This window comes from Streptomyces sp. NPDC031379 (assembly GCF_055569615.1).
Genome location: NZ_JBVIIT010000012.1, coordinates 165,250 through 212,131 on the forward strand (window position 1 = coordinate 165,250; position 46,882 = coordinate 212,131).

General features: G+C 70.6%; 38 protein-coding genes. 21 read left to right on the plus strand and 17 right to left on the minus strand.

The genetic code is table 11. The features are described from left to right. Positions 1-132: 132 nt before the first annotated feature. Positions 133-1,848, minus strand: coding sequence for an Ig-like domain repeat protein (locus ACZ5CW_RS19410; protein ID WP_468602828.1), 1,716 nt, complete (start codon positions 1,846-1,848; stop codon positions 133-135). Between the two features lie 129 nt (positions 1,849-1,977). Between ACZ5CW_RS19410 and ACZ5CW_RS19415 the strand changes: the two genes are divergently transcribed. Both ACZ5CW_RS19415 and ACZ5CW_RS19420 read left to right on the plus strand, forming a co-directional pair. After that, positions 1,978-2,373 (plus strand): CU044_2847 family protein, encoded by a 396-nt coding sequence (locus ACZ5CW_RS19415; protein ID WP_468602830.1) that lies wholly within the window; start codon positions 1,978-1,980, stop codon positions 2,371-2,373. Between the two features lie 156 nt (positions 2,374-2,529). Continuing rightward, on the plus strand, positions 2,530-3,021 hold the full coding sequence (locus ACZ5CW_RS19420) for a hypothetical protein (protein ID WP_468602832.1): 492 nt from the start codon (positions 2,530-2,532) through the stop codon (positions 3,019-3,021). Positions 3,022-3,043: 22 nt separating this feature from the next. Here the strand turns inward: ACZ5CW_RS19420 and ACZ5CW_RS19425 are convergent, their stop codons facing one another. From ACZ5CW_RS19425 to ACZ5CW_RS19435, 3 genes are all read right to left on the minus strand, one after another. Then, positions 3,044-3,523: a cupin domain-containing protein gene (locus ACZ5CW_RS19425; RefSeq protein ID WP_468602834.1), complete on the minus strand. Its 480-nt coding sequence runs from the start codon at positions 3,521-3,523 to the stop codon at positions 3,044-3,046. Between the two features lie 214 nt (positions 3,524-3,737). Continuing rightward, positions 3,738-4,286: a lamin tail domain-containing protein gene (locus ACZ5CW_RS19430; protein WP_468602836.1), complete on the minus strand. Its 549-nt coding sequence runs from the start codon at positions 4,284-4,286 to the stop codon at positions 3,738-3,740. Between the two features lie 333 nt (positions 4,287-4,619). Further along, positions 4,620-5,864, minus strand: a complete 1,245-nt coding sequence (locus ACZ5CW_RS19435) for a PucR family transcriptional regulator (protein ID WP_468602838.1) — start codon at positions 5,862-5,864, stop codon at positions 4,620-4,622. 180 nt (positions 5,865-6,044) lie between these two features. On the opposite strand from ACZ5CW_RS19435, the gene ACZ5CW_RS19440 reads away from it, so the two are divergent. From ACZ5CW_RS19440 to ACZ5CW_RS19450, 3 genes are all read left to right on the plus strand, one after another. Further along, a complete protein-coding gene (locus ACZ5CW_RS19440) occupies positions 6,045-7,037 on the plus strand; it encodes an SGNH/GDSL hydrolase family protein (RefSeq protein WP_468602840.1) in 993 nt (330 codons plus the stop codon). 235 nt (positions 7,038-7,272) lie between these two features. Then, a complete protein-coding gene (locus ACZ5CW_RS19445; protein WP_468602842.1) occupies positions 7,273-7,488 on the plus strand; it encodes a hypothetical protein in 216 nt (71 codons plus the stop codon). Between the two features lie 237 nt (positions 7,489-7,725). After that, on the plus strand, positions 7,726-8,232 hold the full coding sequence (locus ACZ5CW_RS19450; protein ID WP_468602844.1) for a carboxymuconolactone decarboxylase family protein: 507 nt from the start codon (positions 7,726-7,728) through the stop codon (positions 8,230-8,232). Positions 8,233-8,278: 46 nt separating this feature from the next. Here ACZ5CW_RS19450 and ACZ5CW_RS19455 read toward each other — a convergent pair whose 3' ends face one another. Next, complete coding sequence (locus ACZ5CW_RS19455) at positions 8,279-8,665, minus strand: VOC family protein (protein ID WP_468602846.1); 387 nt, start codon at positions 8,663-8,665, stop codon at positions 8,279-8,281. Continuing rightward, a complete protein-coding gene (locus ACZ5CW_RS19460) occupies positions 8,655-9,476 on the minus strand; it encodes a helix-turn-helix domain-containing protein (RefSeq protein ID WP_468602848.1) in 822 nt (273 codons plus the stop codon). The genes ACZ5CW_RS19455 and ACZ5CW_RS19460 overlap by 11 nt, the downstream gene beginning before the upstream one ends. Positions 9,477-10,145: 669 nt before the next feature. Here ACZ5CW_RS19460 and ACZ5CW_RS19465 point away from each other — a divergent pair. From ACZ5CW_RS19465 to ACZ5CW_RS19495, 7 genes are all read left to right on the plus strand, one after another. Continuing rightward, the gene (locus ACZ5CW_RS19465) at positions 10,146-10,859 is read left to right on the plus strand and encodes a hypothetical protein (RefSeq protein WP_468602850.1); all 714 of its coding nucleotides are present in this window, start codon (positions 10,146-10,148) and stop codon (positions 10,857-10,859) included. Further along, on the plus strand, positions 10,849-14,292 hold the full coding sequence (locus ACZ5CW_RS19470; RefSeq protein ID WP_468602852.1) for a CHAT domain-containing protein: 3,444 nt from the start codon (positions 10,849-10,851) through the stop codon (positions 14,290-14,292). Before ACZ5CW_RS19465 ends, ACZ5CW_RS19470 begins: the two co-directional genes overlap by 11 nt. 2 nt (positions 14,293-14,294) lie before the next feature. Further along, entirely contained in the window at positions 14,295-14,786 is a 492-nt protein-coding gene (locus ACZ5CW_RS19475) for a glutathione S-transferase family protein (RefSeq protein WP_468602854.1), read from the plus strand. A gap of 92 nt (positions 14,787-14,878) precedes the next feature. Beyond that, on the plus strand, positions 14,879-16,381 hold the full coding sequence (locus ACZ5CW_RS19480) for an esterase/lipase family protein (RefSeq protein WP_468602856.1): 1,503 nt from the start codon (positions 14,879-14,881) through the stop codon (positions 16,379-16,381). Next, positions 16,378-18,495, plus strand: a complete 2,118-nt coding sequence (locus ACZ5CW_RS19485; RefSeq protein ID WP_468602858.1) for a vWA-MoxR associated conflict system protein — start codon at positions 16,378-16,380, stop codon at positions 18,493-18,495. The genes ACZ5CW_RS19480 and ACZ5CW_RS19485 overlap by 4 nt, the downstream gene beginning before the upstream one ends. Beyond that, on the plus strand, positions 18,492-19,406 hold the full coding sequence (locus ACZ5CW_RS19490) for an AAA family ATPase (protein WP_468602860.1): 915 nt from the start codon (positions 18,492-18,494) through the stop codon (positions 19,404-19,406). The genes ACZ5CW_RS19485 and ACZ5CW_RS19490 overlap by 4 nt, the downstream gene beginning before the upstream one ends. Next, the gene (locus tag ACZ5CW_RS19495; protein ID WP_468602862.1) at positions 19,406-22,951 is read left to right on the plus strand and encodes an SAV_2336 N-terminal domain-related protein; all 3,546 of its coding nucleotides are present in this window, start codon (positions 19,406-19,408) and stop codon (positions 22,949-22,951) included. Before ACZ5CW_RS19490 ends, ACZ5CW_RS19495 begins: the two co-directional genes overlap by 1 nt. Positions 22,952-22,991: 40 nt before the next feature. Here ACZ5CW_RS19495 and ACZ5CW_RS19500 read toward each other — a convergent pair whose 3' ends face one another. The 3 genes from ACZ5CW_RS19500 to ACZ5CW_RS19510 all read right to left on the minus strand — a co-directional run bounded on the left by ACZ5CW_RS19500 (position 22,992) and on the right by ACZ5CW_RS19510 (position 25,661). Then, positions 22,992-23,837, minus strand: coding sequence for a hypothetical protein (locus ACZ5CW_RS19500; protein WP_468602864.1), 846 nt, complete (start codon positions 23,835-23,837; stop codon positions 22,992-22,994). A 53-nt stretch (positions 23,838-23,890) separates the two neighbouring features. Further along, positions 23,891-25,372: an AAA family ATPase gene (locus tag ACZ5CW_RS19505; protein ID WP_468602866.1), complete on the minus strand. Its 1,482-nt coding sequence runs from the start codon at positions 25,370-25,372 to the stop codon at positions 23,891-23,893. A 64-nt stretch (positions 25,373-25,436) separates the two neighbouring features. Further along, positions 25,437-25,661 carry a dTMP kinase gene (locus ACZ5CW_RS19510; RefSeq protein WP_468602868.1) on the minus strand — a complete coding sequence of 75 codons (225 nt, stop codon included), beginning with the start codon at positions 25,659-25,661 and terminating at the stop codon, positions 25,437-25,439. 197 nt (positions 25,662-25,858) lie between these two features. On the opposite strand from ACZ5CW_RS19510, the gene ACZ5CW_RS19515 reads away from it, so the two are divergent. Beyond that, positions 25,859-27,742 (plus strand): tetratricopeptide repeat protein, encoded by a 1,884-nt coding sequence (locus ACZ5CW_RS19515; RefSeq protein WP_468602870.1) that lies wholly within the window; start codon positions 25,859-25,861, stop codon positions 27,740-27,742. Between the two features lie 181 nt (positions 27,743-27,923). On the opposite strand, the gene ACZ5CW_RS19520 is transcribed toward ACZ5CW_RS19515, so the two are convergent. From ACZ5CW_RS19520 to ACZ5CW_RS19545, 6 genes are read right to left on the minus strand one after another with little or no spacing between them, the layout of a single operon-like run. Then, positions 27,924-28,793: a carbohydrate ABC transporter permease gene (locus ACZ5CW_RS19520; protein ID WP_468602872.1), complete on the minus strand. Its 870-nt coding sequence runs from the start codon at positions 28,791-28,793 to the stop codon at positions 27,924-27,926. Then, positions 28,790-29,758 carry a carbohydrate ABC transporter permease gene (locus ACZ5CW_RS19525; RefSeq protein WP_468602874.1) on the minus strand — a complete coding sequence of 323 codons (969 nt, stop codon included), beginning with the start codon at positions 29,756-29,758 and terminating at the stop codon, positions 28,790-28,792. The genes ACZ5CW_RS19520 and ACZ5CW_RS19525 overlap by 4 nt, the downstream gene beginning before the upstream one ends. Then, on the minus strand, positions 29,752-31,200 hold the full coding sequence (locus ACZ5CW_RS19530) for an ABC transporter substrate-binding protein (RefSeq protein ID WP_468602876.1): 1,449 nt from the start codon (positions 31,198-31,200) through the stop codon (positions 29,752-29,754). Before ACZ5CW_RS19530 ends, ACZ5CW_RS19525 begins: the two co-directional genes overlap by 7 nt. After that, entirely contained in the window at positions 31,197-32,129 is a 933-nt protein-coding gene (locus tag ACZ5CW_RS19535) for a GNAT family N-acetyltransferase (RefSeq protein WP_468602878.1), read from the minus strand. The genes ACZ5CW_RS19530 and ACZ5CW_RS19535 overlap by 4 nt, the downstream gene beginning before the upstream one ends. Positions 32,130-32,173: 44 nt before the next feature. Continuing rightward, positions 32,174-32,323: a hypothetical protein gene (locus ACZ5CW_RS19540; RefSeq protein WP_468602880.1), complete on the minus strand. Its 150-nt coding sequence runs from the start codon at positions 32,321-32,323 to the stop codon at positions 32,174-32,176. Between the two features lie 58 nt (positions 32,324-32,381). After that, positions 32,382-33,578 carry an exo-beta-N-acetylmuramidase NamZ family protein gene (locus ACZ5CW_RS19545; RefSeq protein ID WP_468602882.1) on the minus strand — a complete coding sequence of 399 codons (1,197 nt, stop codon included), beginning with the start codon at positions 33,576-33,578 and terminating at the stop codon, positions 32,382-32,384. Positions 33,579-33,912: 334 nt separating this feature from the next. On the opposite strand from ACZ5CW_RS19545, the gene ACZ5CW_RS19550 reads away from it, so the two are divergent. Both ACZ5CW_RS19550 and ACZ5CW_RS19555 read left to right on the plus strand, forming a co-directional pair. Then, positions 33,913-35,136 carry a cytochrome P450 gene (locus tag ACZ5CW_RS19550; protein ID WP_468602884.1) on the plus strand — a complete coding sequence of 408 codons (1,224 nt, stop codon included), beginning with the start codon at positions 33,913-33,915 and terminating at the stop codon, positions 35,134-35,136. Between the two features lie 19 nt (positions 35,137-35,155). Next, positions 35,156-35,398, plus strand: coding sequence for a ferredoxin (locus ACZ5CW_RS19555; RefSeq protein WP_468602972.1), 243 nt, complete (start codon positions 35,156-35,158; stop codon positions 35,396-35,398). Positions 35,399-35,438: 40 nt separating this feature from the next. Here ACZ5CW_RS19555 and ACZ5CW_RS19560 read toward each other — a convergent pair whose 3' ends face one another. After that, entirely contained in the window at positions 35,439-36,116 is a 678-nt protein-coding gene (locus ACZ5CW_RS19560; RefSeq protein ID WP_468602886.1) for a macro domain-containing protein, read from the minus strand. 175 nt (positions 36,117-36,291) lie between these two features. On the opposite strand from ACZ5CW_RS19560, the gene ACZ5CW_RS19565 reads away from it, so the two are divergent. Continuing rightward, positions 36,292-37,908, plus strand: a complete 1,617-nt coding sequence (locus ACZ5CW_RS19565; protein ID WP_468602888.1) for an ADP-ribosyltransferase domain-containing protein — start codon at positions 36,292-36,294, stop codon at positions 37,906-37,908. 21 nt (positions 37,909-37,929) lie between these two features. Here the strand turns inward: ACZ5CW_RS19565 and ACZ5CW_RS19570 are convergent, their stop codons facing one another. Beyond that, positions 37,930-38,976, minus strand: a complete 1,047-nt coding sequence (locus ACZ5CW_RS19570) for a LacI family DNA-binding transcriptional regulator (protein ID WP_468602890.1) — start codon at positions 38,974-38,976, stop codon at positions 37,930-37,932. A 238-nt stretch (positions 38,977-39,214) separates the two neighbouring features. On the opposite strand from ACZ5CW_RS19570, the gene ACZ5CW_RS19575 reads away from it, so the two are divergent. From ACZ5CW_RS19575 to ACZ5CW_RS19595, 5 genes are all read left to right on the plus strand, one after another. Then, on the plus strand, positions 39,215-40,510 hold the full coding sequence (locus ACZ5CW_RS19575; protein ID WP_468602892.1) for an ABC transporter substrate-binding protein: 1,296 nt from the start codon (positions 39,215-39,217) through the stop codon (positions 40,508-40,510). 6 nt (positions 40,511-40,516) lie between these two features. Next, complete coding sequence (locus ACZ5CW_RS19580) at positions 40,517-41,425, plus strand: carbohydrate ABC transporter permease (protein WP_468602894.1); 909 nt, start codon at positions 40,517-40,519, stop codon at positions 41,423-41,425. Then, complete coding sequence (locus tag ACZ5CW_RS19585; RefSeq protein ID WP_468602896.1) at positions 41,422-42,318, plus strand: carbohydrate ABC transporter permease; 897 nt, start codon at positions 41,422-41,424, stop codon at positions 42,316-42,318. The genes ACZ5CW_RS19580 and ACZ5CW_RS19585 overlap by 4 nt, the downstream gene beginning before the upstream one ends. Positions 42,319-42,365: 47 nt before the next feature. After that, positions 42,366-43,637, plus strand: a complete 1,272-nt coding sequence (locus ACZ5CW_RS19590; protein ID WP_468602898.1) for a glycoside hydrolase 5 family protein — start codon at positions 42,366-42,368, stop codon at positions 43,635-43,637. A 61-nt stretch (positions 43,638-43,698) separates the two neighbouring features. Further along, positions 43,699-46,719 carry an alpha-mannosidase gene (locus ACZ5CW_RS19595; protein WP_468602900.1) on the plus strand — a complete coding sequence of 1,007 codons (3,021 nt, stop codon included), beginning with the start codon at positions 43,699-43,701 and terminating at the stop codon, positions 46,717-46,719. Positions 46,720-46,882 lie beyond the last annotated feature (163 nt).

Consider the following 46,882-nt stretch of genomic DNA (forward strand, 5'->3'; position numbering starts at 1 on the left):
CTCCCCCCCCCCCCCCCCCCCCCCCCCCGGCCCCCCCCCACCCCCCCCCCCCCCCCCCCCCCCCCCCCCCCCCCCCCCCCCCCCGGGAGCGCGCCTCCCGGTACCGGGAGTGCCGGGGCGGGGCCGGAGGGATCAGCGCCTGACGTACACCGTCGCCGACGCGGCCGACGCCAGGTGCAGGTCGTCGCCGGGCCAGCTGACCTTGTAGGTCACCTCCCGGCGGGTGCGCGGGATGTCGTTGATCGTGAAGGTGCCGTCGGCGGCCACGGTCACCGAGCTGAGCACCCCGGTGCCGAGGCGGTCCGTGCGCTCCACCTTCAGCGTGGCCCGCTCGGGCAGCGCCCTGCCCTGCGCCGTGAACGTACCGGTGATCGTCACCCCGTCGAGGGTGGCCTCCGCCGGGGCGGTGAGCGCGATCGACGTGGGCGCCTTGGCCACGGACACCGTGGTGGTGAGGTTCTCGGCGGGGCGGTGGGTCAGGTCTCCGAGGAACGAGACCGTGTAGGTGGCGTCGCCGACCAGAGCCGGCTCGTCGAGGACGGTGAAGGTGCCGTCCTCCTTGACGGTCGTGGTGCCCAGCTGGTGAGTGCCGCTCGCGTCGGTACGGGTCGCCGTCACCTTCAGCGGCTCACCGGGCGCCGGGCCGTCGGTCTCCAGCCTCCCGCGCACCGCCAGCGGCTCGCCGACGACCGCCTGGGCGGGGCTGTGCGTGAGGCCACCGGTGAAGCGGGTGTCGTACTGGACGGCGGGCGGCTGGATGATGTGCAGCCAGTACTGACCGCCCGTGGCGTTGGTGGTCACCGCGAACAGCCGGGCACCGTCCGCCGACCACTGCAGGCCGCGCGGCGCAACCCGGTCGCCGTCCAGACTGCCTTCGAAGGCGAACTCCAGCGGCGCGGTGGAGTCGGCCGGGTCGGCGGGCGACAGCAACAGGTCCGGTGTCGCGCCGGAGGCCGCCGCTCCGCGGGCCAGGTACTTGCCGTCGCCGCTGAACGCCACGGCCGAGGCGACGGCGTCGGCCGGCAGCGCCGGGTAGCCCTCCGCCGTGTCCGACAGGTCGGTGGTGTTCAGCAGCCGCGTACCGTAGGAGGCGTCCGCGACGGCGATCTTGCTGCCGTCCGCGGAGAACGCCATGTCCTTCAGGTTCAGTGCGCCCTTACCCTCGCTGTCGGCGAAGCGACGGGCCGCGTTGCGCACGAGGGTCCCGTCACTGGTGTCGAACACCGTCAGGAACGGGTTGGGCGCCTGCGCGTTGAGCGGCTGCCCCATGAGCATCCGGTCGCCCGGGCCGGCCTCCAGCTGGAGGCCGCCGTAGTCGTTCCAGCCGGTGCGCCCGGTCAGGGTGTCCACGTACGTCAGCGTGGACGCGCACTGGGCGACGGAGGACGCGTACGGCGTGGTGAAGTACAGCGCACCGCCGGAGAAGGCCAGGCTGCGGCCGCAGGTGTCGAGGGACGCACCGGTGGAACCGGTCAACTGATGGGTGGTGGTGTCGTACGCGCGGATCCACTCCCGCTCCCCGGCGTACAGGGTGGAGCCGTCGGCGCTGAGCGCCAGGCCGGAGACGTGCTGTTGGGTGGTGATCGTGGTGACGCGCTCGCCCTGGAAGGAGTACACCGCGATGGTGCCGCTGTTGTAGTAGCTGCCCATGTTGGAGTCCGCGACGTACACGCGCTCGTGCACGTCGTCGACCGCCAGCGCCGAGAACGTGCTGATCGGCAGCTTGGCCACGGCCTCGGAGGCGGCGGCGTGCGCCGCGGGCGCGGCAGCGACGGTCAGGCCGGCTCCGGCGAGCACGGCGGTGAGGACGGTCGCCGCCAGGCGTCTGGGATGGTGTGCAGTGTTCAACTGTGCCCCCCACAGGCTGAATCGAGCGCCTCCTGAACTCTCGAAGGCGCCTGTACCGACCATGAAACAGCCGTGAAGATCGTGTGAGCAAGGGGGCGCGACGGAGTCCGGGGCATCGACCGCGGATCCATGGTGGAGAGGCAGGGGCCTCGGGACACGGGGTTCGGCGACCAGGTCGCGCAGAAGATCGAGGGCTTCCAGCAGTCGCTGCACGCCGTGGCGGAGAGTGTGCGTACCGCGGTGGCGACCGCCCGGCCCGACGAGGTCAGCGTCGAGTTCGGGCGTGGACCGCACCGAAGCCCGGCACGGCCGCATCTCCTCAGGACGACGCGGTCGAACCGGGTCAGGGCGACGCGGCCGAGTCTCCTCAGGACGACGCGGTCGCCCCGCCTGCCACGTCGCCCTCCCCTGCCGGGGAGACTACGAGGCCGTGGTCCGAGCGGCCTCCGAGGACACCGCGGGCCGGAACGGCACGCTGTACGCGTTCCCCGACCCGGCCGTCGTGGAGCTTCTCGATCCGCCTGACGGTCATCCCTGCGTGTGGATCGACATGGCCAGGCCCCTCCAGGGAACGCAACTGACAGACAGGGCGTCGCCGCGGAGTCGGTGTCGCACGCGAAAGCCGGTGTCGCGCTGATAAGGGGATGCGAACCGGATCGCAGGAGTGCCACAGTCACTGGCGTGACCTTGATGGACGTACTCGTCGACTTCGCCCGGTCCGGTCGGATCGGGCCCCTGCACTGCGGGATGCCGCTGGCGGAAGCCGAAGAACTCCTGGGACCGGGGCGCCCGCACCCGGCCATCATCATGAAGGGGCCCGGCATCGACGGCTACCCCTACTCCTGGTCCGGGCTGCAACTGACCGTCACCCAGCGGTTCGTCAGCGGCATCTCGATCAGCCTCTGGCCCGGATCGACAGCGCAGCTTCCGTCTCTCATCCTGCCCGCGTCCACGTCGTTCGAGGCCACCGTGCTCCGCGAGGAACTGGTCACGGCCCTGGACTCCGCAGACTGTGAGCATCACGTCAACGACGTCCTCACCTTCGGTGGGCAGTCCAGCATCGTGACCCGGCCCGCCGACGTGTGCGCGGTCTTCAGCCTTCCGGGACGGGACAACGACGTGCCTCACCGCGACCGTCACTACCTCGACGTGATGCACAAGCACACGGCTTGACATCGCCCTCGCCGTTCCGCCCTCAGGGCACCCGGTAGGAACTGGTCCGGTAGCGGCTGCGGAATTCGGCCAGCAGCTCGTCGGTCGCTTCGGCTCCGGCGCTCACGGCGGCGTGGACGTCGCGGAAGTAGTTCTCGTAGCCGGCGGGGGTGTACAGGCACAGGGCGCGCGCGACGACGGGGCCTGCGTTGCGGAAGCCGTGCGGGGTGCCGCGGGTCGCGGCGAGCAGATGCCCGGGGCCCGCCGCGATCTCACCGTCCCCGGTGTGGAGCGTCAGCTCGCCCTCGAGGACGTAGAAGTATTCGTCGTGTCCTTCGTGCACGTGCGGCCTGGCACCGATGGCGCCCGGGGCGAGGCTGAACTCCTCGAAGGCGAAGCGCCCGCCCGTGTGTTCGCCGGTGAGCCGGAAGAAGTGCGCGACCCCGGCGACGTCCACCAGCTCACCGTCCGGCGGGCGACGCAGCAGGGGACGGGCGGGATCCCGGGACAGTTCATCGGTCATGGGGGCATTGTGGCCCAGGCGGTTTCGGGCGGGCGCGACAGTCGCCGAAGGGTGATCAACGGCATTCTCCGTCGTCGGCGAACCAGCTGAGGGGCCTGGACCGTGGATGGTCGGGGCCCCTCAGCGTCGGCTACGGTCAGCGGCGCGTGCCGGGCTGCGCCGTCCGCGGAACGCGGATCCGCTCTGCGCAGTTCAGCTGCCGCCGACCCCGGTGTCAGTGCCGGTGTCCGCCACGGTCGTAGTGGTCGCCGCCACGGTACTCGTGGTTGCCCCGGTGGTCGCCGTCGTTGCCCCGGTGGTGGTCGCGGCCCCAGGAGACGTCGTCGACGAAACGGCCCCGCTCGTTGCGCAGCGTCGCGGTGTCGGAGTCGTCGTCCCACACATACGCCCGCCGGTCCTGGAAGACGTCGTTCCTGGTGTCGCGGCCGAAGCCGCTGTGGACGCGGACGGTCGAGCGGCCGCCCAGCCACACGTGGTGGAAGGTGTAGGTGTGGCCGTCCTCGTTGGACAGGGTCCAGCCGTCCAGGTTCACCGCCCGGCGGGTGTTGTTGGTGATGTCCACCCACTCCTGGTTCAGCGAGCGGTTGGCACGGTGGTCCCGGCCCGGGGAGTCGTACTGCACACCACTGATGAACACGCGCTCACGGTAGGAGCGGCCGTGGTCGTGGTCTGCGGCCGCGGCCGGCAGCGTCACCGCGCCCACGACGGCGGCGGCCACGCCGGCAGCGGCGGTCAGACGGCGGACGGGAGAAAAAGCGGACACGAGGTCCCCCTTCGAAGGTGCGCACACCACGGCGGATCACGGCATCGAAACCGTGGAACACCAGGGTGTGTTGTGCTGGTGTGAGGCCGGTCGGCCGCACACCCACACCTTGCGGCCCGCGCCGCTCACGGTGAGGGAACGGCGAAGGGGATTACAGAAACAGCACATTTCTGTGACTCTCGCCTGTAACAACCATCTATGCCCTGAATGAGCGACATTTACGGCATATCGCACCCGCGTGGCCTGGAATACGGGTCTCGGGCAGCGGTCCGACAGCGCCCGACACCCCCACCGGCACGAACGCGTTCACCCGAAAGTGAGTAACGGGCCACGTCAGACGGTTCGCGGTCTCGGGAGCAGCCGCAGCGCGTGCAGGGCCACGGAGAGGTCGGCGACGGCGCGGGGGTCCTGCAAGGAGCGGCCGGTCAGTTCTTCCAGCCGGCGCAGGCGGTAACGGACGGTGTTGCGGTGGCAGTACAGCTGTCGTGCCGCGTCGGCCGCCGAGCCTCCGGCCGCGTACCAGTGCTCCAGAGTCAGCAGGAGCCGGTTCTGTTCGTCCGCGGGCAGTTGCAGTACGCGAGCGAAGACGTTCTGTGCGATCCGGGTGGCTTCGTCCGGTGAGGTGGCCACCAGCATGGCGACCGGGCTGTCGTCGAAGCGGACGAGGCCTGTGCCCTCGGCCGGCAGTCTGGCCAGTGCGAGGCGGGCCAGGCGCAGGGCTCGGGGGGTGTCGCGCAAGGTGCGGTAGCTGGGGCTGACGCCTGTCCGGGCCGCGGTGAAGGAGGCGAGGAGACGCAGGGCGGCGTCCTCGGCGCCGGGACCGCGGGCTGCTATGACGCCGACCTGGAGGTCGGGGAGCAGCCGCCAGGCGGAGCGGATCTCTTCGGCCAGCAGCCGGGGTTCGATGCCGGGCAGGGCATCCCGGCCCGGTGCGGGGACCCCGGCCGCCACGACGACGAAGGGCCCCTCGGTGGGCAGGCCGAGCACATCGGCGGCTTCCCAGAGAGTGGTGCGGTCGGTGAGCATGCCCGTGAAGAGCGCCTCGACCAGGACGGACCGTTCGCGCTCGCGTTGCAGCAGCAGATGTGCGGCGGTTTCGCGGTAGGCGTCGCTGGCCGCCGCCGCCAGGCCTTCGTTCACCCACCACGCGGCGAGCGCGACGAGGATGTCGGCACTGACGGCGTGTGCGGTGCGGGCCTCGGCGGCGAGTTCGGTCCACAGGAACTCGGAGCCGATCCGGTAGGCGTGCAGCAGTTCCCCCAGCGGGGTGCCCTCGCGTGCGGCCGTCCGGCCCGTCGCCTGGGCCGGTTCCATGCCGGACGCGCCGCTGACGGTCGCGCCGCTGACGGTCGCGGCGCAGACGGTCGCGGCGCTGACGGCCAGCTGCCCGAAGACCAGTTCGGTGTTGCGTCGGCAGGAGGCGGTCAGCTCCTCGAGGGTGACGGGGCCTTGGCTGCCGTAGTGGGGGACCTCGGCACGGATACGGCGGGCCATGCGGGCGCCCAGCTCCGGTGCTCGGTCCAGCAGTGCGGCTGCCACCGGGGCGATCGCGGCCGGAGGCGGCGGTGTGCGGCTCATGACCGGCAGGTTACAAAGCGGCATGCGGCGCTGAAGCCGGTGGTGCGCGGGGACAATCGGGCCGCCGCACTGCTGTGCGCGGGCACATGGCCTGCGGGGCGGAGGGACCACGACGATGTCGGCAACGTTACCGGCCGGTATCGGGATGTGTTCTGCCGTCGTGACTCCCCTGGAGGAACCATGCCCACAGCCATATCGACAAGCAGGCCGAGCATCCGCGGTGCGCAGCGCCGAACGGAGGGTGGGGGCGCGCCGCGCGCGGGGACCGTGCGGGGCACGCACAGGCTCACGAAGTGGACGTCCCTCCTTGCCGGCGGCGTGCTCCTGGCGACCGCCCTGACCACCACCGCCGCCCACGCGGCGGTTCCCTCCCCCGGCGGGAGCGGCACCACGGCAGGCGGCACCTATGTGGCCCTCGGCGACTCCTACGCCTCCGGTGCCGGGGTTCCCGGCCAGTCGGCGGGACTGTGCCTGCGCTCCGACCACAACTACGGCCACCTCGTGGCCCAGTCCCTGTCCCCGAGCACGTACCGGGACGTCACGTGCGCCGGCGCGAAGGTCGGTGCGCTCACCACGGCCCAGACGGATGCCGGGGCCGTCGTCAACGCCCCCCAGCTCGACGCCGTCACGCCGGACAGCACCCTGGTGACCCTCACCGTCGCCGGCGACGACCTCGGTACCTCGGACTTCGGATTCGGCGACGTCGCCGCCACCTGCTCCGCGCTCTCCGTGACCGACCCCTTCGGCACGCCGTGCCGCGACTTCTACCGGGACACCCTCAGCACGCGACTGGACGCGGCCGGGACGCAGCTCGCCGGCGCCCTGAAGCAGATCCACACCAGGGCCCCGCACGCGCGGGTGCTGGTCGTCGGCTATCCCGCGGTCCTCCCCGACGATCCCCGGCAGTGCCTGGGCAAGATGCCCGTCACGACCGGGGACGTGGCGTTCCTGCGGTCCGTCCTCGGTGAACTCAACGACACGGTCGCGGCCGAGGCCCGGGCCGGCGAAGCCACGTATGTGGACACGCTCACCCCGACGCTGGGCCATGACAGTTGTTCCTCCTCCCCCTGGATCGAGGGGCTGTTCCCCGCCTCGCCCGCTCTGCCGCTGCATCCGAACGCCACGGGTGAACGCGCCATGTCCAGCGCCGTACTGAGCGTGCTCGGCCGCTGATCCCCCCTCCCCCGTCCGGTCCGGTCCCTGAGGCGGCAGCCCACTGGAGGTGTCCACCGGCAGCGCCTGCCGGACCGGGCGGGCCCGGCGATCGAGGGGGCGCGCTCGGGCGGGGGTGAGCGGGGCGGGGCCATCCGGGTGCCCCGGGGCCGTGTCGGGCGGTCGTCGCGGGACCGGTTGGCCATGCTGGGCCGGGATGGGCACCCCTCTCTTTCCGGCGACAAGGAGCACCCGTATGCCGACGGACCCGGTCGGACGATTCCTGGCGGCCCTGGACCCCGAGCACCGCGAGGCCGTCGGCGCCAAGCCGCGCGAGGAACAGGAACAGCTCGCGGCGGCCTGGGAACGCGAACTGGAAGCCGATGACGAACTCGACACCCTCGACGAGCTGTCGCCGCCGGCCGCGGAGGCCGAAGCGGCACGGCGCGTCCTGGAGCGTGGAACCGGCTGACGGGGCTGTGGCGGCAGGCCAGGGCCCACCGGGGTCAAGGGCGTCCGGTGCGGGGCCCGGGCCGTAGTGGTCCGGCGAGGGCTCGAGACCTCCGGCCCCAAGGCGTGTCTTGCCGGTGGGGCTGTCCGTCGCATCGTCCGGCGGAATTTCTTCCGGCGGGCTCCGTCCACCGGTCACACTCATGCGCTGCGATCCGTCAGGGCAGTGACCGCAACGTGGAACGGAAGGAAGACGACCATGGCAGCACGTTCGATCACCGCGCAGGTGCCGACGGGTCCGCGTATGCCCCAGGACCCCCAACAGCTCGTCCCCGAACTGGCGGAGGTCTCGGCGGCCCTGTTCAAAGCCACCGGCAACCGCTCGATACCGCGGACCACGATCGGCCTGGTCCAGCTGCGCGCCGGCCAGATCGTCGGCAACACGTATCTGACCGTCCTGCACACGGGCCTCCTGCTCAAGGCCGGGGAATCGCAGGAACGGATCACCGCGGTGGCGTCCTGGCAGGACGCGCCGTACTTCACCGGTGCCGAGCGTGCCGCGCTGGCCCTGGTGGAAGCCGTGCTCCGGCCGTCCACCGAAGGCGAGCGGGTGTCCGACGAGCTGTATGCCCAGGTGTGCGAGCACTACGACGACACGGCGCTCACGACGCTGACCATCGCCATCGGGCAGGTCGGCTTCTTCATCCCTCTCGCCCTGATCACCAAGCCGGTCCCCGGACGGGCCTTCACCGACCCATGGGCATGACACCGGCCCCCCCAACGGTGTCCTGTGCTCTCGTGCGGTGGACGACCTACGGGAGGTCACCGCTGATCACCCACAGGTGCCCGAACGGGTCCTTCACCCTGCCCTGCCGCTTTCCGTACGCGCGGTCCTCGATCGGGATCACGACCTCGCCCCCCAGCTGCACCATGCGTTCCGCTGTCGCAACCGGGTCGGACATGTCGGCCATGATCAGGACGGGCGAGCCGCCCACGGACACGGGATCCCGCCACCCCCACTCCTCGACGCTCTGCGCCAGCGCGAAGACCGCCGACCCCAGAGTGAGTTCGGCGTGGATCACCATTCCGCTGTCATCGGCCACTCGCGACGTCAGGGTGGCTCCCAGAGCCTTGACGTAGAAGTCGATCGCCGCGTCGGCGTCGGACACGAGCAGCTTGGGCTGCAGTTCACTGGTCATGGCTCGATGATCGATGAGGAGGACGTCGCCAGCCTTGTAGATTTCGGCCCTCCTCCGCGAGCCACGCGGTCGGCGTCGTCCGCATCAGGTCATGGAAGTCACGCACGAGGTGGCTCTGGTCGTGGTAGGCACTCTCTGCGGCCACCTGGGCCCAGGAGTCGGCCCCGTCTCCGGCCCGGCGGACGGCAGCCGCCAGCCGCGCCACGCGAGAGGCGAACTTCGGGCTGATCCCGAGGGCGTTCTGCATCACATGCCGCAAGCGACGCGGGCTCAGGTGTACCTGTCGGGCCAGATCCTCGACAGGCACCTGTCCGCGACCGACTTTGATGATCCTCAGTGCCTCGAGGGCATACCGGGACACGTCGGCCTCGCCGGCTCGTTCCAGGCGCTCGAGGAGCCGAACGCGCATGAGCGCCTCCCGCCGGCCGGCCGGACAGTCCGCCAGCTCCTCGCTCAACCGGCTCACCCACGGCAGGAGAGCACCGGCGCTGACACCACCCGCGTCCACTTCGCTCAGCGGCACGCCGGTGAGACGTTGCGCGGCCACGGGTGACAGGTCGACGTAGACCATCGGCTGGTGCGCCCGCAGGACGAGGGAGGGCGTAGCCACGCCGGGCCGCATCAGCCCGGCGACCACCGCCTGCATGTGCTGGGCGTGCCCGCCGTAGCGAAGGTCGATGGGCGTCCCGAGACTGACCACCAGGCGCGCCGACAGGGCCGGGAGGGCCCTGTGCAACCGAGGTCCGCCGAAATGCTCGCTGACAGCGACTACGCCGATGCCTGCCGCACGACATGCCTGACGCAACTCCACCTGGGCATTGTCCCACCACTTACCGTCCCGCGACACGCAACGCCGGCACATCAGGGAGTGGCCCACAAAAGTCGAAGTTTCGTTCATTTGTTCATATGGAGGGGAGCTGGGCTTGTGCCTCTTGTGTGCTGGTATGCGCTGCGTCCATCCTGTGTCCAGCAACGCGACGAGGGGGGAGCGGTGCCCGGTGGAAATCCTTCCCGACCTGCATTGGCGGGTCCCCTTCTCCTCGGACGCCCTCCCGGAGTTTCCGGGCGCCGGGCTGATGACCCCCGACCCGTACCATCTTGACCGGCTGAGGGGTCTGGCACAGCTCCTCGACGGGGCGGACGAGAGTCCGCAGCACAAACATCTGCTCGCCGTCTACTGCCTCCAGTGCGACTTGCCCTTCATCGCCGTCTACTTCCTTCGACGCGCCCTCGACGGGGAGGTGGAGCAGCACTCGGCGTGGGTCGACCTGGCGGCCGCATACCTGCGAGCAGGCCGCCCGGCGCTCGCCGGCTGGTCGCTGAACAGGGTGCTTCGGGACGGCGGTCCCCTCCCGGGGTTCGGCCGACGCAACCGTATGCGGCAGGCAGCCCCGAGGAGGCCGAGGTTCGTCAGCGTTTCCTCACGGTCGGCGGCCTGCTCCAGCGCCGCAGGACAGAGGTCGAGTTTCTGCGGTCACGCGTGGCGGCCTGCGAGGAGAACAGCCATACGCTCCGGCCCGGTGCGCCCTCGGGAGCGCTGTCGCCCTCCGCCCCGGCGGTCGCCCTTCATGCCACCGCTCTGATGGAGCTGGGCCGGTTGCTCGACGTGTCCGAGCCGTACGACAAGGCCGTACAGCTGCTGACGAGGGCCGTGGAGACAGTGGCGACGGGACAGCTCCTCGAACTGCTGGCCAGGGCTCGTATCGCGTCAGGGCCGGTGCACGAGCGCGACCGGGCCTTGGAGACGCTGCGCCGAGCGTTGCCGGAGTCCCCTGTCCTGCGGATGGTCCGGGCCGGTTCTGTCCAGGACCGCCGGTTGCTGGAGATGAACGCGGACTGCGAGGCCATGGTGCTGGCCGGCGAACTGGCGGAAGGGAACGACGGCACGGCACCGCTGGACAGGCTGCGATGGCGTGCCCGGGCCTCCGACTTCCCCGCGCCGTATCTGATCGCGTCGGTGAGAGCCACGCTGGAAACCGGACGGACACAGCTGGCCGACAGCGTCTCCCGAGAAGTGGAGGACCACCCCGAGTTGACCGCCGAGCACCACATGAGGCTCGCCACGCTGTGCGCCGATCACGGTCTTTGGGACCGGGCGCGTGCTCATGCGCGGCGCGTTATGGGACCGGGGAGCGACGCCGCTCTCCGGGCGAAGGCCACCGATCTGCTGGGGGAGGCCGACGATGACGCATGACGATCCGTCCGGGGACGCGGCGACGCATCTCCTGGCCGGGGGCGCCGCGATGCAACTCCTCTCAGCGTCCACGTTCGACGAGGTGCTCTCCCTCATCGGCTCGGTGCCCGCGGCAGGCCGCTCCCGTATGGCTGAGGGCCTGACCGCGTTGGAGGCCTCCTTCCAGAGGTCGGGGAGGCCGGCCAACGCTCAGCTGTGTTCCGCGCTCGCCCGGCTGTGTCTGTCGCCCGGCCCGTTCTCCGGCCCGACGGCGCCCGGAGGGCCTGCCGGCCCACCGGCCGCCGGCGGCGAGCCGGTCACCTTCGCGGACCTGCTGGACAAGGCACGATCCGCGCCCGACCTGCCCGCCGCCTACGCCCTCCTGCGCGCGCACCTTTCGCTGGTGCCCGAGGAATCACCCGTCCGCGCGGCGATCGCGCTGATCCGGCAGCGGGGCGAAGACCGCTTCGACCACGCACGGGTGATCGCGGCGCTCGGTCTGCTGGCCGACGACGGTCCGAGCCAGGTCACCGGCCGCGCGGACTGGGCCACGTTCCTCCACTCCCAGGGACACCACCGCAGGGCCCTCTTTCACGCGGCGCGGGCCCTCGCCGTGCAGCACGCCGTCGGTGATGCCGCGTCCCTGAGCCACGCCTACATGACCTTGGCGACCACGCTCTCCAAGACGGGTGACGACGAGGGCCACTTGCGGGTGCTGCAAGAGGGGCTCACGGCGTGCGAAGCGCAGGAAGGCGTGCCCCCGGCGGACATGGCCATCCTTCATATCGAGCTGGCCGGCGCTCTGGCGGGACGTCACCGCTATCGCGAGGCGCTGTCCCATCTCTCCGCCGCTTCCCGGAGTGACGCCTCCTACGAGCCCGGAATGCACAAGCAGGTCGACGTGCTGGTGCTGTACGCCACCGTGTGGCACGCGGTGGGCGCCCTCGTCGCCGCCTGTGGCATGTACCGGCGCGTACTCGAGGCGGAGACCTCCTGGAGAGGGCGGGCTCGCCGCCTGGCCGTCGTCGGCCGGCTGGCCCAGTGCCTGACCGACCGTGGCCGGGAGCGCGAAGCCACCCGGCTGCTGGAGGAAGAGGTGGCGGTGGGAGAGCGGGAGGTGTGGAACAACGTCGCCCCGCTCCGTGCCCAGCTCGGCCGGGCCTACGTGCGTCAAGGACGTCTTCGGGAAGCCGAGCTGCAACTGACGCGGAGCCTGCTGGACGCGACGGTCCCCGCCCCTTTCTGGCCGGACGTCGGCGAGGTCTTCATCACCCTCGGGGACTTGGCGCTGAGGGAGGGACGGCAGGAGGAGGCGAAACACTACTACCAGGATGCCGGCTACTTCGAGCCCGGCCCGCGCACCGCCCCCGGCCCGCCCGCCGTCCGAATCACCGAGCGGCTCATCGACCAGTCGCCGCTCCCCGAACTCCGCGATTGGTTTCGCCAGTTACTCGCCGAGGCCGTGGTCCGGCTTCGTGAACGGCTGGACCTTGTGCCCGCAGATGCGGGTCATCCGCCGAAGATCCGGCTTGCCTCGCTCGAACGGCGGTATCACCTCGCCGACACGGAGGAGGAACGCAGGGCACTCGCGGAGGAACTGCGCGCCGGTTTCCGCCAGGCGATGGAGCACGACATGTGGTCCACCGTCAGGGAACTCACCGTCCCGGTCGCCGCTGTCGTAGCCGAGGTGTACGGAGCGGAAGGCGCCGAGCGGCTGGTGCGTGAGGTGCTGGCATCCGAGGAGGCGCACGGGCGCGGAGACGACACACTGTGGTTGCGGCTGCCATTGGCCCGGATGCTCGCCGACCGTCCGGACGGGGCCCAGGCGGCCTTCGACGAACTGTGGTCCTTGCGGCGGCTGCTGCTCCGGCGACACCATTACGGGCCGGCGGCTCAGTCGGCCGACGAAGGCTCGGGACAGGCCCTCGCGGTGTACGAGGAGTTGCTGTCACTGCTGATTCCGGAGGACGGGCAGGGCTGCCCGCTGCGGCTCCCGGACGGTCGGCCCGCTGAAGCCCTCGCATTCGACCTGCACGAGGAAGTCAAGTCACGGGGCATCGTGGAGGCCCTGGCCCGGCTTCCGTTGCCGGCACCGTCAGGTGTGCCGAGTGCCGTGCTGAAAGTCGAGGAAGTGATGCAATGGGCGCTGGGCCGGGAGTTGGTGAGCCGGGAGCGCAGCGGTATTCACGACGGTCCGCGGGAGGATCTGCTGGCCGATCTCCGGCGTCGGCTGGACGAGGCTCTGGCCCTCATCGCGCCGGTGGCGCCGGAGTATGCGCGGCTGCGCCGGGCCGACGGCATCGACACCGACGGCGCGCTGGACCTCGTCCGCCGGCACGCGCCCGCCGAGGGACTGCTGCTGGCCTCGTACTTCGTCGGAGAACGGAACACCTTCTGTTTCGCCATGGCCTCCGGTGAACTACGGCTGCACACCTACCGGATCCCCCTGGGGCGGGCCGCGCTGCACACTTCGGCGAACGCCGTACGGAGGGTCGTGGACGGCGACCGGACCGTCTTTCCGTCGGTGCCGGCCATCCGTGCCCGTCGCCCGGCACCGTTTCCCTTGGAAGGGCTTTCCGCGTTGCTGCCCTTCCACGCACATCTGACCGGAAGGAAGTTGCTCTGTGTCGCCCCGCACGGCCCGCTCGCCGTACTTCCGCTGAATGCGCTGCGGCTGCCCGACGGCGCCTATCTGGGTGAACGGGCGGCACTTGCCTGTACGCCCAGCATCTCTGCCCTGGAATATCTGCTGATCGACGAGCCGTCGCCACCGGACAGCGCCCTGTACGTCGGTGTCACCGCCGTCGAGGACGGGGAGCCGGGCGTGGACGCGACGGACGACGGGGCCCAGGATCCGGGGAGCGTGGGATTCGAGGGTTACGTGTGGCCGGAGCGGGAGGGGCTGCGGGTGACGTCCCTGCGAGGGACCGCGGCGCGACCGGACACAGTGCTCGAAGGTCTCGGGGAGTGCGATCTCGCTTACGTGGCCTGCCACGGTCACTCGGGCATGGGTGACCCGGAGGACGCCGCGCTGATCCTGTCGGACGGTCGACGGCGCACCAGCAAGAACACCACTGCCCAGGCACCGGGGGCGCTGCGGTTCCTGCTCCGGGCGCGTGATCTGAACGCTCCGCGTGGCCTGCCGCGCACGGTGATCCTGCGGGCGTGCTCCGCCGGGTGGCATGACCCGGCGCACCGTGGCGAGGATTTCACGGGCCTGACCCTTGCCCTGCTCCGCGGCGGCGCGCGCACCGTTGTGGCACCGGTGTGGCGGGTACACAACCCCAGCTCCGCCGAGCTGCTGGACGGCATCAACAGGGAGCTGATGACCGGAGTTCCTGTCTGGAAGGCCATGTGGCGTGCCCAGCGTCGGTTCCTCTCCGACCCCGGCCGTCCCCATCTGGCCCACCCCTACCACTGGGCCGCGTTCGTCCCGCTCGGAGACTGGAGATGAGTATGACCACCGGAGCGACCGACCGCATCGAACATCTGCCTGACCGGCAGGTGATCCTTGCCTTGGAGGAGATCACCCACGAGCTTGCCGTGCGCAATCCGCACGACGCGAGCAACGAGTTCGAGGCGCTGGCGGTGCTGGAGACACTGTGCGAGGCAGGCGGGTTCCCCGCGCCGTCCTGGAGCGAACCGGGGGCCGACCGGGTGGCGCGCCGTCTGCTCGCTGCGTTCGCCGAGGACGAGGCGAGCAGGGATCTCACTCTGGCGGTACTCGCCGATCCACCCGACGGCGATCAGATGACACTGAGTGAACTCACGGACGACCTGGTGGTTCTGGCGGCCGTCCTCGGCTTTCTGCGGCTGCGCCTGGACTTCAGGTTCCAGCGCAAGGACGGCCGTAACCTGGTGAGGTTCGAGGTCGAGCAGAAGCCCGCCTCGGATTCGCTGCTCCGTTCGCTGGCCCGCGCGGTGACCGAGTACTTCCAGCAGCGGTAGAGGGGCCTCGGCCCGTCCTGACGCCGAGGAGCCTGTTCTTCGTCCGCGGGTGAATCTTCTCAAAGCGGCCGCACCCGAGGGACATCAGCGACATGATGGACGCCGGCGAGCTGCCCGGGGGGGCCATGCACGAGCGTCTGAGATTCGATGACCTTGTCATTGTCCTGCCAGGCATCGGGGGCAGCACCCTGCACCGGGACGGCGTCGCCGTGTGGAAACCCCCGCTGGCCCTCGGAGGGGCGCTGAAGCCTGGCGGGCGGGCCCTCGAGAGCCTGGCCGGGGATCACGGCCTGCTCGATGATCCCGACTTCGACGACGGCATGGTCGCCTCGGGTCTCATCGGTACCCCGGTGGCTCTGCCAGGTCTGTCCAAGGTGAATCAGTACCGTCGTCTTCGCGAGCGCTTGCTGAGCCGGTTCGACCTGGTCCGTGGTGACAGTGCCGTCGACGGGGCTCCCGCCAACTACTTCGAGTTCCCCTACGACTGGCGGCGGGACAACCGTGTCTCGGCGCGGCGGCTGAAGGAACTCGTCGATCGCGAGCTGCCCAAATGGGCGACGACACTCCCCTACGGCCGGCCCAGGACCGTCTTCGTGTGCCACAGCATGGGCGGGCTCGTGGCCAAGTACTACCTCGACGCGCTGGGCGGCTGGGAGCACTGCCGCTCGTTGATCAGCTTCGGTACTCCCTTCCGTGGATCGCTGGACGCTCTGGGGCTCATCGCCAACGGCGCCGGCAAGGCCGGCCTCCGGTTCGAGGCCGCCTCGGCGGTGATCCGCGAGTTCACTTCCGTGTACCAACTTCTCCCGCGCTACCCCGTCGTCGTGGATCGCCGTCGCGGCGCGGCGGAGACCTCGAGCCCGCTGCGCGCGCACCAGATCGGCTCCGCGGGCGGGGCTCTGGACGCCCGTCGCGCCGCCGACGCGTACCACGACTTCCACCGTCGCATGGACGAGGACCGATCCACGCACGCGGGAAGCAGCCTCGACTCGCTCGTGTCCATGACCCCTGTCGTGGGCTACGGCCACACCACGCAGCAGTCGGCCGTCCTCGACGACCGGGGACTGCGCCTCACCCATGAGGCGGTCGCTCTGGCTGCCCACCGGCAATGGCTCGCCACCGGCGACAGGACTGTGCCCGCCCTGTCCGCCGTGCCGGTGGAGAAGTCCGAGTCGGGCACCTGGGCGTGGGAGAACGCCACCCACTCGTCCATGCACTCCACGGACGACGTGCTCGACCGGCTGGTCCGTACTCTGGCGCTCCTGGGCACCGGGCTGCGGGATCTGCAGGGGCCACCGCAGCAGGACTCTCCTTCTCCCTTCGCCGCCACGCCTGACGCGGGCGCACTCGACCTGTGGATCGATGACGCCTGTGCCGAGGGCGAGCCCGTCGTCGTCAGGTGTGCGGGCGCGGACATCGCCGCGGGTGTGGACCGGCCGCGCATCTCGTTCGCCGGCGCGGTTCCGGCACACGTCGCGCTGGACGACGACGCCGGCGCCGCCCGCTGGACCATCAGCGGTCTGCCACCCGGGGTGCACGAGGTCACCGTCGGTGTGGGTGAGCGTTCCGTGACCGACCTCCTCGAAGCCTGGTGACAACCGGGCAGCACGCCGCCGGCCAGTGGGAGAAGTGGAAGAGGACGGAGCCCGCGCGGCTGGCGTGCTACGTCCATCCCGAGGCCATCGCGCGGCAGTACGGCGGCCTCGGGGCGACGTACGCCCAGCGTTCGGCCGATCGCAGGACGGTGGCCCGAAGGCTGTACGAACTCGTGGCGGCACAAGGCCTCCCCTACGAGACAGCCGAGATCGACTCCGCGGCGTTCCATGAGGCGGAGCAGGTCGTCAGGCCTCCCGCCGTGCTCGCCACCGAGGGCGGCAACTGCCTCGAACTGTCGCTGGTCTTCGCGGGGATGTGTATCCGGCACAAGCTGCGGCCCCTGGTCGTGCTGCTGGAGGGCCACGCACTGGTCGCGATCTGGATCGAGGGAGATCTCGACGAGAGATGGGCAGTGGGCAGGCCCGCGGCCGGCGACCACCTCATCATGAGCCAGGGGCTGAGAAACTCCCAGCTCAGCACCTCCGCTGTCCGCAGGAACCTCACCGACCTGGTCGCGCGGGGCACCTACCTCCTGGTCGAATGCACCGGCTTCGCCCGTCCCGCCGCCGGCACCAGGCAGCCCCGCCTCACCTTCGACCAGGCGGTGGCCGAGGGCCTGGCCCGAACCTCGCGGGAAGACCTCACCGACATCGTCGACATCGCCTTCCACCACCGCAGTGGGCTCTACCGGCCCTACGAGGTCGCGGCCCCGCGGGCCTCGAGCCCTGAAGCGCACGGCCGCGGGCCGAGCACGGCGCCGGACAGCCCGGGTCTCAGCGCGTTCGGCAGCCGGGCCCTGACCGCGGCGTTGCAGGACGTCGCCGAGTTCACCGACACGACCTCGGCCTTCTGCGAGCGGCCGCAGTGGACACACTCCGACCTCGGGGAACTCCGGGAAGCCCTTCACCGGGCGCCGTTGTGCCCGCCGACCGAGCGCTTGCGGAAGCTCGTCGAAGGATTCCGCCTCGCGCTGCGGGCACACCGGTTCGTCACCGACTGGATGCCACAGGCGGTGACACCGCGAGCGCTGCGGCGCGCACTGCTGACCTGCGTCGCCACGTCCGCGCGGGTGTCCCCGTCAGGGCTTGCCGAGCACCTCGACGCGGTGGCTCTGCACCATCCGGTCACTGACGGGGACTGCCGCACGGCACTGCTGAAGTTCGTCATCCACCTCGCGGCGACGGCCGGCATCGACATGGACAGTGCCTCCTTCGCCGCATGGTGCCGTCAGGACGGCTACGACATCGCGGAGGCCAACCGGCTGCTCCGCCAGATCAGGGCCCAGGCCGAAGCAAGACGGCACCGGCTGATCGTCCATCTGAGCGGCGGAAGCGCCCGCCCCTGGCCCGACCAGGCCGAGGCCTGGCTCATGGACGAGGCCGGACAGACCCTCGCGGAGTATCCGCTCCTGACCTTCCACCCCAGCGCCGAGGGGGTCACAGGGGCGATCGACGCGATCCTCGACTGGGCGCACGACCTGCCCGAGGTCACCCTCCTGACCCGGGTCGACATCGCCGTACCGGCCCACACCCTGCTGCACTGGCGGGCCGAGGAAACCGATGTCGGCACGTGGCTGGGAGCCAACCACGAGGTGGTCGTGCACTGGGCGGACCGCATCCATCCGCCGCAGCACCTGCGACGCCTGACGCGGCTGGCTCTGTACCGGCTCGCGGAGATCGAGCGGCGCGACGAGACACAAGGGAGCGTCGACTGGGTCGACGCGGAACGGGACCGGTTCCCGGCGGACTTCGAGGACCGCCTGCGCAAGAACGTCTACCGCGCCGCCCTGGGGCTGCGCTTCACCCCCGTCGGCGACGAGGACCTCTTCGAAGCGCTCCTGGCGCAGTTCCCCGTCCTGCTGTGGCCGGACGGAGAGGTCCCCGAATGGGCGCAGGTCGAGGACGACATACGGCAGCAGTGGGTGACCCTGCCCGGCGGACTGACCACCGCCTACAGCAGAGCCTGGGTATGTGAGCCGGACATGATCCCGCCGCTCGCCCGACTGCGTGCCGTCTGGGACGACCGGCGCTGGCTCGCCTTCTGCCACACCGTGAGCACCCACAGAGCGGGAATCGCACCAGGGCGCGGCCCCGGACAGGAAGGACGCTCATGACCTGGAACTCGTACTACCGGGGAGACGGCGCCGCACGCCGGGACACGCTGCCCGAACCACCCCCCTGGCGCCTGGCATCACCCGACTCCTCGGCCCGGGCCTTCCAGCCACCGGACGGGCTGACCGACGCGGTGAACGCCGCCCTGTGCCTGCGTCGCCCCCTGCTGCTCACCGGTTCGCCCGGCACGGGCAAGTCGACCGTGGCCACGGCAGTGGCCCATGAACTGTCCCTGGGCGGCGTGCTGCAGTGGCACATCACCTCGCGCAGCACCTTGACCGAGGCTCTGTACCGCTATGACGCGCTGGGCAGGCTGGATGCGACACGGCACGAGGAAGCGGACGACATCGGGAAGTTCATCCGGCTGGGCCCGCTGGGCACGGCGTTGATGCCGGCGGAACGGCCTCGGATGCTGTTGATCGACGAGATCGACAAGAGCGACATCGACCTCCCCGGCGACCTGCTCAACGTCATCGAGGCCGGAGCGTTCGAGATCCCGGAACTCACCCGCCACCCGGACGGCGATGTGCCGGTACGCCTCTGGGACTCCGACGCCCCTCAGTACGTGCACCGGGGACGCGTGCGCTGCACCCAGTTCCCCTTCATCGTGATGACGAGCAACGGTGAGCGAAGCTTCCCGCCGCCCTTCCTGCGGCGCTGCATCCGCTTCGACATGCCCGAGCCCTCCCCCGAGCGACTCTCCGGCATCGTCCGCGCGCACCTGGGCGAGGAGGTCTCGCAGCGGGCGCAACCCCTGATCGACGAGTTCGAGGCCCGGCGCACCCGCCAGGAGAGCCTGGCCACCGACCAACTGCTCAACGCCCTCTATCTGGTGACGGGAGAGGCCGCTCCGGACAGCGATCAACGGGCCCGGCTCGTAGGGCTGCTGCTGCGTGACCTGTCCGGCGCCTGATGCTGGCGGACCTGATCCGGTGCCTGCAGCGCGCCGATGCCGACGTGGACGCGGTCGCCCTGGCCGACACCTTATGGCTGTGCGAACTCATGACGGCCGACGAGGCCACCCCGCACGGGCCTGGTCCCGCACCACAGCCCGCTCCCACGGACTCGCCGGTGCAGGACGTCCGCCCACCGACGTCACAACCGCCGGCCACCGCCGACGGCCCTGGCGACACGGCGGAGCGCGATGCCTTCGACTCCCCGGGTGGCGAGGGGAGCCGAAGCGCGCTCCTGGGCCACACGAGGCGAGGCCAGGCCCTTCCCGACGCCCGCGCGGTCTCCCGCGCGCTGCGCCCGTTCAGACGGAGCTTTCCGCAAGGACGGGAGGCCGTACTCGACGCCGAGGCGACGGTACGCCGCTACGTGGAGACCCGCACGATCGCCCCGGTGTTCGTGCCCCGGCCCGAACGCTGGTTCCATCTCGATCTCGTCGTCGACACCTCGCCCTCGATGCAGGTGTGGCAGGACGTGTGCCACGAACTACGCCTGCTTCTCCAGCAGCTGGGCGCGTTCCGTACCGTGCGTCACTTCATCCTCGAAACCGCCTCGGACTCCCCCACCCTGCGCGATCCCTCGCTCACCTCGATCCGGCCCGACCGGCTCTGTGATCCCCACGGCCGCCGTCTCGTCCTCGTTCTCTCCGACTGTGTCGAAGCCGGATGGCACCGACCCGACGTCTGGAAGCTCCTGCGCACATGGTGCCGGTCCACCGCCGTCGCACTGCTCAACCCCCTCCCGCCCAAGCTCTGGCCGCACACCGGACTCGACGGTGCCGTCGTCCCCCTCCACGCAACCGCCCGCGGCGCCCGGACCGCCGATCTGAGATTCGCTCTCCCGGCAGCTCTGCGCCTGCTTCAGGCGATGGACGGCGCCGCGTCGGGCGACTGGACACCGTGTCCCGTGGTCGGCATCTCGGCCGACTCGTTGGCAGCCTGGGCCGGCACGGTGATGGGCGCGGGCCTGGACACATGCGACGGTGTGCTGATCCCGCCCCACGGTCGGCTCCCGGAGTTCGGCGAGGACGACGAGGGGCCTGCCTTCGACGCGCCCTGGTTCGCGGCGTACGAGGAGACGCAGCCCCGGAGACAAGCACGGGATCTGGTCCGGGCCTTCCGTCAGGTCTCCTCGCCCTCCGCCCGGCGCCTCGCCACGCTGTGCAGCCCGCAGACGGAGCTGTCGCTCCCCGTCATGCGCGTCGTGCAGCACTCACTGGAACCCGACTCGGGCGTCGCCGCTCTGGCCGAAGTCGTCGTGAGCGGACTCTTCGAGCACGCCACCAACCCCGCCTCCGGCGAACTACGGTTGCGCTTTCTGCCAGGAGTGCGCGAGGAACTGCACAAGTCGCTGGCAGCCGAGGACGCCTGGCAGGTCCACCGGGCCCTGCGCCAGTTCATCGAGCGGGAGGCTCGTCATCGCTCACACCCCTTCACCGTCGCGAGCACACTGGGCACCACGCGCGTTCCGGACGGCCTGACGCCGTTCACGCGGGCGACCGACACGTTGTTCGAACTGCTCGTACGCGGATCGGCCGACGAGCCACCGGTGCCGGCTCGCCCCGGGCGCAGGACCACCCTGCTGATCCGGATCGAAGTGGCCACGGACGGTTCCGGCGAGGACTTCCACGTGCGCATCAGCTTGGGAACCCCTGGCCGGACATTGGACGCATCACGTGTGCGAGGAGTCGGCAGTCTGAAAAGAAAGGTGCTACGGGGAGTGCGTCAAGCTGAGGAACTCTTCCCGAGTGAGCCGCTCCTGCTGGTGTTCGACACTTCCTTGCAGCTGCTGAACGCGGGCTTCGACCAGTGGACCGACGAGCCGATCAGTTCTGAAGGGGTACCGGAAGCGCCTCTGGGGGTACGGCACGCGCTGGTCGTGACGTCACCGGAGATCCGCCGCCCCCAGTGGCGACGGTCCCTGCACATGCGGTGGTCCGCCATGCAGGACGACGCGTCCTCCCGACACCGGACTCGTTGGCTGCCGGCAGACGACCGGGACTCCGTTCGACTGTATGCAGCCATCCATTCGGACGACACGGTGACGGGCGTGATCCTGAGCGGACCGCCCGTCGGGTCCGGCAAGCACTTCGAGCAATTCGGGGCAGCTGTCCGCAGCGGTGTGCCTGTCGTGCTCTGGAATCCCACTACAGAGAACGAGGAGACCTTTCGGGCCCAAGCCATGCAATCCCTACGGGAAATCCACCACTCCGACCTACCGGAAGGACTGCGGCAGCTGCGGCAACGTGAGTACGTGAGGGGAGGCCGAGCACTCCCTGTCCTGTTGTGGAACGACCCGTATCTTCCGGACTTCGACGACCCGGTCCTGCAACCGCCACCGCCACCGCAGCCGCAGCCGCAGCCGCAGCCGCAGTATGACGACACGGATACCTCTGACGGCGACCGGGTCATGCTGGACCCGATGCGGACACAGGCGATCGTCGTGGGCGTCGAGAAGTACATGCGGTCCCTCTACGACCTCGACGGCCCCGCACAGGACGCGCGCAGGTTCGTCGACTGGCTGCTTGCCATCGGAGTACCGCCTGCCCACATCACCGCTCTGGTGACGCCTCTTGACGGCGATGCCTGGCGGTGGGAGCCGTCAGGTGTGCGCGTGCGCGAAACCACGTCAGATGCCGTGGTGCACGAGTTGTTCTACGAGCCGGCCCGGCGTCGCGAGACTGACCTGCTGTTGGTCTTCTGGAGCGGCCACGGCTTCCGGGACGGTGCGGGGGGCCGCCATCTGCTGCTGTCGGACGGCGCGGACGAGCCGGTCAGCCTGAACCTCGACGAGGTGCTGACCATCTTCGCGTCGGACAGAGTCCCTTCCTTCGAGCGGCAGATGTGGTTCGTCGACGCCTGCGGCGGTCCGCCCGGCTTCCCTCTGGACGACATGGCCCACCCCCGGGTGGAGATGACCGTGCGACCCGGACGCGCTGTCGCCGGCCGGACACAGGCTCTGTACCTGGCAAGCGACACCGGAGAACACGCCGTGGAGATTCCGGGCCGGGGAGGGCTCTTCTCCATGGAACTGCTCGACATCCTGACCTCCCTGGACGTGCGGCATCCCGTCAGCATGGACGCTCTGGCCGAGCGGCTTGCGGATCGTTTCGCCGCTCTTCGCAGATCGGACCGTACACGCCAGGTCCCCGGGTATGTCAGGCATGAGCCGCTCCCGCGAGAGCACGCGGTTCCACAGGAGCCCCGGAGAGCGGCTGACCTCGACCTCACCGTGCGACTGGCCGATCTGCTGCTGGAGACCGTGGGCGGCGAGACCGAGTTCGCCCTGCTGCGCGATGCGCTTCCCCGGAGACTGATCGCCGACGCTCCCAGACACGGCTCACCCAGGCTCGACAGAGTGGCTCTGGTCCGTACGTGCCTGCGACATACGGACGGGCTCAGGGCTCTGGTCGACGCCGTTCGGCTCGTAGCGGGCGACACACAGGCGGTCGTCGCCCTGGCAGACGTGGTGAACGAGTACGAGGGCCAGGGGGATCAGAGGCAGTGAGCCGCTGGTCGGCACGCGGTTCCCGGTGGCCGGTCGCGGGTCATCCGGCCGCGACCTGGCGGAAGCCGCCGCCGCAGTACCAGGCGTTGTCGGCGAGACCTTCGTACAGGGCCACCATCCATGTGTTGGTGCGAAGGCGTCTTCGCGAGCGGGCCCATGACCGCAGGAGTTCCCGTACATCCGCGCTTCCGCCTTCCTCGTGGGTCTCGTCCAGGAGGAGTGCGATTCCCGTCAGGTCGTCGGCTGCCTGATCTTCATAGAGAGAGGCGAGTTTGAACGCCGAGAAGTGGTGGGTGACCCGTTCGGTGAGCTGCGGTTCCCAGGTGGCCGGCGGGTCCACGTAGAAGTCGATGATCCAGTCGGCCGGGGTGTCGCCCGGCAGCGCCGGGTACGCCTCGCCGCTCTCGGAGAGGGTGATGAGCCGGGCCCGCAGCCATCGCTGCTCGTCGATGTCGTCGAAGTACGGGTGCAGTGTCTGTTCCCCGTGGGTCTTGGGGTAGTGCTCCCCCTTCGCGTAGTTGCAGTCCGCGCACACCGGCACCAGGTTGACCGGGACTATGGAGAGGTAGGGGAAGACCGACTTGGGCAGATGGTGATCCACCTGCCGTACGGTTCCCACGCCGCACAGGGGGCACTTCGTACGGCGGTTGAGCGCTTCCTCGTAGACCGGACGTCCTGGGTGGTCGGGGGCCATCCGGCGCACATACATGTCGATCAGGTCAGCCGCGTCGTCGGCGTCCTCCTCGGCGGGGCGGAAGTCCGCCGGATCCAGTTCGTGCAGACTGGAGGTCGTGCAGGCGGTCTCGAAGGACGCGGCGGCGGCGACGACCGCGTCCTCGTACCCGGACAACAGCGTCAGCTTGCGACGGCTGATCAAGGCGCTCACGCAGAGACCGAACGCCTCTCGGGTGCCGAACGTGGGAAGAGCGAGACGGAGCATCAGACCGCCCGCTCCCGACGACGCGTCGCCGAGCGGGCCAGCGCCCTTCCCTCCGCGCCCAGGTTGTCACCGAACTCGTCGAGGATGTCACTGAAGGACATGCCCTGGTCCGCGAGTTTCTGGATCAGCTGGTTGAACCCGGTGCGGCGAACCTCCAGGCCGAAGATCTCCCTGGTGATGACGCCGACGTTCTCCCCGAACGTCTCGATCTCGGGATGGTCGGCCCGGAGGTCGTCCCCCACCCTGCGCAGGGCCCACACGGCCTCGCGCGGCGTCTCCTGCAGCACCACCGGCGAGTGTGTGGCCACGATGGCCAGCCCGTTGCGATCCATCAGGATCTCGGACAGCACCCGGACGAACGTGGAGAGCAACGGTGGATGCAGATGGCCCTCGGGTTCGTCGATGAGGACGAGGGTCCGTTCCGTGGTGTGCAGGACGAGGTGCGCGAGAGTGAGCAGCACGATGGCATGACCGGAGCTGAAGGAGCCGAACAACCGGGCCGCGTCCGACGGCTCGTCCGCCCTGCCGAGCTGAGAGATCTCGAGGTCGTGGAAGAGGGGGTCCGTCTCTTCGAGCCGTGCGAGGACCCCCTGCCACCGCTGGGCGGTCGCCCCGCTCGTGGTGTTGCACTTCTCGACGCATGCCGCGAACTCCGTCGCCAGCGCCCGCTGGTCCTTGATGCCTCCGTCGGTCTTCAGGCCCACGTACTGGTAGGCCACCTCCTTGTGGCGAGGCGTGTGAGGCTTGTGCGCGTCGAAGACGCTGAAGGAGACGTAGACGACGTTGTTGAAGGGATGCAGGCGATGCTCGGACCTGTCCTGGAGGAAGCTGCCCCGTAGTCTCCCCTGCCGGGACAGCGTGACCTGGGCGATCCTGTGCAGCAGGCGGGTCTTGCCGACTCCGTTGCTTCCGATCAGGGCGTGGATGTTGCTGGGCGGCTTGGTCTCGGGGTCCACCTTGAGGTCCAGTGCCAGGTCCGGGCAGGCGTCGGAAGCGGAATCCTGCTGGTAGCGGATGGAGAACTTCGACCTGGTGGGGCCGCCGCCGGCGATGCGGCGGAACTGAGTCCGCGCGGTGTCGGCGTCCGTCCCCCGCAGAAGGGACTTGGTCATGACCGGCTCGCTCTGCGCCCGCTCGAACATGTGCGGGTCGCGGGCGACGTCTCTGAGAGCCCGCAGAATCGTCAGCCGTGTCTCCTCGTCGAACTCGTCCCGCAGTGTGGCGTAGTAGCCGTCATCCGTTCCCAGCGAGAAGTACGAATCGTCCAGTTCCTCGAAGGAGTCCGGCAGGGCGACGGGGCCCGCCCCGGCTTCCAGGCCGTGAAAGGCGATCTTCACCGTGCCCACGCGCACCGCGTGGTGCCCGTTGTGGCAGTACAGACCGAAGGTCGTCTTGAAGCCGTAGTCGTCCCAGTTGTCCCGCACGAGTACTGCGTGGCCGGGCGTCGGTGGCGTGCGAGTCGTGCCTACGGTGAAGAGCATCGGGTCACAGTACAACTGCGGACCGAGCAGAGATCATGGCCGGGCTCCGCTTCTCGGGTCCGTTCTACGGGGCCGGTCGGCTGCTGGTCAGAAGGGTGCTCAAGTACCGGGTGTGCGCGGTGAGGAGCTTGATGGCGCGGTCGGTGCCGCCGGGGAGGAACGGCAGCAGGATCAGGGCCGGGACCGCCGCGACGAGGGCGACGAGCACGGCGGGGGTGAGCAGGGCGACGAGCAGGACGCGCTGGAGCGCGCCCACGATGCGTGGCGAGGGCAGCCAGGTCGGCAGCACGGTGACCTCCTGTGGCCGGAGTTCGGTGGGTTCCCGCGGTGCGGTGAGGCAACTGTGCCGCCTGGCTCGGTAGTTCACGCCCGTCCGGGGCGTTGCCGCAGGTAAGGTCCGGAAAACGGAGGGGTTGTCCCGGGACGGGAGCGGACAACCCTCGCTCGGGTACGACATCTTTCGGCTACGACTAGGGGGAAGCGCCGATGGCGGGGCGGGGAGGCAGGCCCTGGGGGCCGATCCGGGCCGAGAGCGCGGAGGCGAACACGCTCGCCGTGTTCCTGCGCGCGCAGGTCGACGCCAGCGGCAAGACCTTGCACGCGCTGGCCGGGGAGATCCACGTCTCGAAGAGCAGGATCAGCGAGCATCTGGCCGGGAAGCTCCCCGACCAGAGGTTCGTGACCACGCTGATCCATGCGACGGTTCCCGAACCGAGGCTGCGTGAGCGGCGCCTGGCGGAAGCCGACAGACTGCTGCGAGCCGCCGCGCGTCCCTCGCCGGTGAAGCCCCCTCCCCCCACCGCCTCCGCCCTGGAACTCGCCGAGGCGCGAGCCCAGCAGGTCGAGATCTACGACCGGCTCACGCGCTCCCTGGAGCAGCAGAACCAGCTGCGCGAGGCCGCCGGGAACTCCGCGAAACTCGTCATGATCCTTCTCGCGATGATCAACAGGCTGGAGCGGCGGATCACCGACCTGAGCGGCGAACGCGACCAGCTGCAGGCCGCGCACGCGGACTCCGACACGCTGCGGCAGACCCAGCAACAGCTCACCCGGGCCCTGGTGCAGGAACAGCGCGCCCAGCAGGAACTCCAGCGCGCGCAGGAGAAACAGCGCCAGGCCGAAGAACTCGCCGCCCGGGTCCAGGCCCAGGTCGAGCAGCTCACCGACGAACTCGACCGGCTGCGCACGGGCACGTCCGACACCACGGGCCGCTCCCCGGCCGACCGGCCCGCACCGGACGCCGCGACCGCCGATCCGGTCGGTGACGACATCGACCAGGCCCTGGCGCGAGCCGCGGCCGTCAACGACCACGACGACCAGATGCTGCAGCGCATCACGCACGACCTCGTCCCGGACCCTTCGGCGGACGGAGTTGTCCAGGACAACCCGCCGGACAACGCGGCACCCGGCCTCATCGCCCCGGACAACGTGCACGCGCTGCTGGCCGCCGCCGAAGACGCGGGCAGGGCGGGCGACTACCGCAAGGCCGCACGGCTGTACGCCTCTCTCCTCAGCGCCTTCACGCAGTCCCAGGGAGCCGAGCACCCCTCCACCCTCACCGTCCGGCACAACCTGGCCTTCAATCAGGGGCTGGCGGGTGACATCCCCGGTGCTGCCGCAGCGTTCGCCGAGCTGCTTCCCCTCCGGGAACAAGTGGACGGCCCCGAACACCCAGGCACCCTCACCACCTGGCACAACCTGGCCTCCTGGCGGGGGCGGGCCGGGGACGCGGCGGGTGCGGCGGCCGCGCTCGCCGAACTGCTGCCCCTCCGGGAACGGGTGCAGGGCGCCGAGCATCCGGACACCCTCGCCACCCGGCACCAGCTGGCCTACTGGCGGGGACGCGCGGGAGACAGGGCGGGGGCCGCGAAGGCGTTCGCCGAACTGCTGCCCGTCCGGGAACGTGTGCAGGGCCCCGAGTACCCGGCCACCCTCACCACCCGGCGCCAGGCGGCCTCCTGGCGCGGGGAAGCGGGCGACCCGGCCGGCGCCGCGGCCGCACTCTCCGAACTGCTGCCCCTCCTGGAGCGCGTGCAGGGCCCCGAGCACCCCGACACCCTCGCCACCCGGCACCAGCTGGCCTCCTGGCGCGGGGAAGCGGGCGACCCGGCCGGCGCCGCGGCCGCACTCTCCGAACTGCTGCCCCTCCGGGAACGGGTACTGGGCCCCGAGCACCCCGACACCCTCGCCACCCGGCACCAGCTGGCCTGCTGCCAGGGGCGGGCGGGGGATGCGGCGGGTGCCGCTCAGGCGTTGGCCGAGCTACTGCCCGTCCGGGAACGGGTGCTGGGCCCCGAGCATCCGGACGCCCTCGCCACCCGGCATCAGCTGGCCTCCTGGCGGAAAACCTCGGCACACCGGCATCCCTGATCGACCGGTTCCCGTCCCTCTCGCGCGGGTTCGCCGGGAACCAGCACCGGTCACGCCTGACGGGCCGCTTCCAGTGCCCGCTTCAGATTCCGCAGGGTTCTGTCGATGTAGCGGTGCCCCGGAACGGCCGATGTCACCGTGCACCGGGTCACGCGCCGACCGGTCGTGGACGTTGCGTGCTTCACCTGAGGCCGCTGAGCATGACGCCGCGGATGTAGTGCTTCTGCAGCAGCAGGAAGAGGATCAGGACGGGCAGGACGCTCAGGACGAGGCCGGCCATGACGATGGGCATCGTGCGGGTCGGGTCGACATGGTCCTGCAAGAGCTGGATGCCGACGGGCAGGGTCATCACGTCCGGGTTCGCGGTCGAGACGAGCAGCGCCCAGATGTACTCGTTCCAGGCGTCGACGAAGGTCAGCAGCCCGAGCGTCACCAGAACCGGCTTGGTCTGCGGCACCACGATGCGCCACCACACGGTGAACTCGCCGGCCCCGTCGATGCGTGCGGCCTCGAGAACCTCGTCCGGGATCGAGACCATGAACTGACGCATCAGGAAGATCCCGAAGCCGTTGACGAGGAACGGCACGGCGAGTGCCACGATGCTGACGGTCAGGCCCGCGCCCCCGCGCCCCAACAGGTCGTTGCCGCCCGCCAGCGGCCAGTGCACCAGGATCAGGAAGCGCGGGACGAAGAAGAGGAACGGGGGGAACATCATCGTCGACAGCACCAGGCGGAAGACGAAGTCCCGCCCGGGAAAGCGGAGTTTGGCGAGCGCGTAGCCGGCGAGTGACGAGGTGAGCAGCACCGATCCGGTGATCGCGGCGGTGGCGACGACGCTGTTGCGGAAGAGCACCGGCAGATCGAGCTGGTCGATCGCCGCCCGGTAGTTGGACAGGTCGAACGCCTCGGGCAGGAACCGGTACGGCAGCGTGCCGGACTCACCGGGCCCCTTGAAGGACGTCATCACCATGTCCAGGAACGGCACCACCGTGAGCACGGCTCCGGTCACGACCAGCAGGTACGACAGCCACGGGAAACGGCGGCGGATCATGCGTCCTCCCCCTTGCGCCGGAACATCCACAACTGCGCCAGGGTGACCATGAGGACCACCACGAACAGCACGAAGGCGGCGGCGCTCGCGGTGCCCCAGTCGCCGTAGCTGAAGGCCTGCCGGTACATCTCCAGCGCGGCCACATCGGTCGCGTCACCCGGTCCGCCCTTGGTCATCACGATGATCAGCGCGAACGACTGCAGACCGGTGAGGAACTGGGTGATGCACACGAACAGCAGGGAGGGCCGCAGCAGCGGCAGTGTGATCTTCCAGAAGACGGTGACGGGCCCGGCGCCGTCGAGCGCGGCGGCCTCGTAGTACGACTCGGGAATGGACTTCAGCCCGGCGGTCAGAATGAGGATCGCCGTGCCGACCGAGGCCCAGGCCTGTACGACCACGACGGAGGGCAGCGCGGTGTCCGGGTCCTGGAGGAACGCCACCGAGCCGAGCCCGAGGGCGTTCAGGACACCGTTGACGAGACCGCCGGGCTCGTACATGTACTTCCACACGTTGCCGACGGCGACGACGGTCGTGACGATCGGCAGGAAGTACAGGGTGCGCCACACCCCTTGGAACCGCAGCTTGTCGATGCAGGTGGCGACGAGCACGGATCCGGCGAGGGCGAGGGCCACGGTGCCCAGGGCGAACAGCAGCGTGTTGGTGAGGATCGGCGCCAGGAACGTCGATCCGTCCGCGAAGAGGCCGGTGAAGTTGTCCAGGCCGACCGGATCGATGTCGCCGAGGTCGAACCCGGCCCAGCGGGACATCGACAGCAGCAGCGCGAAGCCGAGCGGCAGGATCAGGAAGATCGCGAAGAACAGCAGGGCCGGCGCCAGGAAGAGGTAGGCGACGACGGTCTGGCGGCGCCGGCGCCAGGTGCGGGCCCGGCCCTCGACGGTGGGACCCGCGGCCCCCGGGCTGTGCGTCGCCCTCTCGGTGGGCTCGGGCGCCAGCGCGTTCACCATGACCGCGCCACCTCCTGATCGACCTGACGGCGGATGGTACGCAGTGCCTCGTCGACCGACTGCTGACCGGTCCACAACGCCTCGATGTTCTTGCGCAGCAGCGACTTGGCCTGCTGGGCGCCCGGCACGTTCGGCTCCGGCACCGCGTACGCCAGCGCGTCCAGGAAGGGGCGCTGGTTGGGATCGCCGCCTTCGCTCAGGAGCGTCCGCATGTCGTCGGCGCGGCCGGTCAGGGAGCCGACCGACACCTGCAGGGCGCTCATCCGGGTCGCCGTCGCGCCCTTCCTGCCGCCTTTCACGCGCACCTTCTCGGTGTTGAGCCAGCGCAGGAAGTCCCAGGCCTCGCGCGGGTACTCGCTGGCCGCGTTGACGCCCAGCATGAAACCGGTGGAGAGCGTGGCGCGCTCGTCGTCCGCCTCGGGAACGGGCAGTGGCACCACGCCGACATCGCGGTAGTCCTTGCCCATCTGGGCCTTCAGGCTCCCGGTCCACCAGCCGGCGCTGACCACCATGGCCACCTGCCCGGACCGGAACGCCTTGTAGACGTTGATGCCGGGGGCGCTCGCGCCCTGGGCGACGAGGCGGTGCTCCAGGTCGAACACGGCCCGGCCGGCCGGGGACTCGATCGTGGTGCTCCTGCCGTCCGCGGCCACGAACGCTCCGCCGGCGGCGTTGAGCAGGGCGAGCGTCTGGCCGACGGTGGTGGAGTCGTCGTAGGTCGACAGCCCGAACCCCTGGACCAGCGTGTTGCCGTACCGGTCCCGCTCGGCGGTGCGGTGGGCCGTCTCCTCCAGCTCCCGCCAGGTGCGCGGTGGGCCGTCGATGCCGGCTTCGCGCAGCAGCCGCTTGTTGTAGTAGAGGGCGTAGGTCTGCGCCTCGGTGGGGTAGCCGTAGACCTTGCCCCGCACCGACGAGGAGGCGACCGCGGCCTCGCTGTAGCCGCGTGTGATCTCCTCGGCGTGCTCGGCCGGAGCGGGCCGCAGGACGCCGGCCTGGACGAGCTGACCGTTCCACAGGCAGTACGGGTGGAGGATGTCGGCGCCCTGGCCCGCGGCCTGCCGGACCATGAACGTGGTCAGCAGGTCCGTGAACTCGACGGCCTTCGTCCGCACCTTGACCCGGTCGTGCGTGGCGTTCCACTCGTCGACCGGGCCCTGCAGGGCCTCCTTGAGTTCCCCGCTCGCGTAGTGGGAGAGCAGGGTGAGGACGATGGGATCCCCGGGCCGCCCGGTGCCCTGGTGCGGCGCGGCGCATCCGGAGGCGAGCAGCGCCGAGGGGAGCGCGAGCGCGAAGTGACGGCGGCTCAGGCGAGGTGCGCGCGGTGGCGGTTGCTCGGAGTTCAGGCGACGTGCGCGCGGTGGCGGTTGTTCGAGGCTCAGGCCACGGGCGTGCGGTGGTGGTTGACCGGGGCTCGGGCCGCCGGGGTGGTGTGACGGGGTCATCGGGTGGCCTCCCGGCGCATCACGCGGAACAGCCGGGTCGTGGTGAACCCCGCCTTGCGGTACAGGTGGCCCGCCGGGGACCGCTCGCCGGTCCACAGGAACCACGCGCCGTGCGCACCGCGCGCCCGCATCCGCTGCAGGACCAGGTGGAGCAGGACCTTTCCGATGCCGCTGCCGCGTGTCTCCTCCAGTACGCCGAACGGGCCGAACCGCTCCTCCACCGATTCGTACGTGCCGTGCATCGCCCAGCCGACGAGGCGGCCCGAGGGGTCCCGGACGACGACGATCCGGTCGAGCGGCGTGCCCGCGGCCAGGCACTCCCGGATCGCGCGCGCCCAGTCCGGGTTGAAGTGGTTCCCGGCCAGCGCGACGAGTTCGACGAGGTCGTCGTCGGTCGGGGTGGCGAACCGGTGGCCCTGCGCCGTCAGCTCGTCCAGGCGGTACGCGACATCGTCCGGGAGGCGATAGCCGACCAGCCCGCGGTCCATCGCCGCCGCCTCGTACAGGGTGCGGAATTCCAGCGACTCGAGGAGCCCGGCCGCTTCCGGGTACGCCTCGGCGTCCAGGCCGGGGAGGATGTAGTTCGGGGTGTACGACGCGAAGTCCACCCGGGTGCGGCCGTGGCCGCCCAGCCAGTCGAGGGCGTCGGTCAGCAGCCGGCGGCCCAGGCCGCGGCCGCGGGCGGCCGGGTCGACGAAGAAGAACGGGATCCAGCCCTGCTCCGGCTCCAGGTCGGTGCCGGTCATCGGCGTCAGACGGCGCACCGCGTAGGCGGCGCCGAGGACACGGTCGCCGTCGGCGGCGACCCGGAGTCCCTCCGGATCGAAGTTGGCGTCGAGCAGCACCAGCGAGCGGAAGCGGTCCGGGGTGAGGGGGTCGGCCGGCGCACTTCGGCGCCACGCCTCCACGATCTGCGGGCCATCTCCCACGCGAAAGCCTCGAATCCCGGCCCGGGGTGTCGTCGTGCGGTCGGTCATCGAGGGGGTTGTCCTTCCATGCGCGGGTCGCGGACGGCGTCGTCCGTCGCCCGCGGCGCCGCCTCGGTCCGGTGCGGGGTGACCAGGGCGGGCCGGTCGGCGCGGAGGTGCGGCAGGGGCGTGCAGGGCGGCTGTCGAGTCGTCATGGGCGTCTGCTCCTTTCCGGGGCGGGGCGGCAGGTCGCAGCGGTGGGGCCGGGGGGTGTCAGGGATAGAGCAGCACGTCGTCGCCGGCCCACCGGCCGGGCGGTGCCGGCGGATCGCAGAGCGGCAGCGGGTCGTCGCCCGCGTCGACGGCGCGCCGCAGCCGGTCGGACCCCCACAGCAGGTCGATGAAGTGACGGTGGTCGGTCCATTCCGCGCCGCCGTCCACGGTGCGCCAGGCGAACTCGTCGGGGTACAGCCGCCGGAGCGTGGCGAGCATGGCGACGGCGGTGCGTACGGGAGCGAACGCCTCGCGGTCGGTGACGTGGAGCTGGACTCCGCGCAGTGGCCGTCCGGCGTGTTTGTGGAAGGTCGGTACGAAGCGCAGGTCACGGAAGTGCACTCCGGGCAGGGCCAGCTCGGCGAGGGAGGGCGCGAAGCGGGCGTCGAGGTAGGGGGCCCCGACGATCTCGAAGGGCCGCGTGGTGCCACGGCCCTCCGAGAGATTGGTGCCCTCGAACAGGCAGGTGCCGGGGTAGACGGTGGCAGTGGCGGGCGTCGGGATGTTCGGCGACGGCGCGACCCACGGCAGGCCGGTGGCCTCCGCGTCCATGGCGCGCTCCCATCCGTGGGCCTCGATCACCGTGAGGTCGGCGACGCGGCCGGCAACTCGGGGCACGATCGAGGCGTTGAGATGCCGGGCGAGTTCGCCGCAGGTGAGGCCGTGCCGGACGGGGATGGGGGCGCGCCCGACGAAGCTGGCCCAGGCCGGGTCGAGCGGCGGTCCCTCGCTGACGCGTCCGCCGAGGGGATTGGGCCGGTCGGCGACCACGAACCGTACGCCCGTACGGGCCGCGGAGACCATCAGGTCGAACATGGTCCACACATAGGTGTAGAACCTGGCCCCGATGTCCTGCAGGTCGTACACCAGGGCGTCGACGCCGCTGTCGACCAGCAGTGTGTCGAGGCGCTCGCCGCCGCACCGGTAGGTGTCGTGGACCGGCAGGCCGGTGACGGGGTCCGCCTGAGCGGTCTCGCTCTCGCCGGCCTGGCCGGTGCCGTGGAGTCCGTGCTCGGGACCGAACAGAGCGACCAGCCGCGCGCCGGCCTCCAGCAGCGCGGGCGCGGCCGGGCGCAGGCCGGGGAGGACACCGGTGTGGTTGGTCACCAGGCCGAGCCGGCCGGGCCCGGCAAGACCGGGCGACGCGTGCAGCCGTGCGATCCCGGTCGTCACCGCGAGGCGGTCGTCCGTGCTCATCCTTTGCCCCCGTCTGCCGGTGACATAGCGAAGCGGCGGTCGGAAACTTATACACTTGCCCGTTTTCAGAATTCAGCAATGATTTATCACAGTTCGCATGGAAGGCGGCCGCAGAACCTCTCACGTCGGCCGGTTCGGTCGAGTCGGTCCGTTCGCGGCGCATGGGCACAGCGGCCGGAGCGCCGGTTCCGGCCGGTTCCCGTCCCTCCGAAGCCCCTTCTTCGGCCAGATCACAGGAATCACCGAAGTGGCCGAACTTGTCATCGCCTCTTAGATGCCTGGGGCATCTAATGATGATCGGCACGACGCACTACTTCGTCTGCGAGGTCTTTCCATGACGGAACTGACGGACATCACCGGTCCGGCGACCGACCCCGTCGCCTTCCCCCAGGACCGCACCTGCCCCTACCACCCGCCCACCGGATACGAGCCCCTGCGCGACGGACGGGCCCTGTCCCGCGCCACCCTCTTCGACGGCCGCGAGGTCTGGCTGGTCACCGCGCACGCAACCGCCCGCACCCTGCTCGCCGACCCCCGGCTGTCCTCCAACCGCCGCCGTCCCGACTTCCCCGTCCCCACGGAGCGCTTCGCGGGGGTGCGTGACCGCCGGGTCGCCCTGCTCGGGGTGGACGACCCCGAGCACCACCGGCAGCGGCGGATGGTGATCCCGTCGTTCACCCTCAAGCGCGCGGCCGGGATGCGGCCCCTGATCCAGCGCATCGTGGACGAGCGACTGGACGCGATGATCGCGCAGGGTCCGCCCGCCGAGCTGGTCTCGGCCTTCGCGCTGCCCGTGCCGTCGATGGTGATCTGCGGTCTGCTCGGGGTGCCGTACGCCGACCACGAGTTCTTCGAGGAACAGTCCCGCAGGCTGCTGCGCGGCCCGACGGCCGCCGACACCCAGGACGCCCGTGCACGGCTGGAGGACTACCTCGGCAGGCTGATCGACGAGAAGGCGAAGGGGGCCGGGCCCGGCGACGGCGTCCTCGACGACCTCGTCCACCACCAGCTGCGCGACGGCATCCTGGACCGTCACCAACTCGTGGCGCTCGCCGTCATCCTGCTGATCGCGGGCCACGAGACGACCGCCAACATGATCTCCCTGGGCACCTTCACGCTGCTGCGGCACCCCGACCGGCCGGCCGAGCTGCGCGCCGACCCGGCACTGCTGCCCGCCGCCGTCGAGGAACTGCTGCGGATGCTGTCCATCGCGGAGGGGCTGCAGCGGGTGGCGCTGGAGGACATCGAGATCGCCGGGGTCACGATCCGGGCCGGCGAGGGCGTGCTCTTCGCGACCTCCGTGATCAACCGCGACGCGTCCCTGTACGAGGAGCCCGACACCCTGGACTTCCACCGTCCCGCCCGCCACCACCTGACGTTCGGCTTCGGCATCCACCAGTGCCTGGGCCAGAACCTGGCCCGCGCGGAGCTGGAGATCGCCCTCGGCAGCCTGCTGGCACGCCTGCCCGGGCTGCGGCTGGCCGCCCCGGCGGAGCAGATCCCCTTCAAACCCGGCGACACGATCCAGGGGATGCTGGAACTCCCCGTGACCTGGTAAGAGGCCTTCGCCCATGCACATCGACATCGACATCGACAAGGACGTCTGCATCGGAGCGGGGCAGTGCGCGCTCGCCGCCCCGGGTGTGTTCGCCCAGGACGACGACGGCTACAGCACCCTGCTCCCGGGCCGTGAGGACGGTGCGGGCGACCCGATGGTCCGGGAGGCGGCCCGCTCCTGCCCGGTCAGCGCCATCAGGGTGGCGGAGACGGCCGGACCCACACGGAACCACGGATCTCCTACGACCTCGGATCGCCCCTGAGGCACGAACCGCGAACGCCCCGGAGGCGCGGTCGAGTGCGTCAGCGGCGCGAGCCGGTGCGCCGGGGCGGCGCTATGCGGACCCTCTTCTCGACGGGGGCGCTCTCGATGTCGTCGAGCTGCGCGACGATCGTGCCGCGCAGGTCGTCGTAGTCCTCGAAGGAGTGGTCGTGGAAGAGGGTGTAGCCCGACCACATCAGGTTGGCGCACACCCGCGCCGGCACACGGCCGGTCCGGGCACCCATACCGACCAGCGCCACCGACCGGATACTGCCCGGCGCCTTCCTGTTCTGCTGGTGGATCGCCTGGAAGGCGGCCGCGCAGGCCAGGGCCACGTTCAGGGTCTCGCTGACGTTCTGCGAGGACGTCTCCATCGTCGGCGTCGAGATCAGGAACCTCGGCGTGACCGCCCCGGAGGGAACACACACCGCGCTGCCCACCGGAAGCGTTCCCGCGAACCGGCCGCGGATCGCCCTCTGCACCCGCAGCTGGATGCCCGCGCCGAGATGGCGCTTGACGACCGCGTCGACCCCACCGTCCATCCGGCCACGGGAGTTGGTGGGACTCACCCAGGCGTCGACGTCCTCGTCCAGGAGGGAGCCGTTGCGGATCTCGATCTCGGGGGTGTCGGCGAACGCCGCTCTCCAAGCTTCCACCACTGCGCTGTTGATGTCGGTCAGCACCACCCTGAGCGGCTCCTGCACGCGGTCCACGGTCATGTTCACTCCGATCGGGAACGGTCACTCAACTGCTCGGAACGCTAGCGCCCGCCACTGACAAGAGCGGCGCCGTACGGACCCCGAGGGCGCTGTCAGTGGGCCGGCATATCCTCACGATCACTTCGCCGATCAGGCCTTCCACCAGCGCAGTTCGACCATTCGGAGTCCCGCCGCCATGAGTGATGCCCGCACCCCCGCCACGCCCGGCCCCAACGACCCGCTGGCCCTCACGGAACTGTTCGAGGGCGGTGGTGAACCCTGGCTTCCCCTGCTGAAGCCGGTCATCGAGGCGCAGCCGGACGCGGCCGCGTTCATCGGCACGGGCCGCGGCCCGGAGGTCGTCCCCGTCCGCGAACTGACCTTCCAGGCGCTCAAACCCAACGCGCCGCACCAGTGGAAGGTCGTCGTCTTCGGCCAGAATCCGTACCCGCGGCCGGAGAGCGCCACGGGCATCGCCATGTTCGACAACACCTTCCACGACTGGAAGGACAGCCAGTTCGGCAGAGTCGTCAGCATCCGCTGCATCATCAAGGCGGCGGCGATGTGGAAGTACGGCATTCCCAAGAAGACCCCGATAGCCGACATCCGCGCGCTGCTGAAGCAGCGGGACACCGTGCAGCCTCCGGAGTGGTTCCAGGCGATGCTCACCCAGGGCGTGCTGCTGCTGAACGCGGCGCTGACGGCCAGCAGCGACGGGGCGATCGGCACCGACCGGCACACCGGGTTCTGGCGGCCGGTCGCCGAGCGGATCGTCGAGGAGATCCTCCGGGCCAAGCAGAGCGCCGACGAGGAGGACCGCGGGGTCGTCTTCGCGTGGTGGGGGGCGCACGCGCGCAGCCTGAAGAAGGTCGTTCTCGAAATCCAGAAGAAGTATCCCGAGGTCGAGGTCCGGCACATCGACCACGCCAACCCCGCGGCGCAGGGTGACATCTTCTGCGACGGTGACCACTTCGGGATGGTGAACGAGGCCCTCGCGTCACTGGGCGCCGACGAGATCGACTGGCTGCCGAGCACCGGCTGGAACAAGGCCGCGGCGCAGACCGGAGCGACCGACGGTGACGTCGCCGACCGCATGGGCGCGTTCATCGCGTCCACCATGGAACTGCACCAGCTCTACCTGGACCGCCTCGCCGGGGTCAAGGACGAGGGGCTCGTCCTTCCCGCGATCACGGGGGTGTTCGACACCCCCCTCATGGACTTCCCCGAGGCCGTCGCCCCGGTGGCCGCGCTGCTGACCGGTCTGGACCGGCACGTGGAGCGGTCCCGCGAGTTCGGCGAGCGGCGGGCGGACGACGCGCCCGACGGCCTGTCCGCCGACGCGATCGCCGCCCTCTACCTCTACACCTGCGAGTCGGCGTTCTACCGGGAGATCAACGCCATCCTGCGCTCGCCGGACCGGTCCAGGCTCGTTCCGTACCTGCCGTATCTGCGGCTGCTGTTCTCGGCGGTGTCGCATCTGCCGGTGCGCACCGAGCCGTTGTGGCGCGGGGTGTCGCTGGATCTGCGGGGGCAGTATCCGCTCGGGCGGACCGTGACCTGGTGGGGTGTGTCCTCGTGCACGTCCGAGCTGGGCGTGGCCAAGGCGTTCCTCGGCAGCCGCGGCAAGCGGACGCTGTTCGAGGTGACTCCCGCCCGGGCCGTGGGCATCCGCGACTTCTCCGCGTTCACCGGCGAGGAGGAGTTCGTCCTCCTGCCGGGCACTCAGCTGAAGGTGACCGACGTCAAGGCCGAGCGCGGCGGCCTGTGCACCGTGCGGCTGACGGAGCTGCAGGAGCAGTCCCTGGTGTCCTGACCACCGGTGCCCGCCGCGGCCTCAGGCGCCCCGCGCGGGCCCCGTGCTCTGCCGGCCGATCAGCTCCGGCAGCGGTACCTGGACCGTCCCGGGGGAGGCACCGTCGAGCAGGGAGACCAGCTCCCGCGCGGCGGTGCGGCCGAAGGCCACGCTGTCCCGGGACAGCGCGGACAGCCAGGGCTTGACCATCCGGCACAGGGCGGAGTCCTCCCACGCGACCACCGACACGTCCTCGGGCACCGCGAAGCCGAGTTCGGCCGCGGCGGCCACTCCCGCGACCGCCATCACGTCGTTGTCGTAGATCAGCGCGGTGGGGGCGGCGGGGCCGCTCAGGACGCGGCGGGTGACGGCCGCTCCCTCGGCGTCCGAGTAGTCGGTGGTCACCGAGCGGACCTCGGTCAGGCCGCGCCGATCGGCCTCGGCCCGCAGGCTGCGCATCCGCCGCTGGGTGTGCGCGAGGCCGGGCAGCCCGGCGATGTGCACGATCCGCCGGTGGCCCAGGGCGTACAACTCCCCCACGACCGCGGCCATCGCGCCGGCGTCGTCCGCCCACACCGCCGACAGTCCGGGGTGCAGCTCGGCCGGCGCGCCCCCGATCACCACGGCGGGCAGGCCGAGTTCCTCGAGCAGCTCGGGGCGGGGGTCGTCGGTGCGGGGGTCGACCATGAGGATGCCGTCCACCCGGTGCTCGGCCCACCAGGTGCGGTAGACCGCGCATTCGTCGGCGATGTCCTCCACCACCTGGAACAGCAGCCCGAGATGCCGCTCCGCCAGCACCTCCTGGATCCCGGAGACCAGTTGCAGGAAGAAGGAGTCGACGCCGAGGGTGTGCGCGGGGCGGGCCAGCACGAATCCGATCGTGGCGGCACCCTCGCCGGACAGCTGCCGTGCCGCGGTGCTCGGCCGCCAGCCCAGCTGCTCGGCCACCCGGCGCACGCGGGCCCGGGTGCCCTCGGAGACACCGGGGCGGTCGTTGAGCGCGAAGGAGACAGCGCTCTCGGAGACTCCGGCACGCTGCGCGATGTCCTTCATCGTCGGCCGGCGAGCCGGTGAACGCTTGCCCGACACTTCCGCTCCCATTCCCTGGCACTTGCACGCTAAAGCGCTTGAGCGTCTTCAACCTAAAGCGCATTAGCGATCTGCGCAAGTCCTCTCACGTGAGCCGTCTGACCTGGTGTTTTGCCAACCAAGAGCGGGTTCGCGGGTCGAATCCATTGACATTTTTCCACCGAAGGATGCAAGGTCTGCCCCTGTACCCGTGGCCGGCATCGTCGCCGTAGCCCGCTGTGTGAAGGAGCCTCCAGCCGTGCGCATATCCCGCAGAATCCTCGCCACCGCTGTCGTCGCCTCGACCCTGCTGCCGCTCAGTGCCTGCGGCTCCGGGAACGGTGACAGTTCCTCGGGCGACGCCTCGGGCAAGGTCCAGGGCACCATCTCGTTCCAGACCTGGAACCTGCGCGCCAACTTCAAGCCCTACTTCGAGGGGCTGATCGCCGACTTCGAGAAGAAGTACCCGGGCACCCAGGTGAAGTGGGTGGACCAGCCCGCGGAGGGCTACGCCGACAAGATCAGCGCCGAGGCGGCCGGCGGCACCCTGCCCGACGTCGTCAACGTCTCCCCCGACCTCGCCGCCCCGCTCGCCAAGGCGGGCCTCGCCCTCGACCTGGACAAGGACAAGGCGGCGGCGAAGTACAAGAGCGAGTACCTGCCGGGCGCGTGGAGCAGCTCCGAGGTCCCGGGCCTGCCGGGCACCTGGGCCTTCCCCTGGTACCTCAACACCGGACCGCTGTTCTACAACAAGACCCTGTTCAAGGACGCCGGTCTCGACCCCGCCCAGCCGCCGAAGGCGTACCCCGAGCTGTTCGAGGACGCCCTGCGGATCGCGAAGGAGACCGACGGCAAGGTCGCCACGCTCGCCAACGTGCCCACCATCGAGGACTTCGGCCGCTACGGCGTGGAGCTGATGAACAAGCAGGGCACCGGCTTCGCTTTCAACGACGCCAAGGGTGTGGAACTCCTCACCAGGTACAAGGAGTTGTACGACGCCAAGGCACTGGACCCGCAGGCGCTGACCGCCACCCCGGAGTCGTCCGGCCAGAAGTTCCTCACCGGCGCCGTGGCCATGAACCCCGGCAGCGCGCTGGACCTGAAGAACTTCAAGACGCAGGCGCCGAGCCTGTACAAGAACATCGGCATCACCGACCAGATCACCAGCACCGGGCACGTCAACATGTACGTCATGGGCCTGCTGGTGAACGCGCAGTCCAAGCAGAAGCCCGCGGCGGTGGCGTTCGCGCACTTCGTCACCGACGCGCAGAACCAGATGTCCTTCGCCAAGAAGGTCGCTATCTTCCCGAGCACCGCCGGGTCCCTGGACGACCCGTACTTCACCAAGGAGGACGGCACCGACGAGACCCGGGTCCGGGTGGCCGCCGCCAAGTCCCTCAGGACGGCCGTCAACTACACGCCGGTGCTGTTCAGCGAACAGATGAAGACGGCGCTGCGCAACGAGGTCGCCAAGGCACTGCAGGGCAAGCAGAGCCCGAAGGAAGCCCTCGACAACGCTGTCAAGGCCTGCGACCAGCTGCTGCAGCAGGGCTGATCCGCAGTGTCCTCCTCTCCCGCCCCCTCCGGCTCCCGGGTGCGGCGGCAACTGCCCACCAGTCCGTGGCTGTTCGCCGCACCCGGTCTGCTCGTCACCGGCGCGTTCGTGCTGTACCCGTTCGTCTCCACGGTGGTGAACTCCTTCACCGACCGCCGCACCCTGATCCCGGGGCACTTCGTCGGGCTCGACAACTTCCGTGAGCTGCTGCACGACGACACCTTCTGGATCGCCCTGCGCAACAGCACCCTGTACGTCCTCGGCGTCGTCCCCGCGCTGGTGATCCTGCCGCTGCTGCTCGCCCTGCTGGTGCAGAAGAACATCCCCGGCATCGCCTTCTTCCGCTCCGCCTTCTACACCCCGGTCGTCGCCTCGATCGTCGTGGTCGGCCTGATCTGGGTGTGGCTGCTGGACGAACGCGGCCTGGTCAACTCGCTGCTGGAGACGCTCGGTGCGGGTACCGTCGGATTCCTCAGCGACCAGTGGCTGCTGCTGGTGAGCGCCATGGCCGTGACCGTGTGGAAGGGCCTCGGCTACTACATGATCATCTATCTCGCCGCGCTGGCGAACGTGCCGCGCGAACTGCACGAGGCCGCCGCCGTGGACGGCGCCGGACCGGTGCGCCGCTTCTTCTCGGTCACCGTGCCCGCCGTCCGCTCCACCATGGTCCTGGTCGCCGCGCTGTCCTCGGTGGCCGCCTTCAAGGTGTTCTCCGAGGTGTACCTGATGGCGGGCCCGACCGGCGGCCCGGCCGGCGAGGACACCACCCTCGTCATGCTCGTGCAGCGCACCGGCACCGGCCTGAGCGGCCGGGTCGGCTACGCCTCCGCCATCTCCGTGGTGGTCTTCGTGATCACCGTGGTGCTGATGCTGCTGGTGCTGCGCGCGGACCGGAAGGACGAGGTACGGGCATGACCGACCGGACCCCCCTCCCGGACCGGCGGACCGTCCGCCGGGCCCGCCTCACCGACGACCACGGCCGGCGCGTCCGGGCCTGGGAACTCGCGCTGCGCTATCTGCTGCTGCTCGCCGTGCTGGCCCTCACCATCGGCCCGTTCGTGTGGCAGCTGTCGACGTCGCTCAAGGGCCCCACGGAGGACATCTACAGTTCCCCTCCCTCGTTCCTGCCCGAGCACCCCACCCTGCGCAACTACACCCGGGTCGCCGACATCATCCCGGTGTGGGACTACGCGCTGAACTCGCTGAAGGTGGCCGCCGCCAGCGTGATCACCAACTGCGTCGGCTCCGCGCTCGCCGGCTACGCACTGGCCAGGCTGCGCTACCGGGGCCGCCGCGTGGCCTCCCTGGTCTTCATCCTGGCGATGCTGGTGCCGGCCGAGAGCATCATCATCGCCCAGTTCACGACCATGCGGAGCCTGGGGCTGAACAACACGCTCGTCGGCGTGGTGCTGCCGGGCTGCATCGGCGCGATGAACGTGCTGCTGATGCGCAACGCCTTCCTCAGCCTGCCCTACGAGATCGAGGAGGCGGCCTACGTCGACGGGGCCAACGTCTGGCAGCGGTTCCTGCGCATCGCCCTGCCCTCGGTCAGGGGCACCCTCGCCGTCGTCGCCATCTTCGCCTTCATAGGCGCCTGGGACGACTTCCTGTGGCCGCTCATCGTGCTCGGCGACCCGTCCAAGTTCACCCTGACCATCGGCCTGAACTACCTGCACGGCACCTTCGCCAACGACCAGCGGCTGGTCGCCGCGGGCACGGTCATCGCCGTGGCACCGCTCATCGCCCTCTTCGCCTGCCTCCAGCGCTACTTCTTCCGCGGGGTCGGCGAGGGAGCGGTCAAGGGCTGACACCCCCCACCGCTGACACCCCCCACCCACGCACTCTAGGAATTCGTATGCCTCCAGCCGTGCGCTTCGGCGTCAACTACACCCCGAGCCAGGGGTGGTTCCACCACTGGCTCGACTTCGACCTCGACTCCGTGCGCGCCGACCTCGACTCCGTCGCCGCCCTGGGCCTGGACCACATCCGGGTGTTCCCGCTGTGGCCCTACTTCCAGCCCAACCGCAGCCTGATCCGGCCGCAGGCGGTGGACCAGTTGCTGCAGCTCACCGACGCGGCGGCCGAGCGCGGCCTCGACGTCAACGTGGACGGCCTCCAGGGGCATCTGTCCAGCTTCGACTTCCTGCCCGCCTGGACCCGCACCTGGCACCGCCGCAACCTGTTCACCGACCCGGACGTGATCGACGGCCAGGCCGCCTATCTGCGCACCCTCGCCGCCGCTCTGGCCGGCCGGCCCAACTTCATCGGCATGACGCTCGGCAACGAGATCAACCAGTTCTCCGCGGACCCGCACCCCGACCCCGACCGGGCCACGCCGGAGCAGACCGACGCCTGGCTGGAACGCATGCTCGCCGCCTGCGAGGAGGGCGCCCCCGGCCGGCTGCACCTGCACGCCGAGTACGACGCCACCTGGTACCAGCACGACATGCCGTTCACCCCGGCCCAGGCCGCCCGGTACGGCGCCGTCACCGCCGTGCACTCCTGGGTGTTCAACGGCACCGCGCAGCGTCACGGCCGTACCTCCGTGCCCACCGAGCAGCACGCCGCCTATCTCGTCGAACTCAGCAAGGCCTGGGCCGACGACCCGCACCGGCCGGTCTGGCTGCAGGAGGTCGGCGCACCCTCCCCGCTGATCCCCGCCGAACACGCCGCCGCCTTCACCGAGGCGACCCTCGCGAGCGTCCTGGACTGTCCCGACCTGTGGGGCGTCACCTGGTGGTGCTCGCACGACGTCTCCCGCGACCTCGCCGACTTCCCGGAGCTGGAGTACACCCTGGGCCTGTTGACCAACGACCGGCAGGCCAAGGACACCGCGCAGGTCCTGGCCCGCGCCGCGCGGGAGCCCCGGAGCGCCCCGGCGCCGCGCACCACCGCCCTCGTCGTCCCCGCCGATCCCGGGGAGCGCACCGCGCTCGCCCCCGGCGGGGCCGTGTTCGAGGCCTTCTTCCGGCTGGCCGCCGACGGGGCCCGTCCCACCACCGTCCTCGACGTCCGCGCCGACGACACCGGCCACCTCCGGGCGCGTGGCATCACCGAGGTGGTCACGGCCGGGCAGGTGCTCCCGGCGGCACGGGCGGGTACGACGCAGGCGAGCGGTTCCGGGTGAAGATCCCGCGCCCGTCGCCCACCCTGGTAACCACCCTCTGACGACTTACGGAGCATCCCGCATGCATGACGACCGCACGCTGATCGAAGCCCGCCTCAAGCGGGTCCTCGACGAACGCATCCGTCCCGCCGTGTACCCCGAGTCCGTGCCGCTCGACGTGGCCGTCTGGCACGCGCCCGGCGAGCCGGTGCCGGTCGCGGAGGGTCTGGCCGCCGAGCCCGAGCCGATCGCGGTGGGCACCCGGTGGGGTGCGCCGTGGGGCACGAGCTGGTTCCGGGTGACCGGGACCGTGCCCGAGGCGTGGGCCGGGAAGACCGTCGAGGCGCTGCTGGACCTGGGCTTCGACGAGAACATGCCCGGTTTCCAGTGCGAGGGCCTTATCTACCGGCCCGACGGCAGCCCGGTGAAGGGTCTCAACCCCCGTAACCAGTGGGTGCGGATCGGTGCGCCGGTGGCGGGCGGCGAGGAGGTGCGCCTGCACATCGAGGCCGCCTCCAATCCGGTCGTCCTGGACTACCACCCCTTCCTGCCCACGCGGTTGGGCGACAAGGACACCGCCGGCAGCGAGCCGCAGTACACGCTGACCCGCATGGACCTCGCCGTCTTCGACGAGACCGTGTGGCAGCTGGTGCTGGACCTGGAGGTGCTGGGTGAGCTGATGGCCGAGCTGCCGGTGGACTCCGCGCGCCGCTGGGACATCCTGCGCGCCGTGGACCGGGCGCTCGACGCGGTCGACCTGCAGGACGTGGGCGGCACGGCGGAGCGGGCGCGGGCACGGCTGGCGGAGGTGCTCGCCACGCCCGCCGTGCCGTCCGCGCACCGGATCAGCGCCGTCGGGCACGCGCACATCGATTCGGCGTGGCTGTGGCCGCTGCGGGAGACGGTGCGCAAGGTGGCCCGTACGACGTCCAACATGACCGCCCTCATCGAGGACGAGCCGGAGTTCGTCTTCGCCATGTCCCAGGCGCAGCAGTGGGCGTGGGTGAAGGAGCACCGGCCCGAGGTGTGGGCGCGGGTGAAGAAGGCCGTGGCGGAGGGCCGGTTCGTGCCGGCCGGCGGGATGTGGGTGGAGTCGGACACCAACATGCCCGGCTCGGAGGCGATGGCCCGCCAGTTCGTGCACGGGAAGCGGTTCTTCCTCGACGAGTTCGGCATCGAGAACGAGGAGGCCTGGCTGCCCGACACCTTCGGCTTCGCGGCGGGCCTGCCGCAGATCATCAAGGCGGCCGGCTCCAAGTGGCTGCTGACCCAGAAGATCTCCTGGTCGCAGACGAACAAGTTCCCGCACCACACCTTCCAGTGGGAGGGCATCGACGGCACCCGGATCTTCACGCACTTCCCGCCCGTCGACACCTACAACTGTTCCATGAAGGGCAGCGAGATCGCCCACGCGGCGAGGAACTTCAAGGACAAGGGCCGGGCCCGGCACTCGCTGGCGCCCACCGGCTGGGGCGACGGGGGCGGCGGCACCACCCGCGAGATGGTCGCCAAGGCGGCCCGGCTGCGCGACCTCGAGGGCTCGGCCACCGTCGAGTGGGAGACACCCCGCGCCTTCTTCGAGAAGGCCGAGGCCGAATACCCCGAACCCCCCGTGTGGGTGGGTGAGCTGTACCTCGAACTGCACCGTGCCACCCTCACCAGCCAGGCCAAGACCAAGCAGGGCAACCGCCGCAGCGAGCACCTGCTGCGCGAGGCGGAGCTGTGGGCGGCCACGGCAGCGGTGCTCACCGGGTTCCCCTACCCCTACGAAGAGCTGGACCGGATCTGGAAGACGGTCCTGCTGCACCAGTTCCACGACATCCTGCCCGGCTCGTCCATCGCCTGGGTGCACCGGGAGGCGCGGGCCACATACGACCGCCTCGCCGCCGAACTGACCGCGATCATCGAGTCCGCCCAGCGTGCACTGGCCGGCGAGGGCACCACCGAGCTGGTCTTCAACGGGGCCCCGCACCTGCGCCATGGTGTCCCGGCGGGCGGCGCCGGCACCCCGGCCGTGGCCGGCGCCACCACGCTCGCACCGCGCCAGGAGGGCGGGTTCACGCTGGACAACGGGCTGCTGCGGATCGAGGTCGACGCCCAGGGCCTGGTGGTGTCGGCGTACGACCTCGCGGCGGGCCGGGAGGCGATCGCGCCCGGCGCGGCGGCGGGCCTGCTCCAGCTCCACCCGGACTTCCCGAACATGTGGGACGCCTGGGACGTCGACGAGTTCTATCGCCACACCGTCACCGACCTCACCGACGCCGAGTCGGTCCTGCCCGGCGACGACGGGGCGTCGGTGCGGATCGTCCGTGCCTTCGGCGACTCCCGGGTCGTCCAGGTGCTGTCCCTGCCGGCGGGCGAGGGGCGGCTGGTCATCGACACCGAGGTCGACTGGCACGAGACGGAGAAGTTCCTCAAGCTGGCCTTCCCGCTCGACCTGCACGCCGAACGGTACGCCTCCGAGACCCAGTTCGGGCACTTCTTCCGGCCCACCCACACCAACACCTCCTGGGAGGCGGCCAAGTTCGAGGCCTGCAACCACCGCTTCGTCCATCTGGAGGAGCCCGGCTGGGGTGTCTCGGTCGTCAACGACTCGACGTACGGCCATGACGTGACCCGGGCCGGGCGGTCCGACGGCGACCGCGGTACCACCACGACGGTGCGGGTGTCGTTGCTGCGTGCTCCGCGCTTCCCCGACCCCGAGACCGACCAGGGTGTCCACCGTTTCCGGCACGCCCTGGTCCCCGGCGCCGGGATCGGGGACGCGGTCCGCGAGGGCTGGCGGATCAATCTGCCCGAGCGGCGGCTGGCGGGGGCGCACGAGGTCGCCCCGCTGGTCACCGTGGACGACGACGCGGTGGTGGTCTCGGCGGTGAAGCTCGCCGACGACGGCAGCGGGGACGTGGTCGTCCGCTTCCACGAGGCCCACGGCGGCCGGGCCCGGGCCACCCTGACCGCCGGCTTCGACGTCGCGGAGGTGACGGTGACGGACCTGCTGGAGCGACCGCTGTCCGCGGCGGCCGCACCGGGCCGGGACGGCAACCGGATCACCGTACGGCTGCGGCCGTTCGAACTGGTGACGCTGCGGCTGCGGCGGGCCTGAACCCCGTGGCGTCGGCTGCGACCCGTCACGGGAGCGCCGCTCGCCATGGTGGAGGATGACGGGCGCGGGGGGGGGGGGGGGGGGGGGGGGGGGGGGGGGGGGGGAGGGGGGGGGGGTGGGGGGGGGGGGGGGGGGGGGGCGGGGGGGGGGGGGGGGAGGCCAC

Coding starts and splice junctions, on each gene's coding strand:
- ACZ5CW_RS19565 (WP_468602888.1), top strand. CDS start 36,292: ATGAGTGATGCCCGCACCCCCGCCACGCCCGGCCCCAACGACCCGCTG.
- ACZ5CW_RS19435 (WP_468602838.1), bottom strand. CDS start 5,864: ATGAGCCGCACACCGCCGCCTCCGGCCGCGATCGCCCCGGTGGCAGCC.
- ACZ5CW_RS19595 (WP_468602900.1), top strand. CDS start 43,699: ATGCATGACGACCGCACGCTGATCGAAGCCCGCCTCAAGCGGGTCCTC.
- ACZ5CW_RS19505 (WP_468602866.1), bottom strand. CDS start 25,372: ATGCTCTTCACCGTAGGCACGACTCGCACGCCACCGACGCCCGGCCAC.
- ACZ5CW_RS19440 (WP_468602840.1), top strand. CDS start 6,045: ATGCCCACAGCCATATCGACAAGCAGGCCGAGCATCCGCGGTGCGCAG.
- ACZ5CW_RS19415 (WP_468602830.1), top strand. CDS start 1,978: ATGGTGGAGAGGCAGGGGCCTCGGGACACGGGGTTCGGCGACCAGGTC.
- ACZ5CW_RS19525 (WP_468602874.1), bottom strand. CDS start 29,758: ATGGTGAACGCGCTGGCGCCCGAGCCCACCGAGAGGGCGACGCACAGC.
- ACZ5CW_RS19515 (WP_468602870.1), top strand. CDS start 25,859: ATGGCGGGGCGGGGAGGCAGGCCCTGGGGGCCGATCCGGGCCGAGAGC.
- ACZ5CW_RS19490 (WP_468602860.1), top strand. CDS start 18,492: ATGACCTGGAACTCGTACTACCGGGGAGACGGCGCCGCACGCCGGGAC.
- ACZ5CW_RS19475 (WP_468602854.1), top strand. CDS start 14,295: ATGACCACCGGAGCGACCGACCGCATCGAACATCTGCCTGACCGGCAG.
- ACZ5CW_RS19495 (WP_468602862.1), top strand. CDS start 19,406: ATGCTGGCGGACCTGATCCGGTGCCTGCAGCGCGCCGATGCCGACGTG.
- ACZ5CW_RS19520 (WP_468602872.1), bottom strand. CDS start 28,793: ATGATCCGCCGCCGTTTCCCGTGGCTGTCGTACCTGCTGGTCGTGACC.
- ACZ5CW_RS19550 (WP_468602884.1), top strand. CDS start 33,913: ATGACGGAACTGACGGACATCACCGGTCCGGCGACCGACCCCGTCGCC.
- ACZ5CW_RS19590 (WP_468602898.1), top strand. CDS start 42,366: ATGCCTCCAGCCGTGCGCTTCGGCGTCAACTACACCCCGAGCCAGGGG.
- ACZ5CW_RS19470 (WP_468602852.1), top strand. CDS start 10,849: ATGACGCATGACGATCCGTCCGGGGACGCGGCGACGCATCTCCTGGCC.
- ACZ5CW_RS19560 (WP_468602886.1), bottom strand. CDS start 36,116: ATGACCGTGGACCGCGTGCAGGAGCCGCTCAGGGTGGTGCTGACCGAC.
- ACZ5CW_RS19455 (WP_468602846.1), bottom strand. CDS start 8,665: ATGACCAGTGAACTGCAGCCCAAGCTGCTCGTGTCCGACGCCGACGCG.
- ACZ5CW_RS19450 (WP_468602844.1), top strand. CDS start 7,726: ATGGCAGCACGTTCGATCACCGCGCAGGTGCCGACGGGTCCGCGTATG.
- ACZ5CW_RS19530 (WP_468602876.1), bottom strand. CDS start 31,200: ATGACCCCGTCACACCACCCCGGCGGCCCGAGCCCCGGTCAACCACCA.
- ACZ5CW_RS19480 (WP_468602856.1), top strand. CDS start 14,879: ATGATGGACGCCGGCGAGCTGCCCGGGGGGGCCATGCACGAGCGTCTG.
- ACZ5CW_RS19585 (WP_468602896.1), top strand. CDS start 41,422: ATGACCGACCGGACCCCCCTCCCGGACCGGCGGACCGTCCGCCGGGCC.
- ACZ5CW_RS19445 (WP_468602842.1), top strand. CDS start 7,273: ATGCCGACGGACCCGGTCGGACGATTCCTGGCGGCCCTGGACCCCGAG.
- ACZ5CW_RS19425 (WP_468602834.1), bottom strand. CDS start 3,523: ATGACCGATGAACTGTCCCGGGATCCCGCCCGTCCCCTGCTGCGTCGC.
- ACZ5CW_RS19540 (WP_468602880.1), bottom strand. CDS start 32,323: ATGACGACTCGACAGCCGCCCTGCACGCCCCTGCCGCACCTCCGCGCC.
- ACZ5CW_RS19545 (WP_468602882.1), bottom strand. CDS start 33,578: ATGAGCACGGACGACCGCCTCGCGGTGACGACCGGGATCGCACGGCTG.